A 57,671-nucleotide genomic window follows, 5' to 3' on the forward strand; every position below is an offset into this window, starting at 1 on the left:
GAGGTGCGCATTCTACAGCGCCCCCGATCAGAGTCAACAGCCCTTTTGAAATTAACTGCAATAAAGTCAAAAAAGGGCGTTTCGAAGCCGAAAACCCGGGCGCCGGGCGCAATATGGATCAACGGACATACAGCGGTTAACCAAAACCCGGTTCCATCCGCGGCAAAGCCACCAGCAAAACCGCCCCGCGCCGCAAACACAGAACCAGGAAACCAGGACTGAAAGCCCCATAAAGCAAAAGGCGCCTGAATCAGGCGCCTTTTGCTTTATGGGGCTTTCTGCATGACTAACCAGAGGTATAGCTGAGCGGGATATAGGTTCCCCACAGAATGGCCGAGGCGGCCAACACACCCACCAGCACACAGAGTCCGACCGTAAGAATCGAGGACGAAAAGAAGAAAGCGCGGTCTTCCGGTATCTGCATGATCACAGGCACACCTGTGTACAGCAGATATACGGTATAGCTCAGCGCTATCATGCCAATGATGACATTGAACCAGAGCATGGGGTACAGCCCTGCGAGGCCGGAAAGGAACAAGGGAGTCGCAGTGAATGTCGTCAGAACGATACACTCGTCCATCGTTACATTACCGCCATAGGTTTTCTCCATCCAATGTACCGCATAGGCGATAACGCCAACAGCAACCCACATGGCAAAATAGAATGCGATCGCCACTGGCAATGCACTGGAAGCTTCAAGTTTGACATAGTGGCCGCCAGCAATGCTCCAGCCCACCTGTGTGGTACCGATGAACAGAGACACCGCGGGGATGGCCGCCAGAATACTTATCTGTGATAAAAAGACGTGCAGTGTTGTGTAGTGCTCCTTGCGTATCGAGCCCCATTCTTCTTTGGGGTGATACAACATACCCATCATGTGTTGCAGGAACATATGGCACTCTCCCTCTTCTTAGCCCGGAACATCCTTCCCTGACATCTGGGGCTATTCTCATGCAGGTGAACATCAAGCCAATCTTGAAGCACCCTTTTGCAAACCCACTGACAGTGTAGATCCTCCTTCAATACTTTGTGACAGTATTTTAAAGCGGGAATGCGACGTAATGATCCACCAGCAATAACGCAAACAGCATCATGATGTAACTGATGCTGTAGCGAAACATCTGCATGGGGATCTGACGATTTTCACCGGCGCGCATGACCCGCCACGCCCATTGCAAAAAGCGCAGGTTAAGCAGCGATATGCCCGCCAGATACAGCAGTCCACTCATGCCGGTGAGGAAAGGCAGCGCCGTGGTCGAAATCATCAGCAGCGTGTAGAGCATGATCTGCAGTCGGGTGAAGCTATCGCCGTGGGTCACCGGCAGCATCGGGATACCTGCCTTGATGTAATCCTCCTTGCGCGCAATGCACAACGCCCAGAAATGCGGCGGCGTCCAGGCAAAAATAATCAGTACCAGCAGCAATCCATTGGGTTCCATTACGCCGGATACGGCAGTCCAGCCCAGCAGCGGCGGCGCAGCACCCGCGACACCCCCGATGACGATATTCTGCGGTGTCGCCCGCTTCAGAAACATCGTATAGATAAACGCATAGCCTATCAGTGATAACAGTGTGAGCCAGGCCGTCAGTGGATTGACCCAGAGCGCTAGCACACCGATACCCAAAGTACCCATGCTGGCGGCGAACAGCAGTGCCTGCTGTGCGCTCATTTTCCCGCTTGGCAACGGACGCCCGCGGGTACGGGCCATGTTTTCATCTATATGCCGATCCATCACATGGTTAACGGCGGCAGCCGAGCCCGCCGCCATCGCGACCCCCAGCAGAGTCACAATTATTAGCCCAAGGGAGGGAAGTTCAGGTCGGGCCAGCCCCATGCCAACCAGTACCGTCAGCAGCATCACCGCCACTACACGGGGTTTGCACAGTTCCAGATAATCCCGCCAAGTCACATGAGCATGGGCAGTCTCAACAGCTTTGCGCACAGGCATAGACAGTCTCCTTGTCAACAACGAGATCCTGCTGGGATAGCCACACCAAGCTGAGTAGCAGAACTACAGCGCCACCGTGATGTGCCATTGCCAGCGGGATAGGAACAGCATAGATGATATTTGCGATACCCAGACCAATCTGGACGACAACGAGTAAAGCGACCGTCACCAGGGCGGGCCTGGGCCAACCGGCTCTGCCCAAACGCCAGATCATAAGCGCAATCAGAATCAGCACCGCCACAGCCCCCGCCCGGTGTGTCATCTGCACTGCCGCGCGAGCCTCTCGCGGCATATGCCCGCCCTGATAGTTGGGCCCCGTCTCGAGCGCAGGCGTAAAACCGGCCGCAAAATCCAGCGACAGAGCGCCACCCTGTTCGCACTGCAGCCAGTCGGTACAGGCCCAGCCGGCGTAATTGGCACTCGTCCAGCCACCCAGTGCAATCTGCCCAAAGAGCACAGCGGTCGCAAGCGTGATCCAGCCTTTACCTTGCCGCCTGCGCAGCGCTCCAGTCTGCGACACATCTTGCCGTTGCGCAGCCCGGTGCCAGCGCAAGATGCAAAAGCGCAACAGAACCAGCAGTGACAGAGTAGCGAGCCCCCCAAGCAGATGCAGTGTTACGACCAGAGGCAGCAGCTTCAGTGTCACCGTCCACATTCCGAAGGCCCCCTGTATACAGACCAGGACCAACAGCGCGATACCGAGCCCAGCGGGATAACCGGCATCGGCTCGACGCTTCCAGCCCAGCCAGGCCAGAAGCAGCACCAGCAGCCCAAGGCTACTGGCGGCGTAGCGGTGGACCATTTCCAGCCATCCCTTGCCCGCCACCAGCGGCTGATCCGGATACAGCATCTGAGCCTGGGCCAGCGCCTGTTCAGACCCTGGCAGCACTATATGACCGTAGCAACCGGGCCAGTCCGGACAGCCAAGACCAGCATCGTTAATGCGGGTCCAGCCTCCCAGCATCACCACCAGCAAGGCAAGCATCACGGCGAGATTAACCAGTAAAACGGATGCGGAGCGTTGCGGCATCATCAGCCTCCAGCGTCAGCCCAGTTTGGAGAGTTTGAGTAACTTGCGCAGGTCATCCAGCACGGCCTGCGGCTCCTGCGTCAGGTCGTATCGCAGCACCAGGTTTCCCAGCGGGTCGACCACCCATACGGCCGCACCCAGCTGTGAAATATCCTCGCTCACAAGGCCAACGCCGTCAGGGGTCGGCAGCACCTGATGCCACTCGACCCGATCCCGTTCTTTGCCCAGCGCCTTATGCAGATTGGGCATCTTGTCTACCCAGTCCCTACAGTCTGTGCAGCCTGGCGGTTGAGTGAGCATTAACTGCCAGTGCTCGCTCATCTGCCATGGCTCCCCAGATGCCGTTGCCAGCGACCAGTCATTTACCGAACGTCCGTCGGCGATAAGCTCTCCGTGATGGGTACGCCCGACTGGAATACCGACACCGGTAAAATACATGAACATGGCCAGCAGCATAGGCCCTGCTGCCACAACAAAAACCCACCAGAACGTGCCTTTACGCATCAATCATTCACTCCCTTGCTTAACCTATTGCGCCACTGCCAAAGCAGCAAAATGAACAGGGCAATAGCCATCGCGAACCACTGCACCGCATAGCCCAAATGCCGTTCAGGTTTTAATGAAGCCAGTGGCCAGTCTGTCGTCAGACGCTTATCCACAGGCTCCACCACCTCCAGAACCCAGGGCAGCACCGGTCGCTGCATAACAGACTCTAATCGATCAACATCCAGTGTCTGAACCCTGAGCGGCCAGCCTTGAGACCAGGCATCTTGCGCCAGCACAAAAGCAGGCTCTATACGGTGCATGCGCCCGGAAAAGGACTCTGGCAATTCGGGCAAGGCTATGACCGGGAGTCGGGATCGATCGGGAGAGGCCTGTAGCCAGCCAAGATTGACCGGCAGGAGAGCTGAACCTTGCGGCGTTTGCAGCAAGCCAATCAGTTCGTAGCCCACCTGTCCGCCACGGGTGCGGTTATCCAGCAGCAGCCACTGCCCTGGCAGCAATTCGCCCTCCAGCCGTGCCTGCATCAGGCTTCTATCGCCCAGGTCATGCAGCTGCGACAGATTTGTGACTAGAACGCTGTCATCATTCCAGGCATGGAGCAGCTGCTCCTTTTCTGCTGCACGATCCAACTGCCAGCTGCCCAGATACAGCAGCAGTGGCAGGAGCAATACTGCACTGAGTATCAAAAGCCACTTGAAACCTGATCGTCTGTCGCCTTTACTCATGGCTTACTCTTTGCGGATAACCTGAATGCTACTCAAGCCTCTGATCGCCGTCCTGTTTATCGCAATCCTTGTCAGCCTCTTCTGCGGCCTCTACTTCCTGCTAACGGACCGGGGGCGCTCCAACCGAACCGTCAACTCGCTATTCCTGCGGGTAGGTTTCAGCGTGCTGCTGCTACTGGTACTGATCTACGGTTTTTATACCGGAGAGCTCGGCAGTCATACCCCCTGGCTTAATCGCTGAGGGCCCGACTGCTGATAAATCAGAGAATGTAGACGAACAGAAAGAGACCAACCCAGACCACGTCCACGAAGTGCCAGTACCAGGTGACAGCTTCAAACCCGAAGTGGTTGTCCGCATCAAAGTGCCCTCGCAACACCCGTAGCCAGATGATGATCAGCATCAGGCTGCCCAGGGTGACGTGAAGACCATGAAAGCCTGTAAGAATAAAGAAGGTTGCGCCATAGACGCCGGCGTGCAGCGTCAGGCCAAGTTCGTGGTAGGCCTCTAAATATTCATAGGCCTGGAACACCAGAAAACCTGATCCGAGCAGTACAGTGATCGCCAGCCAGAGCACAATACGGCTGCGCTCGCCAACCTTCAGCGCCTTGTGCGCCAGGGTCACGGTGAAACTTGAAGACACCAGCAATATTGTATTGATCAGTGGCAGATGCCAGGGATCTATCACCTGCTGCGGCCCGGGAAAGGTTTGCATATCCGGCGTCGACATTAAGGGCCATTGAGCCTGAAAGCCCTCCCACAGCATGTGAGAGACTCCCTTTTCGCCTTCGCCCCCCAGCCAGGGCACCGCCAAATTGCGGATATAGAACAGGGTGCCGAAAAAAGCCGCGAAGAACATCACCTCCGAAAAGATAAACCAGCTCATGCCCCAGCGATACGACCGATCCATTTGCTCGTTATAAAGCCCGGACATGCTTTCGTTGATCACGTTGCGAAACCAGGCAAACAGGATCGACAGTAACAACAGTGCGCCCACCGCCAGCAGCCAGCCCCAGGCACCCACGGGAACATCGGCACTGAGGGCGTTGATCAGATTTCCGGCACCGACGGCCATCAGGAACAATGAGATGGAGGCCAGTATCGGCCAGCGGCTTTGATTCGGTACGTAATACGCAGCAGAACTCATAGCGGCGACCTCTGTATGTCAGCGGTTTTTATCTGCGCAACTGGCAGAACAGGTGTGATATCGAACAGGGTGTATGAAAGCGTGATGGTATGAATATCGGGAGGCAGCTTTTTGTCGATCACAAACAGCAACGGCATTTCCATGCGCTCATCCGCCTCAAGCGCCTGCTGATCAAAGCAGAAGCAACTCACCTTATGCAGATACTGGGCGGCTTCCGATGGCGTAACCGATGGAATCGCCTGGGCCACCATACGCCGCGCGGTCGGATTACGGGCAAAGAAAGCCATCTGTCGCATTTCCCCCGGGTTCACCGACACCGTATTCAGCAGTGGCCGAAACTCCCATGGCATCGCCTCATTATTTACACCGATGAACTGCACCCGTATATCTCGGCTGCTATCCGCCTCTTCCACCGCAACCGGGCCTGTATTGGTAATCTTGCCGTTGAGCCCGGTAATACGACAGAAAACGTCGTAGAGCGGCACCAGTGCAAAGCCAAAGCCAAACATTAAGAGCCCGCCAAGCACCAGCTGCAGTATCAGCCGCCTGTTCTTGCGCTGCAGTGCATCCATCGGCCAACCTCCCGCCGTTACTTAATCACCGGCGGCTGTGAAAAGGTGTGATAAGGCACCGGTGATGGCAGCGTCCATTCAAGTCCATGGGATCCCTCCCACACCTGATCAGTCGCCCGCTCGCCACCCCGGATACAGCTGATGATGTTGTAAACAAACAACAACTGAGACAGGCCAAAGATAAAGGCTCCAGTGCTGGCCACCGCGTTAAAGTCGGCAAACTGCAGCGCGTAATCCGGAATGCGCCGGGGCATGCCCGCCAGGCCAAGAAAATGCATCGGGAAAAAGGTGATATTCACGCCAACGAAGCTGAGCCAGAAATGTGCCTTGCCGAGGCTTTCGTTGTACATGTGCCCTGTCCATTTGGGCAGCCAGTAATAAGCCCCTGCCATGATGGAGAAAATGGCCCCAGGCACCAGTACATAATGGAAATGCGCGACCACAAAATAGGTATCGTGATACTGGAAATCTGCCGGTGCGATCGCCAGCATAAGGCCTGAGAAGCCGCCGATGGTAAACAGCACCACAAAGGACAGCGCGAACAGCATGGGCGTTTCAAAGGTCATGGAACCGTGGTACATGGTCGCCACCCAGTTGAATACTTTTACGCCGGTGGGTACCGCAATCAGCATGGTGGCAAACATGAAGAACAGCTCACCGGCCAGCGGCATGCCAACGGCAAACATGTGATGCGCCCAGACCAGGAATGACAGCAACGCAATCGACGAGGTGGCGTACACCATGGAGGCATAGCCGAAAAGCCGTTTGCGGGCAAAGGTCGGTATGATCTCGCTGACAATGCCGAAGGCCGGCAAAATCATGATATAGACCTCGGGATGGCCAAAAAACCAGAATACATGCTGGAACAGTACCGGATCTCCCCCGCCGGCGGCATTGAAGAAACTGGTGCCAAAATGAATGTCCATCAGCATCATGGTGACAACACCGGCCAGTACAGGCATCACGGCTATTAACAGGAAGGCGGTGATCAGCCAGGTCCAGACAAACAGCGGCAGTTTCATCATGGTCATGCCGGGGGCACGCAGATTCAGGATGGTCGCGATGATGTTAATCGCCCCCATAATTGAACTGACCCCCATCATGTGAACCGCGAAGATAAAGAAGGTCACGCTCGGCGGGGCATAGGTAGTAGAGAGTGGCGCGTAGAATGTCCAGCCAAAATTCGGCCCGCCACCTTCCATAAAGAGGGTCGACAGCATCAGCGAGAAGGCAAAAGGAAGTATCCAGAAGCTCCAGTTATTCATACGCGGCAAGGCCATGTCCGGAGCACCAACCATCATGGGCACCATCCAGTTGGCCAGGCCAACAAAGGCCGGCATGACCGCACCGAAGACCATAATAAGGCCATGCATGGTGGTCATCTGATTAAAGAATTCCGGCCGCACCAATTGCAGGCCCGGCTGAAACAGCTCAGCGCGTATCATCAGCGCCATGCACCCCCCCGTCAGGAACATCAACAGGCTAAACCACAGATATAGCGTTCCTATGTCCTTGTGATTGGTGGTAAAAAACCAGCGTCCCAACCCCTTGGCAGGGCCATGTCCGTGATCGGTAGTTCCCACAGTCTGACTGAGCGTAGTGTCCATGATCCCCTCCTACTGCTGCAGTTCGGTAATTCGCTGCGGACTGACACTGTCACCAGTATCATTGCCCCAGGCATTACGCTCATAGGTGATAACCGCTGCCAGATCGACAGCATTCAGCTGGGCCCCGAAGGCCTGCATTGCGGTGCCCGCCTTGCCGTGCAAAACGATATTGATATGGGCGTCGATATCGCCAAGTGCGACCGGGCTGCCCGCCAGTGCCGGGAAGGCCCCGGGGATACCCTGTCCGGTCGCCTGGTGACAGGCGGCACAAGTGGTGTTGTAGACCTGTTCGCCGTGTTCAATCAGCTGTTCGAGACTCCATTCCTCGGTGGCCGATGCTGCCTGCGCCACCGTAGCTTCCCGAGTATCGGCCAGCCACTGCTCGAATTCCGCCTGGGGTTTGACTTCAACCACTATGGGCATGAAACCATGCCCGCGGCCGCACAGTTCCGTGCACTGGCCCCGATAGATGCCGGATTCCTCGGGAATCGCCCAGGACTCGTTGATAAAGCCAGGAATGGCGTCTTTTTTAACGGCCAGATCCGGTACCCACCAGGAATGGATCACATCGTTGGCAGTAAACAAAAAGCGTATTTTCTTGCCCACCGGCAAGACCAGCGGATGATCCACTTCCAGCAGGTAGTTTTCGCCCTTTGGAGCCTCGTTGTCTATTTGCTCGTTTGGTGTGGTCAGCGAGGAGAAGAAGTCGATGTCCTGTCCCAGGTACTGATAACGCCACTTCCACTGATATCCGGTTACCTGAATATCAATATCTGCATCGGTGTTGTCGTACATTTTTATCAGGGTCGCAGTGGCAGGTATTGCCATGGCAATCAGGATGACGAAGGGAATCAGCGTCCAGAGTATTTCAACCGCTGTGTTCTCATGAAAATTGCGTGCCTCGGCACCACGGGACTTACGATGATGAATGATGGACCAGAACATCACGCCGAATACCACCACTCCAATGGCGACGCAAATCCAAAAAATAGTCATGTGCAGATCGTAAACTTCACGCGAGATAGCAGTTGCCCCCGGCGTGATATTGACATCCCAGGCGGCCGCAGCCGGCAGGGAAACAAGCGATCCTATCCATGGCAGGAGCCAGACTCTTTTTATCATTTCAGGGCCTCTCACAAGCTCCGCAGAACCGCCCAAGTGTTGCAGTGATGCGGAATTTTCCCTACCAGATCACTTGGTTAAGAGTGAGTATAGCAGCCAGCCCGGGAATGCAAGGTTGGATCAACCCCCTGCCAGCATAAGGGCCAAACGCACCAGCAAAATAACGCTGGCTACAAATAATGCCACCATCAGCACGCCCGTCAGCAGATAGCGCAGTGGCGAGCCAGACGAAAAATCTTCTTGTCGGTTACGTTCCGACTGGACGCCAAACATCGCGGCCAGCGCACTGAATGCAGCCTTGAGCAGCCCGTTTTTTTTAGGATTCGACATTTGGCGCCTCCCTTTTACATCAGTAATGGATGCTAAAGGTATAGCCGAAGCCCGCCGACTTGTGAGCCGCCGCAGGCTTGCCATGACTGTGTATAACCTGAATCAGACCACGGCATGCCTTTAAAGGAGAGCGAAAACGGGAGGAAATGAAAAGAGGAAAAACAGGCGGCTATCAAGGATTGAGCCGCCAGGAACAGGCCGCGGAGATTACCTCAGCGGCTTTTTCGCTTTAAGGAATTGCGTCGCATCCAGATACGATAGCCCAGCAATGCGGCCAGGATTACGCCATAAAGCAACTGATCTCCAAAAGAACTACGAATCTGCCAGATAAAATGCACCATGGCCAGCAAGGCGATCACATACACCAGGCGGTGCAGTTTGACCCAGCGCGCACCCAGGCGACGCTGCATGCCACGGGTTGAAGTAATACCCAGCGGGATCAGCAGCAAAAAGGCCAGCGAGCCCACCACTATATAGGGCCGTTCACTCAGTTCACGCAGCAGCAGATCCGGGCGCCAACCCAGAATAAAGGTGGCGAAGGCAAGCAGGTGCACCATGGCATAGAAGAGCGTGTAAAGGCCCAGCATGCGACGGTAGCGCTGCAGCCAGCCCCAGTGAAAGATCCGTCGCAGCGGCGTCACCGCCAGAGTTATCCACAGCAGGCGCAGCGTCCAGAGCCCGGTGAACTTGACGATCGCCTGGGCTGGATCAGCCCCCAGATTCATACTCCATGCCTGCTCGAACAGCCATGCCAGCGGCAGCAACGGCAGCAGAAACACCAGCCACCAGAGTACATAGGGTTTCAGGGCAGTAGCCCTGATGCCTGTCAGAACCATTGCTGTAGATCCATGCCGCTGTACAGACCGGCAACTTCGTCGGCATAGCCGTTAAAAGGCTGAGTGTCGATGATATTGGGAGAAAACAGTGATGAGGGCAGGCGCCGCTCAGTTGCCTGACTCCAGCGCGGGTGGTCAACAGCCGGATTCACATTGGCGTAGAAGCCATATTCACCCGAGGCAGTGCGATTCCAGGATGTACCCGGCATGTCTTCCACCAGGCGAATCTTGACGATCGACTTGATGCTCTTGAAGCCGTATTTCCATGGCACCACCAGCCGAAAGGGTGCGCCGTTTTGCGGCGGCAGAGCATTGCCGTACAGCCCCACCGCCAGCAGCGTGAGCGGATGCATGGCTTCATCCATGCGCAGGCCTTCTACATAAGGCCAGGCCAGAGTCGAGAAGAACGACCGCTGCCCGGGCATCTGTTCAGGATCCTGCAATGTAGTGAATTCGACATATTTGGCTTTGGACGTGGGCTCAAAACGCTTGAGCAGATCGCCCAGCGGAAAGCCCATCCAGGGAATGACCATGGACCATGCTTCAACGCAACGCAGTCGATAAATACGCTCTTCCAGCGCGTGGGGCCTGAGCAGATCTTCGAGGTTGTAAACACCCGGTTTGTTGACCTCACCGGCAATCTCGACCTTCCAGGGATCGGTTTTGAATCCCTGCGCCTTGCGCGACGGATCCTGCTTGCCGAGCCCGAATTCATAGAAATTGTTGTGGGTAATGATATTGCCGTACGGCGCGGGTTTTTCGTCGCTGGAAAAAGCCTCATTGCGGACACTGTCACGCAGTGCGCCCTGCAGCCAGTCGGGCCCGGGATACTGCGGCTGATCCTTGTCCAGGCTGTAGGCCGGTATCGCCGAGGCCCCCTCGGTTAATGCCAGCGCCGTGGTCCCGGCCAGGCCCTGCAGAAAACGACGCCGATTCACGTATACAGATTCTGGCGTGATTTCGGACGATTTGATCGGGGATCTTCTTTTAATCAGCATGTTCCGTTTCCTGCGTGAAATTCAGCAAATGGCCGGGCCCGGCGGGCACTGCGCTAAGTTAGCCCTGAGCCTAGAACCCCTGGCTGAACCTTCCCTGAAATTGCGTTAAATAGAACGGCGCACTAACAGCTCAGTTCAATGACATGGGTAATACTTTGCTGGTTTTGATCATATTACCAGGCGGGGCAGCAGAGTAATTGTGGGAGCCCGGTCTCCGGGCGAATCTGGCGTTGTGTTTATTGGCTGCGGTGAAGTCGGGCGCGACGAGGCGGTTGGATAGTGCATATTGCGCCATGCTGGCGCGATACTTTCTTTGCTCGTGCAAAGAAAGTATCCAAAGAAAGCACGCCCCGAAGAAGCCTATTCGCTGTGCTCTGAGATCATTCGGCGGGCTGCGCTGACGGCACATCCATGTACCTCATCGCAGGCGCATCAGTCCCTGTTGCGCCCCTTCGGGCCAATTCACCGCATGACCTCAGTGCTCGCCGGCTTCATAAGGGGGAACAAGAGCCGCTCTGATGTTTCGGTGGCAGTGGGCAACTAGCATTGCGTAAATCGGCAATCCTGCCGATTTATCGCTTTAAAAGCACAGAGATCCGCCAATCATCACGCCGCCAGAAAGCGAAACAGCCTCCTCAGAGTGCCTTGCGCTTGCGCCACAGCCACAGCAGCGGGCCGGACAGCATGTACAGCAGGAACAGCAGCCACAGGAAGGTCGCAGGACTGATGGAGATAACCCCTATCACCAGTACAATACCGGCCAGAATCATAAAGGGTACTTTGCCTTTGAAATCCACTTCCTTGAAGCTGTAATACAGCACGTTGCTGACCATCAGCAAACCGCAGCAGGCCACAAAAGCCGCAACTACATAGGCCAGTGGCCCTGGCTCCACCTCGAATTCCGAGCAGGCCCAGACGAGACCGGCCACCGCCGCCGCCGCCGCAGGGCTGGGCAAGCCGATAAAGTATTTTTTGTCGACCGAGCCGATCTGGGTATTGAAGCGCGCCAGCCGCAGGGCCGCGCAGGCCACGTAGATGAATGCGGCAAACCAGCCGATCTTGCCTACGGTGTCCAGTGCCCAGGTGAAGGCCACCAGCGCCGGCGCCACGCCAAAGGACACCATATCCGACAGCGAATCGTATTCGGCGCCGAACTGACTGCTGGTATTGGTCATGCGGGCCACGCGACCGTCGAGTCCATCAAGTACCATGGCAACAAAAATGGCGATGGCCGCATTGACGAAATCACCATTCATGCCAGCGATTACTGCGTAAAAACCCGAAAAAAGGGCCCCCGTTGTGAACAAGTTTGGCAGCAGGTAGATGCCCCGACTACGGGGAGGCTGTTCGTCGTCACAGGGTGGAGCATGTTCGTCCGTCATCATCTCTCTTCAGTGGTCGATTCAGTTGGGCTCATTCTACAGGTGCCGCCTCCCTGCTGTCACCGCCCCGTTAGGAGGCTGTCCGACAACACTCGACCTACTGCGAACCACCTGAGCTTGGCTGATTTTGGTGCTTTTTTGCGTTAAATAGAACCACTATTCGCCTTAAAACACCGCCAAAACCGGCTCAAATCAGCCGGCTCTCGCTTCGGCCAGCATTCTCGGACGGCCTCCTGCGGGTTCAAGCGCCGCCAGGACAACTACGGCAGCAAGATCCGGTCGACAAATTTTCGCATCAGGCCGTTGGACTCCGGAGTCGCCTGCGCCGTTGCCAGCACCTGCTCCAGGTGAGCTGCGTCCTCGGTATAATGATCCCGGTAATGGGTGAGCCGCTCCACCAGCGTGGCTCTGTCCACCTCCGGGTGAAACTGGAAGGCCCAGAAAGGCTTGCCGCTGACCCGCAGCCCATGCACGCACTGTTCAGTAAAGGCCAGGCGCTCACAACCGGGCGGTACCTGGGCCGCGTATTGCCGGTGTACCGATACGGCGGCGAAACCGTCGGGGCTGTCGTGCAGCAACGGATCCTCCCGCGCCGCCTCGGCCAGACGGATGGCCAGGGTGCCCATTTCAAAACCCTGTTCCCTGTGCTCAATCCGGCCACCGAGCGCCAGCACCGCAAGCTGAAAACCAAAACAGGATGCAAAGGTTGGCAGCGAAGTGGTAACCACATGGCGTAACAGCGTTTCACAGTGATGCACAAAGGGATAGCGCGCAGGCTCCAGCACATTGGCCTCGCTTGCCCCCCCCACCAGCAGGGCGTCGTAGCCATCGGCGACATCAGGGGAAAAGGTCGGCGTATGGAAAACATTGAGAATATCGATCTGTTCAGGCGCAAGGCCACTGTAACTGGCGAAACTGCGGTGCTCTTCATCGCACACCTTGGCGTCGGTGCGGATTTGCATGAGTAACAGCCGCAGGTCGGATCTTCTTTTCATGAGTGCATCCATGGCCGATTGCATGGCCGCTTACATGGGAATGTCCTGGCACGGGCGGCGCCGTCTGCAGGAACCAGTGATGAAATCACCAGACGTTTGCATAACCCGCTGCGCAAGCGGTTACAGAAAGAGCCCCAGGTCGCAGCTGGACGAGCGTCCGATGCAGTGCCCATGCTGCACCAGCCAACGATCAGCCTGAGCCCGCCCGCGATCGCGCAGCGCTTCCAGAAAGTGTAGTCGGGTATCGTACTTGCTGGCCCGATCCAGACTTGCCAGCAGTTCATCGGATTCAATCAGATGCAACCGCAGGCGGCGCACCCTGCGCTCGAAGACACCCAGGGAAAAGGGAGTCTTGCGAATCTCGAACTGCATATAGCTGATGGCCCGCATCTCACGCAGATAGGTACTTTGAAAGCCGAATTCGGCCACGCGCTCGCGAATCGCGGAGGCACTGACGGGCGTACCGACACGCATCAGCGGCTGCAGCAGGATGACCAGAACATCATCGCTGACACAGTCGAAAACCAAGGGATAAATTGCCGGATTGCCACTGAAACCGCCATCCCAGTAATTGCGTCCGTCAACTTCGATGGCCTTGTGTAGCGTCGGCAGGCAGGCTGAAGCCAACAGATGATCCGTACTGATTTCAGTCTCTCGAAACAACCGCAGCTTGCCGGTTTGCACATCGGTCGCGGCAATAAAGAGCCGAATGGGCGATTCTGCCCGCAGGCGCTCGAAGTCTACAATCCGCTCAACCAGGGAGCGCAGCGGGTTTATGTCCAGCGGGTTGAGGTCATAGGGTGACAGGTAATAACTCAACATCTGCATCCAGTCAGCCATCGACTCGCCCATACCCGCGGCAGGCAAGCCTTTCGGCAATTCCGGTAGCGCATGCAGGGAGACCTCGTGCCAGAATCGCGTCAGCATCTCGCGGGCACCGGCATGACCGCCCTGCTGCAGACCGCTGGCCAGCATCACCGCATTCATGGCTCCGGCGCTGGCGCCGCTGACACCATCAAATTGCAGCCTCGGCTCCTCCAGCAGTCGATCCAGCACACCCCAGGTAAAAGCCCCGTGGGCACCGCCGCCCTGCAACGCAAGATTAAGCTTTCGCGCTCCCATAACCGCCTCCGGTTAAAATTTGTGCACTGCACAAACTTGACAGCTAGACGCGGCGAAGTCAAAAGAATACCCGGTGACAATAGTGTAAGACGTGGCAGCAGATTCAGTGGAAATCCCGGGAACGCAGTGCCAGCGCCTGCCAGCAGGGGGTAATATCGGTCAAACGCCCGGCAACGACATGAATAATATTCCCCTCGCGCTCCAGCACTCCCGACACCTGCAACAGCCGAGCTCCAAGCAGCGCCTGACGCTGCGCTGCAGCAGTATTGCGCCAGACCACCAGATTCACCTGCCCGGTTTCATCTTCAAGGGTCACAAAGGTCACCCCCGCGGCAGATCCCGGCCGCTGCCGGTTGGTGACGATGCCTGCCACCCGCACCAGCTGCCCGGGCCTGCAGGTCTCAAGCTGCTGCGCACTCAGGCAGCCCCTGAGCGAATTCCTCTCACGCAACAGTGCCATCGGATGGCGCCCCAACGTCAGCCCAAGATGGCGAAAGTCCTCTTCCAGATCCGCCTTCTCCTCCGGTGCATCAAGCTGCACAGCACCACTTTCGGCTACCCGGGCATCCCCCAGCGCCAGCGCAGGATCCTCAGCCAGCAGCTCCCAGCGCGCCTGGTAACGATGGTGCACCACAGCATTCAGCGCACCGGACGCCGCCAGCAGATCCCAGCTGCCGCGATCCAGTTGCATGCGCGCCTGGGCATCGGCGACCGAAACAAAGCGCCCTGCCTGCCGGCCCCGGAGCACAGTGTCTGCGGCCTTGCGGGACAGTCGTTTAATCATCCGCAATCCCAGGCGCAGTGCCCCGTCTGGCTCCAGCACTGAGTCCCAGAGACTGCAATTAATGTCCACCCCGCGCACAGTCACGCCCTGTCGCCGGGCGTCCTGCACCAGCTGTGCCGGTGAATAGAACCCCATGGGCTGACTGTTCAGCAAGCCACAGCAGAACGCCGCCGGCTCATGGCATTTGAGCCAGGCCGACACATACACCAGCAGGGCAAAGCTGGCGGCGTGGGATTCGGGAAAACCGTACTCCCCGAAGCCTTCAATCTGACGACAGATGCGCTGGGCAAACTCTTCGCTGTAACCCCGCGCCAACATCCCCGCCAGCAGCTTTTGCTGATACACGGCAATAGTACCGCTGCGCCGCCAGGCCGCCATGGCGCGACGCAACTGATCCGCTTCGCCGGCGGAAAATCCGGCGGCCACCACCGCCAGGCTGATCACCTGCTCCTGAAAAATGGGCACACCCAGAGTACGCTCCAGCACTTGACGTATGGCGTCGCCGGGATAGCTCACGGACTCAAGGCCCGCGCGCCGCTTCAGGTAGGGGTGCACCATATCCCCCTGAATAGGCCCTGGCCGTACTATGGCCACCTGCACGACAAGATCGTAGTAACAGCGTGGCTGCAACCGCGGCAGCATATTCATCTGCGCCCTGGACTCCACCTGGAACACGCCCATGCTCTGGGCCCGCGAGAGCATGTCATACACCCGTGGATCTTCCCGCGGAATGTCCTGCATGCGCAGCTCCTTGCCATCCCGCGCCGACAACATCGCCAGCGTCTTGCGCACTGCGCTGAGCATCCCCAGCGCCAGCACATCCACTTTCAGCAAGCCAAGACTTTCCAGATCGTCCTTGTTCCACTGAATCAGGCTGCGGTCTTTCATCGCAGCATTTTCCACTGGCACCAGTTCCGACAGCGGGCCTGCCGAAATGACAAAGCCGCCGACATGCTGCGACAGATGACGGGGAAAACCGATGATTTCGTCCACCAGCTGCAGCAAAAACTCAAACTGCGGCCCAGGTTCCGCGCCGCCGCATCTACGCAGCTGCCCGAGCCACTGCTGGTAATCCGCACGCTGATCCAGCCGGCTGCACAACCAGTTCAGATAAGCGGTATCCAGCCCCAGGGCCTTGCCGACATCCCGCAATGCGCTGCGCCGGCGGTAACATATCACCGTAGCCGCAATCCCCGCCCGCTCCCGGCCATAACGGCGATAGATGTACTGAATCACCTCTTCACGCCGCTCATGTTCAAAATCGACATCAATATCGGGCGGTTCGGCCCGCTCCCGCGAGATAAAACGCTCGAACAGCATGTTGACCTGGCGCGGGTCCACCTCGGTAATATGCAGGCAATAGCACACCACCGAGTTAGCCGCCGAGCCACGCCCCTGACACAGAATGCCCTGGTCACGGGCAAAGCGGACTATATCGTCGATGGTGAGAAAATAATGTTCGTATTGCAGCTCGGCGATAAGCGCCAGCTCATGTTCGATCTGGCGTGCGATGGCAGCCGGCATGCCCTCAGGGAAACGCAGTGCAGCGCCCTCCTCCACCCGCTGAGCCAGCCACTGGCCGGCATTTTTGCCGCTGGGCACCAGCTCGGCCGGATACTCATAGCGCAGCTCCCCCAGATCAAAGCGACAGCGCTCGGCAATGCGCAGCGTTTCAGCCCGCATTTCGGCTGTGTACAGGCGCCTGAGCTTGTTGAGGGAGCGCAGGTGCCGCTCGGCGTTGCCTTGCAACCTAAAGCCGGCCTGACTCACAGGCACACCCAGACGTATGGACGTCAGCACATCCTGCAATCGCTGCCGGCCAGGCAAGTGCATCAGTACCGCACTGGCACAGACCATTGGCAACTCTATCTGCCGGGCCAGTGCCTGCTGTTGCCCGTAGCGCGCAGCATCCTCCGCCACCAGCAACCGCTCGATCAGTACCCAGCAGCGCCCGACAAAACGCCCGGACAGCTCAGCCCCTCGCTCGGCGGCCAGGGCCATATCCGCGCCCGGACGATACAGCAGCAGACAGTCCGGCTGCGGCCCAAAGTCTGACCACTCGATCTGGTACTGCCCCTTGGTCGCGCGCCGGCGCGCCCGGGTGATCAACTCACACAGCTGTGCATAGCCCCGTCGATTTTGCGCCAGCAGCAGCACCCGCTCATCCTGCAGGCGAAATTCGGAGCCGACGATCAGCTGCAGCCCAGTTTCCCGGCAGGCCTCCCAGGCCCGCACGACACCGGCCACCGAACACTCATCGGTCAGGGCCAGTGCGCGGTAGCCCAGTTCACTGGCCCGTTGCACCAGCTCTTCGGGATGGGAAGCGCCGCGCAGAAAGCTAAAGCAGCTCAAACAGTGCAGCTCGGCGTACTCCTGCACCACAGGATCAAACCCCATATATCAGGCCCCACATAGCACGTTCACCCGAACCAGCCATGCAGATACCAGCCACCAGCCGGCTCGCGATACAGCCAGCCTCGTCGCCCGTCTGGCCAGCGGCCAACATAGTAATCCCGGCGCACCGGTTGCTGATCCCACCAGCCGCTGACAATGCGTTCAGGCCCCTGCAGCAGTTCAATGCTGCGTTTTACCAGAGCCGGGGAAAGCGATTCGGGGGCTGCCAGCAGCCAGAGCGGCCGCAAGCCAGGCGTATCCGGCTGTGCCGGCAAGGCGCCATTAAGAGGAGCCTTTCTCCAGCTCCGCTCCGGCCGGTGGTCTTCACAGGGTACGACCCGATAGAGCGCCTGTTCGCCGAGGCGCACCTGCAACCGGCTCAGCAACTGTGCCGGCGCCGCCTGCGTCTTTGCGGTACTGAACAGATCCTCCCCGCCGCTCTCCAGCTCGCGGAATTCTGTGACTTCAATACGCAGACCGATGACCGGCCGCGCCAGCGTCAATGGTTCCAGCCGCAAGCGGCACAGCTCCAGCCATATATCCGCAGACTGGGCTCCGCTCGCATGCCCCACCGACAGCGACTGTTGCCCTTCAGACTGGAGCAGGTCCAGCTGCAGGCGCAGTGCCCGCCAGTAGTGAGCACGCAGAAAGCCCTCGAGCTGAGACAACAGGCGGCGCAACCCAAACAGCAGCGCCTCGGTACGCTCAACCTCATATGCCAGCGGCAGCTCACCTAAAAAGACGGCGGGCATATCGAAATACACGGGCGGGTCCGGCCTTTGGCCCGTCAGCCGCTCCAGCCAGGCCGTAATACCCGGCCCGAAACGATACGCCAGCTCAAGGCGCGGCAAGGCCAGCAACTCCCCCAGCAGGCTAAACCCCAGCCCGTGAAACTGCGCACGCAGCTTCGCATCCAGCTCCAGGCGCTCGATTGGCACCGACTGCAAACGCTGCAGGTGCGCCGCTGCATCCGCAGCACAGAAACCGCCATCCAGGGCCAGCACTCTCGCAGCCAGGGGGCTGTGCCCCGTTGCACTCATGCAGCTCAATTCCAGGCTTCTCAACTGCTGCTGAATGTTGTCCCACAACGCATCAAGACCACGGAAATAACGCAGCATCGAGGCCAGCTCGAGCAGAATGCCACAGGGTGGCTGCAGGCTGACCCTGGCACTGAAGCGCCCGCTCCAGAGCGCCAGACCCTGTAGCTGTTGCGCAGCCTGCCTTGTATCTTCCCGTAGCATCCGCACATCCGGCACCATGCTCAGCGCTCGCGCCACCGCCATGCCGGGCTCAAGTCCCTGCGCCCGGGCCGCATCATTGCATAGCAGCAGTCTGGCCCCGTGCTCGTCCAGCAGTATTGAGGGTTCCCGAACATCTGCCGCGCACTGTATTTCCAGTGGCAGTAGAGGGAAGTGCAGATACAGCCAGAGCCCGTTCATCCACCGGGACGCACCCGCGCAGCTGAGGCCCCGGGCAGCGAAGCCAGGGATGCGGCTCTATTGCCAAGGCTGCGCTGACGCAATGACAGCACCCGGCGCGACAACGGCCAGCCACCCCTGCGCTTCAGTACTGAAACCGCCAACCGGTCCGGTGCCTGGTCGGGCTCCAGCAACAGACGGTAGGGCGCCGCCGAGGCTTGATCCTTGCATGCCGTCGGCCTGAAGATGAATCCCAGCCCTTCGCCTTCGGCCGCGGCCAGCTGCAAGCGGCGCAAGGCCTGGGGCGACACATCTCCCAGCCAGCCCAGTACAGCACTGCAGCAGCCGCTTTTCAGAGCCTGTTCAATACACCAGAGTCTATCCCGGCGGCTATTGCTGCGTACCAGCAGAAGCCGGTCCAGAGCCACCCCCGCGGCTTTCAACGCGGGCGCATAGGGGATATGCGGCGGATCAACCCAGAGTACCCAGCGTTCCTGCGATGCCGCCAGCAGCGGGAGCAGCAGACGCAGCTCACCGCAGCCTTCGGTATCGTAAAGCACCTCAACCAGGCTACCTGGCTGCCAGCCCTGCCCCTGCAGCAGCTGATCCAGCTCCAGGTGTCCGCACGAAAGTCCCGCAACAACAGGCTCGGCAACAGCCTCACTTGCCCGCCATACGGCGCCACGCTCCAGCAACTGTTCCAGACTCATGATCCACTCCATAAATACTGTATATATGTACAGTATAATGGTTGAAAAAAATCGCCCGGGCAAGCACACCAGAGTGCATATTCAGCAAAGCTCGAATTATCAGACCGCAAACAGGCAGCGACAACGGCGCGCTGCCACGCCGATCCGTAGCAGCCACAGGAAGGATTTTTATTGAAAAGTCAGAGGGTTATAGCGTTCAACGCAGCCAGATCAGGCTAGCCATACGGCCGGTTTCGCCATCGCGGCGATAGGAATAAAAATTTTCAGCATCATGCAGGGTGCAGAAATCTCCCCCCGAAACCGATGCAACACCTGCAGCCTCAAGCCGCAGGCGCGCCAGCACATAGATATCAGCAAAATACTTGCCCGCCACCCCATCCCGGGGGCGAAAAGCCTGGGCGGCCTCAGGTTGCGCCGCGCAGAAAGCGGCCCGTACCTCAGCCCCGACTTCAAAGGCATTAGGCCCAATGGCCGGCCCCAGCCAGCAGTGTACTTGTCCGGGCTGTTCGAAGACCGCAAGTGTATTTTCCAGAATGCCTGCCACCAGCCCCCGCCAGCCCGCATGGGCAACAGCGACCTTGCGGCCATCACTGAAAAATACCGGCAGGCAGTCCGCCGTCATCACCACGCAGGCCTGGCCCGGCTGATCACTCCAGCAGGCATCCGCCTGTCGGGCCTGAGCATCATCGAGCGCCTGAACGACTTCAGTCCCATGAACCTGCTGCAGCCACTGCGCCGGACGTTCGAGCTCCAGCTGCTCGGCAAGGCTCCTGCGATTCTGTGCAACCGCCTGAGGATCATCACCAACGTGGTCTCCCAGGTTCAGCCCCTGGAAAACGCCCTGGCTGAAACCGCCCAGCCGGGTGCTGACACAGGCCTGCACCCGATCCGACAGCGGCCACTGCGGATGAATCAGCTTCATTGTTCTTCGTTGCGCCTCAGATCCTGCTGCAGGGCTTTAAGCAATAGCTGGAAGTCCTCTGGCAGATCCACTTCCCAGGACATCAGTTCACCGGTAGACGGATGAAACAGCTCAAGCTTCTTGGCGTGCAGTGCCTGGCGGTCAAAGCCGCGCAGTGTCTTTATCAGACCTTCGCTGACACCCTTGGGCAGGCGAAAACGACCGCCGTAGACGGGATCGCCCACCAACGGGTAGTTGATGTGGGACATATGGACGCGAATCTGATGCGTACGCCCCGACTCCAGCTTGAGACGGATATGGGAGTGCGCACGAAAGCGCTGCAGCAAACGGTAATGGGTCAGGGCCGGTTTGCCCAGCATAACCACCGCCATCTTCTGGCGATTGGTCTTGTGACGGCCCATTGGAGCATCCACCTTGCCACCGCCGGTCATCACGCCCTGCACGACCGCTTCATATTCGCGGCCCATGGAGCGCTCCTGCAGCTGCACAACCAGCTCGGTCTGCGCCTGGATGGTCTTGGCCACCACCATCAAGCCGGTGGTATCCATATCCAGCCGGTGCACTATGCCGGCCCTGGGCACCTGAGCAATATCCGGCACATGGTGCAGCAGCGCGTTCAGCAGGGTGCCATCGGCATGGCCCGCAGCCGGATGCACCACCAGGCCGGCAGGCTTGTTGATCACCAGAATATCATCGTCTTCATAGATGATTTCCAGCTCCATTGCCTCTGCTTTGTGGTGCTCGATGCGTGCAAGTTCGGCTTCGACACAGATCAGCTCGCCACCTTGCAGCTTGTCGCGGGTACGCTTAAGCTCGCCGTCCACAGTGACGCAACCGTCTTTGATCCAGCCCTGCAGACGGGAACGGGAGTAATCGGGAAACAGCTGCGCTATGGCCTGGTCCAGCCGCTTTCCGACCAGCTCGTCGGTGACCCGCGCTTGTAATTGAACCTGTTCAGGTTTCTGTTCTGGCATCTGGGATACGTAATTCAGAAGGATGTTTTGGCTTGAGTTCCGGTTGTGTTTAAATATGCCGGACATTTGGATTAACTGGCCCAGTATAACCGAAACCGTCCTCGGTATCGCTGTAGGCAATCGGGACTCATCAACATGCGCTTTGTAAAAGTCATCGGCATCCTGACCCTGGTCTCTCTGATGTCCGCCTGTTCGTTTTTTGGCGGAGAAAAGACAGAGGAACCGGATGTTCCGGAGCAACAGCTCTACTCCGAGGCACTGGAAGCCCTGGAGGCGCAGAATTACAGCCTCGCGGTCGAAAAACTGCAGCGGCTCGAAGCTCGCTATCCCTTTGGGCGCTTCTCCGAGCAGGCCCAGCTGGAACTGATCTTTGCCTACTTCAAGAATTATGAGCCTGAAGCTGCCCGCGCCGCTTCGGATCGTTTCGTGCGCCTGCACCCGAATCACGAAAACATCGACTACGCCTACTACCTCAAGGGACTGACGTCCTTCGAGGAAGACCGCTCACTGGTGTCGCGCTACCTGCCTATCGACGAAACCCAGCGTGATCCTGGCGCGGCACTGGAGTCCTTCGAGAGCTTCGCAACCCTCACCACACGCTACCCCAACAGCCAGTACGCTCCCGATGCGCTCAAGCGCATGCAATATCTGAAAAACCGACTGGCAGAGTATGAAGTACACGTGGCGCTGTACTACATGAAGCGTAGCGCCTGGGTTGCCGCCGCCAACCGTGGCCGCTACGTGGTGGAAAACCTGCAGGAGACACCGGCCGTACCGGAAGCCCTGGGGATTATGGCCGAAGCCTATGAGGAACTGGGGCTGAACGACCAGGCCGCCAGGGCCGCCGAGGTTCTGCGCACCAACTTCCCTGACTTCCGCTACACATCCACCAAGGAGCGCGACAAGTCCCTGCTCGAAACCGCCACCTTCGGCCTGCTGGGCAGTACCGACGAGACGCCCGTACAGCGCCCCAATTCTGTGGTTGTGACCGAGAAGGACGCTGAAACGACTGAAGGCGCCGAACGCTCCTGGTTCAGCATTCTGACCTTTGGTGTCTTCGACAGCACCGATAAGGAAGACGCGACGCCGGCTCAGCCCTGAGTCGATAACGGCTGCAACAAAAAAGGCGCCTTAGGCGCTTTTTTTGTTATGGAAACGTTATAAAACAAGTCGTTACAGGCATATGGCTAGTCTCCGGCCTTCCAGCCGGATGTGATGGGGTAACGCCGGTCACGCCCAAAACCGCGCTGGGTAATGCGCACGCCCACCGGGGCCTGGCGGCGTTTGTATTCATTGATATCCACCAGCCGAATCACGCGCTGCACTACTTCGGGCTCAAAACCCTCGGCGATAAGGGCATGGGCGCTGTAGTCGTGTTCGACATAAAGCTCCAGAATCCGGTCCAGTACATCGTAATCCGGCAGGCTGTCCTGATCGGTCTGATCCGGCGCCAGCTCCGCCGATGGCGGCCTGTCGATCACCCGCTGCGGTATCGCAGGCGAGAGTCCGTTGCGATAGGCGGCAATGCGGTACACCAGGGTTTTGGGCACATCCTTCAATACATCAAAGCCACCGGCCATATCGCCATAGAGCGTTGAGTAGCCCACCGCCATTTCGCTCTTGTTACCCGTGGTGAGCACCAGCACGCCCTTCTTGTTGGAGATCGCCATCAGCACGACACCGCGGCAGCGCGCCTGCAGGTTTTCCTCGGTGGTGTCGGGCGCGAGCCCTGCAAACTCATCGGCCAGCTGCGCCATAAAGGCGCTGTACATGGGCTCGATTGAGATCGAGCTGTAGCCTACGCCCAGCATGCGCGCCTGCTCGCTGGCATCTTCCTGGCTCATCGACGAGGTATAGCGGAACGGCATCATCACCGCCTCCACCCGATCAGCACCCAGCGCATCAACCGCCACCGCGAGGGTCACGCCTGAGTCGATACCGCCAGAAAGCCCCAGCACTATACCCTTGAAGCCATTCTTGTTGACGTAATCCCGTACCCCCAGCACCAGAGCGTCGTAGACACTCTGTTCAACTGACGGGAACGCCACCGAATCCACACCCGGAACCGCCAGGCTCTGGTCGGCGTCGTTATATTCGGCCACAAAAAACGCTTCCTCGAAAAAGGCCCCCTGAAATACACGGGTGCCGTCGGCCGCGATCACCTTGGAGCCGCCATCAAAAATCAGCTCATCCTGGCCGCCCACCTGGTTCAGATACAGAATCGGGCAGCCTGCCTGGCGCGCCCGCTCGCTCAGCAGCTTGGCGCGTTGCTGCGACTTGTCGACATGAAAAGGCGACGCATTGAGGTTCAGCATCAGGCGCGCGCCCTGCTCGCGTACCTGCTCGGCGGGCCCGTTCTTCCACAGGTCCTCACAGATGGTCAGGGCTACTGGCACACCCTTGAGATCGAAGACGCAGGGCTGATCGCCCGCGGTGAAATAGCGCATTTCGTCGAACACCTGGTAGTTCGGCAGACACTGTTTGGCATATTCGGCGACCAGCTCACCGTTGTAGATGACGCCTGCCATATTAAACAGCACGCCATCACGGTAGCGCGGATACCCTACCACCAGGTGGATATCCAGCACTTCCTCCCGCAGGCGGGCAAGTGCCGCTTCAATGCGGGTCTGGATGCTCGGCCGCAGCAACAGGTCTTCCGGCGGGTAACCCGACAGCGTAAGTTCAGGCAGCAACACCACATCGGCGTTCTGCCGATCCCGCGCATCCAGGGCAATATCGATTACGCGCTGGGTATTGCCGGGGATATCCCCCACCAGTGTATTGATCTGGGCCATCAGGACCCGAATAGAATTACTCATCGACAATGTGATCTCGTGTTCCGGATACAGAGGTATCCGCTATCAGGATGTTAGCTCAGGACCGGGGCCGCGCCGACAGGCTATAGGGCGCCGGATCAATGATGGGGCTGCGCTGCAGCAACAAATCCGCCATCAGGCGGGTCGAGGCCGGCGCCAGCACCAGGCCGTTGCGGTACTGCCCGGCATTCACATGCAATCCGTCCACCCCGGGCACCGCACCTATGTAGGGAATGCCTTCAGGTGAGCCCGGGCGCAGCCCCGCCCAGTGATGTTCAACGGGATAATTTTCCAGCGCTGGCAGAATATCCAGCGCGCTGCGATATAGCGACTCCCGGGCCTCTGCGGTGGTCTGCTTGTCAAAACCCACCCGTTCCAGCGTACTGCCCACCAGAATGCGGCCATCGTTGCGCGGTATCAGATAGCGCCCGCCCTGCAGCACTACACGATTCACCAAGCCAACCGGCGCCTTGAACAGCATCATCTGCCCTTTCACCGGCTCCACCGGCAGCTCGATACCGAGCTGTGCCAGCAGGGTCGCCGTCCAGGCACCTGCGGCCAGCACCGTCTGCCCGCCGCGGTACTCACCGCGTTCGGTACGCACACCGCAGACCCGCTCAGACTCCAGCAGCAGACGGGCATCACCGGCCTGTTCGATCAATTCAATACGGGGGTTTACTTCCAGCGCACGGCGCAGCGACTTGCCAAGGCGGGGGTTGCGAATACTGGCCACTTCCGGCATCCAGAGCGCCCGCTCATGACCCGGCGACAAGCGAGGTTCCTTGCGATAGAGGAAATCCGCATCCACCTGCTGCATCGGCCGCTGGTAACGCTGCGCCCAGGCCAGCGCCTGCGCTTCATCATCCACCGCCACCATAAACATGCCCTTCTGGCGCAGCTCCGGATCAATGCCGGTTTCATCCAGCAAGTCCTGCGCCAGATGCACATAACTGCCCTGGGACCAGGTCGCCAGCTGCGTCACCGGCTCCTGGTAACGCCAGGGGTACAAGGGTGAAACAATTCCGCCACCGGCCCAGGTGGACTCGCGCCCGCAAACGCCACGCTCAACCAGGGTCACCGAGGCACCCGCCTGGGCCAGCTCACGCGCCGTGAGCATGCCCATCACGCCGCCACCCACTATTAGAAAGTCCGACATTGCTCTACTTCCGATCGGCTTTGATTGTGGGGGTATTGTGAAGGCTCGGGGGGGAGGATGCTAGTAGTGGTAGAATGGAGGCGGCCCATCGTTTTGACACGACGGGCCTATTTTTAGTACCTGAGTATGTTCTGTTCGATCAGTCCATATCTAACGTTTTAAGGCAAAAAATACAACCTGCTTTTAATCTAGGGTAATTCAGGGGCAAATATATCCCCCTGAACCAACCTTAATGCAACAGGATACCTCATCCAAATATCAATCACTTTTTATAATTGAAATCCAACCCAGTAACACCACTCGTTGCAACGCTTAAGGTGATAGTACCGTCATTGCCGTTGGAGGTACCCGTCGTGAACCCAGTCACTTGAGCCGGATTTCCGATCGATACTGTTGGGTTAAGATAGGCGCTATTTGAGGTCGTGGTCGGGCTAATGGTGACCGATCCGACACTGGGTACTACATAGCAATTATAGGAAGCCGTGGACCCTGTGACGACAGGCACATCACAAGAGCCTGACGATATCCCAACTGATATTTTGTTGAGCTGTATTCCGGTGGACGTTTGCGATATGACACCGGAAAGCACCACCAGCGAACTGGTGCTCAGGTTGGTAACCGCTAGGGAGGCCGCCTTGATACCCGGGCTCGGTATAATACGGTTATCCTTGCCTAGATAAGAACTCGGATTTGCATAAGTATTGCCCAAAATACCAGTGTTATCGGTTTTGCTCGTCGCCGTTATCGTAGTGGCCGCGCTGGTGGTAGTGCCACCGGTCACGCGCCCGCGACTGTAAACACCATAGTAGTCAGTTGCATCGTCCACCACGGTATCAATATTTTGCGAGGTAACCGTTGCCACTGCCGTACTGGCTGTACTCCAGGTAGTCAGCAATGTCATGTTGATTTCATAGAAAGGTACATATTGCAGCCAGTCTTTCGAAGATAGCAGCGCGGCCGACGCTGCTACAGTATTCGTCATATAGTCCGTCCAGGTACTGTTATAGGACATATCATCATAATAGAGCCCGCGAGACAGAACCTGGGTTTTAGCTGCCGGGAAGGTATCAAAATCACGCCCGGTCAGTGAACTCGCAACGGAACTGGCAAAAATTCCATCCTGGACTTTATCTCCCACATATTGCTGGTAGGTCGCCAGGCTGGAGCTGGCCGAGCTCGTCAGATAGCTATACGGCATCACATTCAGATCCAGCATCTTCCAGTTCGGGAACAACCGGAAGATACCGTCAACGCGACGAAACCGGCAGGCCTCCAGATAGCGGTCGCCATTGACCGCTTCAGCCAAGGTCGGTGTCGATGCCGTCGGCGGGCTGGGGCTGAACTTGTAATGTTTGTGCGCACCGCTGGTCACGGTATTGTCGTACCGAGGAACACCGTTTGTGGCGTAGTCGTAGTTTGAAGAGTCGTGGTGCTGAGCACAGCAACGGGTGCAAAAATTGGACTGGGTAAAATTTCCCTGCGTATAGGGTGTCCCTGTCGCTACATCATCCACAATGTTTCCTGCAGCAACATCCAGGCCAGTGGTCTGGCCGTTAAATGTATGGTGGTAAGGCGTGAAGCCGTCAGTCGGCGTGGTATTAAGTACGCAGAAGCAATTGACAGTAACAAATTCCTCGGCATCGACCTGTTTGTAGTCGGTTGTATCATAAGTCACGGTAGTAAAGCGTACCTCTGTGCTCTCGTTACTCTGTTCCACATCGGGCAGCGGCTTGGAGGTTTCACGCGCCTTGCCGTCACCAACATCTATGGGCACAACATCCGGTACACCACCAGGGGTATGGTCAACTTCCGGCCTGCTTCCACCCAGGCCAGACTTGTCGATGAACTTCGAGACCTGAGGATTAATGGCAGCAATGACAGATGAAAGCGACAGGCTGCTGGCGCCGCTGTCCCAGCTCACGCTGAGGGTCACATTCTTGAAATCAGCACTCGCTGCAGAGGCTGCACTGATAACACCGCCGGAAACACTGTAGGGCGTGACCGTCCAGGCAACATTATAGGTATAACTGGTTGAACCCGCGGTGACCGTCTCAGTACCAGTACCATTGTCGATATCGTCAAAACTGTTCAGGCTGCTGCTGGTTGTCGCAATCGAATCAAAGCCGCGCAGTTCCTCAAGTTTCTTTTCCGCCACAGCCGTTGCCAAGGCACGTTGCTGAGAGTCTGAGGCAGTACTCAGGAAAACGCCCTGCAACTGCAGGATGGCCACAATACCAATCACCGCCACGATCAGTGAAATCAGAACTTCGATCAGTGTAAAGCCCCGCAGATACCGCAGACCGGGGTAACGCGTTAATGTTTTCATGACCCGCTCCTATTTGGTATCAGTCCAGCTACCGGGGTAGCGCGCCAGCTCATAAAAGGTGTCGCCCACGTTCACCAGTTTTTTCAGCAAGGTCTCGGAATAAACCAATGAGAAACTACCGTTAGTGGCATCCAGATCCTGATTCGACAGCAGCACACCGTAAAGTGTCGGCGAGCCGGTAACCTTGACGATAAAGTCTTCATTATTTGGGGTCGGCGCCTGGTTATACCTGTCGGAAAAACCAAACAGAATGCCATAAAAAATGGCACCGCCATTAAGCGTAACTTCGCCATGAATGAACAGGATGACCGGTGCATCGTAGCTCGCCACCGCACCGTTGATTGTGCAATCGCCTTCGATCCAGATCAGTGGCAGCTGCCCCTCATCAGCCCCTCCCGCGTAGAAACGATTTCCCACGGTGCTATTCAGACCGGCACAAGTCACATCAGTCTTGGCGAATGCCTGCATGAATTCATACCAGTCATCGACCCCATTGCTGTCGTTGTCTTCCGGCTCGACACCAAAAAGGTTCGTAAAGACATCGGGAATCTCAGTGGGATCATCAATCACTATATCGGTGCAGTCATAGGTATCGTTCACAGCCACATCTTTTGGGTCACAGATCGGATTTTCCGCTTGAGAGCATCGGCAGGTATGGCACAGGGTAAACCCATCGCTCTGAGGCAACTTGGCCTTGCTGTCATTGGTACCTTCATACAGCCACTCATCGACATTACAGGTCTGCCAGCTACTGACACCCTTTTTGACAGCTTCAGTTGTCCAGCCCGAAACGGGAACGCCAGGACCGCCACCGTTGGGGTTGGTGACGATGGAAAAGCTGCCGCTGTCGGGGAAGTTACCATTGGCCATCAGTGGCGGCAGCTCACCAATATCCAGAAGCGGCACACGGGCGAATTTTTCCTCAACCCGGGCAAGACCCGTGGTGTCAACCGACTCACCGCTTGCATTCAGCACCACGGAGTCAGTACCCGTAACCGCGGACACCGACACGCTGGCATTGGTGCTGCCGTAGGGCATATACAGGCTTTCTCCGGCCCAGCTGGCATCATCCAGATAGCGCACAGCACCATAATCCAGCCCACCCTGGGCGGCAGCCAGTGCTTCCTTGGCCCGGTTGGTATTGGACGATGTCTTGAGTTCAAACATGCCGATCTTGGCGCTGACAGCCGCGATGACTGTCAGCAAGGCCAGTATGATAACGGTGACAAACAGCGTCGCCGCACCCGCCTGACGACCTTTCATAGTTTCCTCCCTGTTCCCGGTCAGGGAACTAAAGATCATTGCGAATCCGCACCTGATCGGTAATCGTGGTTTTGATTCTGGAATCGCTGAGAGACTCAGCAGTCAGTGTTATGGTCAGATTGCGTACTGTAGCTGCTGCAAAAGATGCCGGATTCGGGCCCGGCGTAAAAGTCAGCGACGTTACCTTGATCGCCTGCTCGTCAGTGAGGTTATCCCAGCTGCCCATGTTGCAATGAGCAGGGGTGGCAAATGAATTAGCCCAGAGTACCTCGACGGCATCGGTAGCGGTATCAAGCCGATAACCAATCAGTTTCGTCGCCGTACTCGCGCCCGCACTATCCGTGTCATACCCCAGCATTACGCACTGGCCGCTGTCACCCGCCGTCGTCGTGTTCAGGAAAGTGGCAGAACCCGCAGCTGCATAAACCGCCGCAGGCGCCCCGGCATCGGTAATGGAGGCATAAGGGTTGCTGGCCGCCAGTGCACCATTCCAATACCCTGCCCTGCGCAGATCCCGTACCATCAGATCCATCACGGTACGCAGTTCCTGGTTCAGGCGGATAGTCGTGACCGCCTGCTTGGTACTGCCCACCGTCATGCTGAACATGCCGATCACGATGGCCGACACCAGCAAGCCCAACAGCATGGCGATCATCAGTTCGATCAGGGAGAAACCGCGCTGGCGCACTAGCATGATTTGTATCCTGCATAACCTGTCGGCGAGCAGAGCCGAACACGCCCTATGAAATAGGTCGTCACCCGAACTTGTTCTGCCGCATCACCCATGAAACTGATATTGCCACTCGGAGTGAGGGTGCCACGGGTAGGATCGAAACTCACCGACCCGCCTGAAAGACTGGAGGCCATCGATACGCCGGGAAAGCGCTCCTCCGTGACAATATATTGCTGGCCGTTAACACTGCAGCTGGCCTGACTGGTGACACTGCCATTGCAGTCACAGGCCGCAAACGGGGCCGTGTCAGTGATACCGTAACACCAGCCTGCCGTATTGAAATTCACCGCCACATCCACGTTACGCTTGATGGATTCAGCCCGCGCGTACTGCAAATCGGCATAGAGCGCCTGGGCCGCACCGGTTACGCGGTGACGGTCAAAGACTGAATTGAACGAGGGAATACCCAAGGCCACAAAGACAGCGAGCACTACCAGTACTACGAGCAGCTCAATCAGAGTTACGCCCGCCTGATGGTGCCTGAGTAACGCAGTACGCATTCCTGAATTCTCACGCGCCATAGCTTGATAGATTCCTTCTGCTAGAGTGGTAGCATACTGCATGGTTAAGGATAGCAACTCGAGGGAAGTATAGTGAAGTATTCTGCACGCGGCTTTACCCTGATTGAGCTGATGATTGTTATGGTCGTTATTGGCATCATCGCAATGTTTGCCTACCCGGCCTACCTGGACCAGGTACGCAAGAGCCGTCGGGCCGAGGCCCAAAAAGTGCTTATGGCGGGACAGATTGGTGAAGAACGCTACCGTTCATATTTCGATACCTATGGCAACGCCACCAGCCTTGCCGCTGAGAGCCTGAACATGGGCACTGCAGACTTCTTTACATTCACAATCAATGTTCCGGTTGCATCAGCAGCGACGCACTATACCTTAACCGCCTCAGCTTCCGGCGATCAGCTCAAGGATACGAGCTGTACGACCATGACGCTGGACCAAAGCAATGTCATGACTCCGGCTGCCTGCTGGAAACGCTGAAGACTCTTCACTTCAGTTCCCCGCGCAACCGCGAAACAATACCCCCAAACAACACCCACAAAAAACGCTGCATCAGCAGCGTTTTTTGGGTTTCAGGCGACCTGCAATATCTTCACATCGAACAGCAGCGTCTTGCCCGCCAGCGGGTGGTTGAAGTCGATATGCACCACCTGGTCATCGAATGACTTGACCACACCGGGCAGTTCGCCGCCGGGTTCCTTAAAGCTGACAACCAGCCCCGGTTCCAGCTCCATGTCCTTGAACTGTGCCCGCGGCAGACGCTGCACATTGGCGGGGCTTGGCATGCCGAAGGCTTTTTCCGGCACTATGGTGAAGGTCGATTCGGTGCCCGCGGCCAGCCCCATCAGCGGCTCCTCAAAGCCCGGCAACAGATTGCCGTCGCCCACGGTAAAGGTCGCAGGCTTGCTCTCGAAGTTGGAATCCACCAACTGTCCATCTTCCAGCTTGATGGCAAAATGCAGGGTCACGGTTTTGCCGGGCCCAATAGTCTGATCACTCATGCAAAGATCTCATTTTGTTCAGTTAACCTGGGGACGGCGCTTCTCGAAGAACAGCGTGTCGATAATCAGCAGCACGGCTCCGAGGGTAATGGCGCTGTCAGCCAGGTTGAAAGCCGGGAAGTAGTAGCCAGCGTAATGCAGCGAGATAAAGTCCACCACATGACCCAGCACCACCCGGTCGTACAGGTTGCCAAGGGCCCCACCCAGCAGCAGTGCCAGGCCTATGCCAAGCCACCAGTGCAAACGGGAGGTGCGCTTCAGCCAGATGACCAGCGCCACACTCACCACCAGGGCGACCAGCGCAAAGAACCAGCGCTGCCAGCCACCGGCATCGGCCAGAAAACTGAAGGCCGCGCCGCGGTTATAGAGCAGCGTCAGGTCGAACACCGATATCACAGGATTGGGGATGCCGTAGTCCAGCATCGTCTCGGCCAGCCATTTGCTGCCCTGATCCAGCGCCACAACGAGCACCGACAACCAGAGCCAGACCAGCGAAGAGCCCGGCAGCGCCGGCTCTTCTATACGCTGCGAACTGCGTTTCATGGTCATCAGGCGTAGTGGCGGGTTTCGCCAGCACCATCAACGTTATCGACGCAGCGCTCGCACAGGTCCGGATGCGCCGCATGACGACCGATATCCTCGCGGTGGTGCCAGCAGCGGCCGCACTTGGCGTGAGCCGATACGCCAATCGCCACTTTCAGCCCCTTGATCTCGGTGGCGCGGGCATCGACTCCGTCTGCCAGCGGTGCCAGGGTTGCCTTTGAGGTCAGCAGTACAAAGCGCAGCTCATCGCCCAGACGCGCCAGATCCGCCTGCAGGCTCTCATCGGCGTAGAGGGTGACCTCCGCCGCCAGCGAGGCCTTCACCAGCTTCTCGTTGCGGGCATCTTCCAGGCACTTGTTAACGGCATTCTTGACGCCCAGCACCCGGCTCCAGAAGTCCGCCCCAAAGGCATCATCGGCCGGCAGGGTAAAGAGCCCCTCATACCAGGTGGTCAGGAAGACGCTGTCTTCACGCTCGCCCGGCAGCACTTCGTGAATTTCTTCGGCGGTAAAGCTGAGGATAGGTGCGATCCAGCGTGTCAGCGCTTCGGCGATATGATAAAGCGCGGTCTGGCAGGAGCGACGTGCCAGGCTGTCGGTCTGGGTGGTGTACTGGCGATCCTTGATGATATCGAGGTAGAAGCCACCCAGTTCCTGTGCGCAGAAGTGGTGCACCTGCTGATAGACATCCAGGAAGCGGTAGCTGTCATAGGCTGCCGTGATCTTCTGCTGCAGGCGGTACGCCGCATCCACCGCCCAGCGATCCAGCGCCAGCATGTCTTCGGGCGCCACGCTGTCACGGGCCGGCTCAAAGCCATTCAGGTTGGCCAGCAGGAAGCGGGCGGTATTGCGAATGCGACGATAGGCATCGGCGGTACGCTGCAGAATCTGCTTGGACACGGCCATCTCGCCGGAGTAATCCGTGGCAGAGACCCACAGCCGCAGAATGTCGGCACCCAGGGTATCGGTGACTTCCTGGGGTGCAATCACGTTGCCCAGGGACTTGGACATCTTGTAGCCCTTTTCGTCTACCGTGAAGCCGTGGGTCAGCACCTGCTTGTAGGGGGCGCAGCCATTGATGGCGATAGACGTTTTCAGGGACGACTGGAACCAGCCGCGGTGCTGATCTGAGCCTTCCAGGTACAGATCGGCCGGGAAGCGCAGCTCGCTGCGCTCACGCAGGACCGCATGGTGCGTAACGCCGGAGTCGAACCAGACGTCCAGGGTATCGGTCACCTTGTCGTACTGATCGGCATCGGCGCCCAGCAGGCTGGCCGCATCCAGCTCAAACCAGGCGTCGATACCGCCCTTATCGATGGCCGTGGCGATCTGCTCGATCAGACCCGTGGTATTGGGATGCAGCTCACCGGTCTGCTTGTGGGTAAAGACGGTGATAGGCACACCCCAGGTACGCTGGCGGGATACACACCAGTCCGGGCTCTGCTCAACCATGGCCTCGATGCGGTTCTGGCCCCACTCCGGGAACCAGCTCACGCCCTTGATGGCTTCGAGCGCCTGGGTCTTGAGCCCCTTCTCGTCCATGGAAATGAACCACTGCGGCGTGGCGCGGTAGATCAGCGGCGTCTTGGTACGCCAGCAATGCGGGTAGCTGTGTTCAAAGCGTTTCAGATGCACCAGCTTGCCTTCACGCTCCAGCGCTTCAACCACAGGGCCATCCGCCTTGTAGACGTGAATACCGGCAAACTCGCCGGTAGCATCGGTGTAGGTGCCGTTGGCCTGCACCAGGTTCAGCGTGCCCAGGCCATACTGCTGGCCGACCACAAAGTCTTCCACGCCGTGATCGGGCGCGGTGTGCACAGCGCCGGTACCGGCATCGGTGGTGACATGATCACCCAGAATCACCGGTACCTGCTTGTCGTAGAACGGGTGAGCCAGTGCCATGTGCTCCAGCGCAGTACCGCTGCAGGTTCCCAGCACTCTGTAGGGCTCGATGCCCCAGCGCGCCATTACCGCATCAACCATGTCGGCGGCAATCACAACGCGCTCGGCACCCTGATTGATATCCACCTGCACCAGGGCGTATTCCAGCTCGGCATTGAGCGATACCGCCTGGTTGGCGGGAATGGTCCAGGGCGTAGTGGTCCAGATCACCACCGACAGCGGCCCTTCGCCGGCCGGGCTGCCAAACTGGGCACTGGCGGCGGTCTGGTCGGCAAAGGTAAAGCGGATGTCGATCGCCGTGGAGGTCTTGTTCTGGTATTCAACCTCAGCCTCAGCCAGAGCAGACTGACCCACCACACTCCAGTACACCGGCTTGTAGCCCTTGACCAGATGACCGTTCTCGATGATCTTGCCCAGCGCCCGCACTATGTTGGCTTCGGTGTCGAAGTTCATGGTCAGGTAGGGATTTTCCCAGTCACCCACCACACCCAGACGGATGAAGTCGGCTTTCTGCCCAGCCACCTGTTCGGCGGCGTATTCACGGCATTTCTGGCGAAACTCGCTGTAGGGCACCTTGTCGCCGGCGCGGCCGATCAGGGTTTCGACCTTGTGCTCGATCGGCAGACCATGACAGTCCCAGCCCGGCACGTAGGGCGCATCAAAGCCCGACAGCGTCTTGGCCTTGACGATCATGTCCTTGATCACCTTGTTGACCGCATGACCGATGTGAATATTGCCGTTGGCGTAGGGCGGGCCATCATGCAGGATGAACTGCTCGCGCCCCTTGCCCGCTTCGCGCAGCTTGGCGTACAGGTCGATTTCGGCCCAGCGCGCCAGGCGCGCCGGCTCTCGCTGCGGCAGGTTGCCACGCATCGGGAAAGCCGAATCCGGCAGGTTCAGTGTCGCTTTATAATCGGTCATGTCATGTCGCTTTGAGGTTATGGGTCTTAACAGGCCAATAGCGCCCGGGCCACATCAATATCGTTGAAAATCTGCTGTTTCAGCTGCTCCAGGCCATCGAACTTGCGCTCTTCACGGATGAAGGCAGCAAATTCAACGCTGAGCAACTGACCATAAAGATCACCTTTAAAATCAAACAGGTGCGTTTCCAGCACAGGCTGAGTGCCGTTGACGGTCGGGCGCATGCCAATATTGGCCACCCCCGGAATCAGGCGACCATCGTCCAGCTGTGCTCGCACGGCATAGACACCCCGCAGCGGCGCGGCAAAACGGTGCATGCGCACGTTCGCCGTCGGTACACCCAGAGTTCTGCCCAGCTGCTGTCCCAGCATGACCCGACCGCTGATGCGATAGCGCCGCCCCAGCAACCGTTCGGCCAAGTCCAGATCATTCACCGTTAACGCCTGGCGCACCCGGGTGCTGCTGACACGTTCGCCGTCGACCAGACAGGTAGTGGTGTGTTCAACCGAGAAGCCCTGGGTCGCCCCCACTGCACGCAACATGGCGTAGTCGCCGGCCCGGTCGCAGCCAAAGCGAAAATCATCGCCCACCACAAAGTGGCGCACCGCCAGCCCTTCCAGCAACAGGGCTTCGATGAAACTCGCGGCCGGCAAGCTGCGCAGCCGGTCATTGAAGGTCAGGCACAGTACCCGATCGAGCCCCTGATCACGCAGCAGGCGTACTTTTTCATCAAACCGCGTCAGGCGCGGCGGTGCATCCTGGCCTGCAAAAAACTCACGCGGCTGCGGCTCGAAGATAATGGCCACGGTAGGCAAACCCAGTTCGCGCCCCTTGGCCTTTACCTGTTCCAGCACCTTGACATGCCCGAGGTGCACGCCATCGAAATTGCCGATGGTCGCTACGCACACTCGATGCTTGTCGCGCAGATTATGTAGTCCCCGGATCAATTCCATCAAACGCTAGCCACAGTCTGTAAATAAACCGCAGAATTATAACGCAGATGCAGCGCAACGAGTACCGCAGCGCTACAAGAAGCTATAACAAGGCCATCAGGCCCGCAGATGACGCAGACGCAAGCCCGAGAGCAGCAGCACGGCGGCATAGGCCCCCGCCCCCAGCAGCACCAGCAACGACATCTGCCAGGCGCGATCCATCAGCCCCCAGTCGAACCACTGCACCACCGCAGGACTGAGATAGAGCAACAGCGCGACCATCACCAGGTTGGCAGAGCCCAGGCGCAGCAGCCAGAGCCCCCAGCCCGGCTGCCACTGGAATACACCTTCGCGCAGCAGGCCACGCAGCAGCAGGCCCGCATTGAGAAACGCCGCCAGCGTCGTGGCCAGCGCCAGTCCGACATGGGCCAGCGGCCAGATCAGTATCAGGTTCAGCACCATATTGACCGCCATCGCGATCACCGCGATGCGCACCGGCGTGCGGGTATCCTGCCGCGCGAAAAAGCCCGGCGCCAACACCTTGATCAGCATGAACGCCAGCACGCCGCAGCCATAAGCCTGCAGGCTACCCGATGCCATATCGACATCACGCTCGGTCAGGGCACCGTAGTGAAACAGGGTGATCAGCAAGGGCTCTGCCAGCAAGACCAGCGCCAGCGCCGCCGGCAGACCGATCAGCAGTACCATGCGCAGTGCCCAGTCCAGCGTTTGGGAGAACTGATCCAGTGACTTTTCCGCATGCTTGCGCGACAACGCCGGCAGTATCACCGTCGCAATGGCAATGCCAAACACCCCCAGCGGCAGCTCGGACAGGCGATCCGAGTAATACAGCCAGGACACACTGCCCGCCTGCAGAAAGGACGCCAGCACCGTATCCAGCAACAGGTTGACCTGCGCCACAGAGACCCCAAACAGCGCCGGCAGCATCAGCGTCATGATCTTCTTCACTCCCGGGTGACTGAAATCCACCACCGGGCCCGGCAGCAAGCGAATACGCCACAAAAAAGGCAGCTGAAACGCCAGCTGTACGAAGCCCGCCACCAGTACGCCCCAGGCCAGCGCAAAAACCGGCCGCTCAAACCATTCACTGAACAGCAGCGTGGCACCGATCAGGCACAGGTTCAGCAGCACCGGCGTAAAGGCCGGCACCGCGAAGCGCTCATAGCTGTTGAGAATGGCCCCGGCAAAGGCCGTCATGGAGATCAACCCCAGGTACGGGAAGGTAATGCGCAGCATCTCAGACGCCAGCTCATAGCGCTCGCTGTCGTGCATGTAGAAACCAGGCGCAAAAATCGCCGTCAGCACCGGTGCCGCCACCACCGACAGCACCGTAATGCAGATCAGTACCGACCCCAGACTGCCCGCCACCCGAGCCACCAGTAGCTGCACATCAAACAGCGTGCGCTGAGTACGGTATTCAGACAGCACGGGGACAAAGGCCTGGGAAAAGGCCCCCTCGGCAAAGAGCCTGCGCAGAAAATTGGGAATCTTGAAAGCAACGAAAAAGGCGTCGGCACTGCCGGAGGCCCCAAAATGACTCGCCACCACCACATCACGCACCAGCCCCAGGATGCGCGACAGCAACGTCATCAACCCAACCAGACCGCTGGAGCGCAACAGGCCCGCACTCTTTCTGGTTTCTCTACCCTCGTCTGCCACGATCCCTATCCCCAAGCTGCAAGGCGCTGTACAATGCGCTGCATCTTACTGCGTCGTAGATAATAATTCCGCTACTTTATTGACAGTCTCACGTCAAACAGGAATAATCTCGCGTCTCAATTTTCGGCGTTTACTGCCGATGATTTTCCAAACAACTTTGAAGGAGCCGGACTGTGGCAAATTCCGCAGGATCTCGTAAACGCGCTCGCCAGTCGGAGAAGCGTCGCCAGCATAACGCTAGCCTGCGCTCCATGGTGCGTACTTACATCAAGAAAGTCGTTAAAGCGATCGATAGTGGCGACAAGGCCACAGCTGAAGGCGCGTTCAAAACCGCCCAGCCGATCATGGACGGCTCTGTAAACAAGGGTCTGTTCAACAAGAACCAGATCGCTCGCACCAAGAGCCGCCTGAACGCACGCATCAAGGCACTGGGCGAAACACCAGCCGCCTGATGTAGCGCAGGGCCCACAAAGCCCTGCCAATAAAAAAACCGGCCTCGGCCGGTTTTTTTATGTCTGCACTACAGTGATCGCAATATTACAATAACAATACATGAAGCATGGATACTTCATCATTGGCCTTCCGTTAAAACGAAAAACCAATGCGAACACCACCCTTTAAGGCCAGCACGCCCACGAACCTGCCCGATCAGATCAGGCCAGCGCCAGGTTGTCCCGATGCACCAGCTCCACCTCACCCATGTAACCGAGCAACGACTCGATCATTGAGCTTGGCTTGCCGATCAACTTGCGCGTATCCTCAGCGCCGTAATTCGCCAGTCCGCGCGCGATGATCCGCCCCTGCTCATCCTGCAGCACGACCATCTCGCCGCGCGAGAAATTCCCGGAAAGATCGCGCACACCGGCCGGCAACAGGCTTTTGCCACGCTCGCGCAACGCCGCCACAGCACCCGCATCCAGCACCAGAGTGCCACGCGCCTGCAGGTGCCCTGCAATCCACTGCTTGCGGGCAGCTTCAGGGCTGCGCTCAGGCACCAGCAAGGTACCCACCGCATCACCCGCCTTGAGTCTTAGCAGCACATCCGGCTCACGACCACTGGCGATGACTGTCACGGCACCACTGCGTGCCGCCAGACGCGCAGCGCGCACCTTGGTCGCCATACCACCGCGCCCCAGCTTGCCACCACCACCGGCCATGGCGATCAGCGCATCATCTTCTGCCCGCGCCTCGGAGACAAAGGCCGCATCGGGATTGGAGCGCGGATCAGCCTCGAACAACCCCAACTGATCAGTCAGCAAAATCAACCCATCCGCCTCGATCAGATTGGCCACCAGAGCACCCAGAGTATCGTTGTCACCAAAGCGAATCTCATCGGTGACGACGGTATCATTCTCATTCACTACCGGCACCACCCCCAGACGAATCAGCTCGCCCAGGGCCGCGCGGGCATTGAGATAACGCCGCCGGTTGGACAGATCTTCATGCGTCAGCAGAATCTGCGCCGTATGAGTGCCGTGGCGCTGAAAATTGGCCTCATAGGCCTGCACCAGCCCCATCTGGCCAATGGCCGCCGCCGCCTGCAAACGGTACATCTCGTGCGGGCGACTCGACCAGCCCAGGCGCGACATACCCTCAGCAACCGCACCCGAGGACACCAGCAATATTTCCATGCCTGCAGTACGCAGAGCGGCCAACTGATCAACCCAGCGAGAAATCGCCTCCTGATCAAGCCCGCGACCATCATTGGTCAGCAGCGCGCTACCGATCTTTACGACCCAGCGCCCGCCCGTTTTCAGCCTGTTCCTACCCGTGGACACCCGTGAATCCTCTAACTAATTACTAGCGAGCCCATTCGACATCAACGTCGAACTCGTCATCGTCGAAATCATCCCAGTCATCATCCTCGCCCGTGCGCCGCGCCCGGATAGCCATACGCATAGCCTCGACACACTCGCGCGCCTCGGCATCAATCTGCAGACGGGTATCACGCTCAACATCGAGCAAGTCCGGATCCTGCTGGATTTCCAGCGCACGCTGATCAAGAAAGCCCTGAATATCCTTGACCAGAACCTGCACGCCTTCCTTGTTCAGCGCCGAGATACGATACACAGGACCTTCCCAGCCCAGCGCATCAACCACCGCCTGACAGCGCTCTTCCTGCTCTTCCTCAGGCACCAGATCCAGCTTGTTCAGCACCAGCCAGCGCGGCTGAGCTTCCAGCGTCTCGCTGAATTTTTTCAGCTCGGCAACCGCCACACAGGCCGACTGCGCAGCACTCTGCTCATCCCAGGGCGCCATATCCACCAGATGCAGCAACAGGCGGTTACGCGCCAGATGGCGCAGGAAGCGGATACCCAGACCCGTGCCTTCCGCCGCACCTTCGATAATGCCAGGAATATCGGCAATCACGAAGCTACGATGACTCTCGGTACGCACCACACCCAGATTCGGCACCAGGGTCGTGAAGGGATAGTTGGCCACTTTCGGCTTGGCGGCAGACACAGAACGAATAAAGGTCGACTTGCCCGCATTTGGCAAGCCCAGCAGACCCACATCCGCCAGCACCTTGAGCTCCAGCTTCAGGTTACGCGCTTCGCCGGGGGAACCATTACTGGTCTGACGCGGCGCCCGGTTGATTGAACTCTTGTAGCGAATATTACCCAGACCATGAAAGCCCGCCTGCGCCACCTTCTCAACCTGCCCCTCAACCGTCAGATCCGCCAGCACTTCGCCGGTATCCTGATCGACCACGGTGGTTCCCACCGGCAGCTTCAGCACCAGATCCTCGCCCTTGGCCCCGGTGCACTGGCGAGTCATGCCATTCTGACCGTTCTGCGCCTTGTAGTGGCGCGTAAAACGAAAATCGATCAGTGTATTCAGGCCGCTATCCGCCTCGACAAATACCGAGCCACCGTCACCACCGTCACCACCGTCGGGTCCGCCTTTGGCAACGTATTTCTCGCGCCGGAAACTCATGCAGCCGTTACCACCTTTTCCGGCTTCCACCGAGATCAACGCTTCATCGACAAACTTCATTACAACCTCCCCGACGGGTCAGGATCCTGCACTGAATATAGCGCGAACACTGCCCGAATAGCCTCACCCACAGAACACCGCACACAACCGCGAGCCATAACTGACCCGACACTTCGGCGCCACCATGAATGATGCAACCGCCGCTTTGCACATGCAAAAACAGTAAATCACAGCCCTATACGAAAAAAGCCCCGCACAGGCGGAGCTTTTTCGAACATCAAAATGCGCTTCAGGCAGGTACGATACTGATGTACTTACGCTTCTTTTCGCCTTTGATTTCAAATTTAACTACGCCATCCGCTTTCGCGAACAGAGTGTGATCCTTGCCCAGACCAACATTGGTGCCGGCGTGGAACTTGGTGCCACGCTGACGAACCAGGATGTTGCCTGCAGCAACAACCTGACCACCGTAGCGCTTCACACCAAGGCGTTTCGATTCTGAGTCGCGACCGTTACGAGTCGAGCCACCAGCTTTCTTATGAGCCATTTTCTATCTCCTGATCTGGATTGCGTTAAGCACTGATGCCAGTGATCTTCACTTCAGTGAACGACTGACGATGACCCTGACGCTTCATGTGGTGCTTACGACGCTTGAACTTCAGGATGGTCACTTTCTTGCCACGGCCGTGCTCAACAACTTCAGCAGTTACCTTGGCACCATCAACAACCGGCGCACCGATCTTGATGTCATCACCGGCGCCAACGAGCAGCACACGGTCAAATTCTACGCTGGAACCCAGCTCTGCCGGCAGCTTTTCGAGCCGTACAGTCTGTCCTTCCTGAACGCGGTACTGCTTACCACCGCTAACGATTACTGCGTACATTTCTCTCTCCAGGTCATGCCCATCCGGCTACTGTTGAATAACAACCTACTTCTAAGGGTGGAACCCTATGATAGGGAGCAAATTTGGATGAGCTCAGGGCGGGGGATTCTATAGTAAAGACGCCCCCAACTCAAGCCAGACGACAGCGAATTACAAACCCCGCCAGCAAAGGGTTACCTGGGCCGACCAAGGAGGCTGTCCGAGGCCATTCGACTGGCACTTTCTTGACACCCTTGCAGGCACCCCCTAGCATGCGCGCTTACCATTCGTACAGCCGACGACCCTCCCCACATGCAGCCACATCAGCTAAATCCGGCGATCGAGCCGCAGTTCGAAGCCGTTAATGACTACATTCTCAACCACCTGGGCTCCACGGTGCCGCTGGTTGAGAAGATTGGCCACTATATAGTTGAGAGTGGTGGCAAGCGCCTGCGTCCGCTGCTCGTATTGCTGAGCGCCAACGCCTGTGGTTACCAGGGTCAGCAGCATATTCCGCTGGCGGCCATTGTCGAATTCATCCATACCGCTACCCTGCTGCACGATGATGTGGTCGACAACTCGGATCTGCGCCGCGGCAAGGATACCGCCAACGCCCGCTGGGGCAATGCACCCAGCGTACTGGTCGGCGACTTTCTTTACAGCCGCGCATTTCAGGTGATGGTCGAAATCGGCAACATGGACATCATGCATGTCATTTCCAATGCCACCAACGTCATTGCCGAAGGTGAAGTACTGCAGTTGTTGAACTGCAAGAATCCGGATACCACCGAAGACGCCTACATGCAGGTCATTATCGGCAAAACGGCCACCCTGTTCGAGGCCGCGACCGAAACCGGCGCCATCCTCGCCGCGGCATCGACCGCCGAGCGCGATGCGCTGAGGCTTTACGGCCGCCACCTGGGGATCGCCTTTCAGCTGGTCGATGACCTGATGGACTACCTCTCCAGCGCCGAGGAAATGGGCAAGAATGTCGGCGACGATCTGGCCGAAGGCAAACCCACCCTGCCTCTGATACAGGCCATGAAAGCCGGCACCGCTGAAGAGCGCCAGCTGATTCGCCAGTGCATTCGCAAGGGCGGCCTGGACGACCTGCAGCCGATTCTGGATATAGTGCAGCGCACTGGCGCCATCGACTACACCCGCGCCGCAGCACAGCGCGCCGCCGCAAGCGCCTGCGAAGCGCTCGCAGCACTGCCCGCCAGCTCTTTCAAGGATACCTTGGCGCAGCTGGCCGAGATCGCGGTCGACCGCACTCACTGACACCCGCAAGGCAGGATCCGAGCGCCTGAAACACAGGAGTATCGGGCATCCTGACAGCGCCACTGCCGGGTCTGATCGCGCCCACCACGGCGCCATCCCGGCAGAAACAAGCCCAAACAGTGCTTCAGGGCGTCCGACCCGCTATAATCGGCGGATATTTTTAGCTGAAACCTATAAGACTTTCCCATATGACAAAAGCTTCTTCTTTCGATCGTAAAGACCTGCTGAGCTGCGGCCACGGCGAAATGTTCGGCCCGGGCAATGCCCAGCTGCCGGTCGACAACATGCTGATGATGGACCGAGTCGTTAATATCTCATCGGAAGGCGGCCTCTTTGGCAAAGGCGAAATCATTGCCGAGCTCGACATCAATCCGGACCTCTGGTTCTTCCAGTGCCACTTCCCTGGCGACCCTGTCATGCCGGGCTGCCTGGGCCTGGATGCCATGTGGCAGCTGGTTGGATTCTTCCTCGGCTGGCGTGGCAACCAGGGCCGCGGCCGCGCGCTGGGCTCAGGTGAAGTGAAATTCACCGGCCAGGTTCTGCCGACCGCCAAAAAGGTGACCTACCACATTCACCTCAAGCGTGTAATCGAGCGCAAACTGGTCATGGGTATCGCCGACGGATCCGTGTTTGTTGACGGTCGCGAAATCTATACCGCCAAGGATCTGCGCGTCGGCCTGTTCACCACCACCGACAACTTTTAGAAGGCTGTACGATAATGCTGGCCGTAGCGAGAGCCATCTGATTTGAGTTGTTTTTTTAGATGTTTTAAGACGAATAGTGGTTCTATTTAACGAAAAACAGCACAAAAAACAGCCAAACTCAGGTGGTTCGCAGTAGGTTGAGTATTGTCAAACAGCCTCCCAAGCAGGCGCCCGGGGCTGCCGGCCACAGGCCTGCGCCCCGCCCATTCCCGATAAAACCTAATTCAGGTAGCCTTCAGGGGCGCTTTATCGGAGAATAGGCGGTCTGTATATCCGCAAAGAACATTACCTTAGTGAAACACAAGAGGCCTCACATGCGTCGTGTCGTTGTTACAGGTATGGGGATTGTGTCCTGTCTGGGCACCGACAAAGATTCCGTCCTCAGCGCCCTTCAAGAAGGACGTTCCGGTATCAAATTCCAGGAAGAATACAAGGAGCTCGGCTTTCGCAGCCAGGTTGCCGGCAGTATCGACCTTGACCTTGAATCCCTTATCGACCGCAAACTGCTCCGCTTCATGGGCAATGCGGCCGCCTACGCGTACCTGGCCATGGACCAGGCCGTGAAGGATTCAGGTCTGAGCGAAGATCAGGTTTCCAACGTACGTACCGGCCTTATCGCCGGCTCCGGTGGCGCTTCATCCGCCGATATCGTTGAAACCGCGGACATTCTTCGCACCAAGGGCGTCCGTCGCGTCGGTCCCTACCGTGTCACCCGCACTATGGGCAGCACCGTATCCGCCTGTCTGGCCACTCCCTTCAAGATCAAGGGCGTGAACTACTCCATTACCTCTGCCTGCGCCACCAGCGCGCACTGCATCGGTAACGCCATGGAGCAGATCCAGCTGGGCAAACAGGACGTGGTCTTTGCCGGTGGCGGTGAAGAACTGCACTGGTCCCTGAGTGTGATGTTTGATGCCATGGGCGCACTGTCCAGCAAATACAACGACACGCCGGAAAAAGCCTCCCGCGCCTACGACGCCAACCGTGACGGTTTCGTCATCTCTGGCGGCGCCGGCATGCTGGTACTCGAAGACCTCGAGCACGCCAAGGCTCGCGGCGCCAAGATCTACGCCGAACTGGTTGGCTACGGCGCAACCTCCGACGGCTACGACATGGTTGCACCGTCCGGCGAAGGCGCCCTGCGCTGCATGCAGCAGGCGATGGCTACGGTTGACGGCCCGATTGACTACATCAATTCCCACGGCACCTCCACACCGGCCGGTGATATCCAGGAATTGAAGGCAATGAAGATGGCGTTCGGCGACAAGATGCCGGCCGTCAGCTCCACCAAGTCGCTGACCGGCCACTCTCTCGGAGCCACCGGCGTACAGGAGGCGATTTACTGCCTGCTGATGCAGGAAAACAACTTCGTTTGCGCATCCGCCAACATCGAACAGCTCGACCCGGAAGCCGAAGGCCTGCCGATCGCCACCACGCGTATCGACAATGCCAATCTGGAACGCGTGATGTCCAACAGCTTCGGCTTTGGCGGCACCAACTCCACACTGGTCTTCCAGAAATACAAAGGCTGAGCCTCAATACTCAGCCACGAAAAAGCCGCTTTTTAGCGGCTTTTTTTGTGCTTTAACGGCACGGAAGTTATCCCTGCCGGCAAAAATATCAGGCACCGATTTCGCGCATTTCCTGCTCGATCCAGTCTACCGATTCGCGGTGCACGTCATCGACGGTACGCTCCACCGTTGTCAGGGGCGCACCTATACGTACCTGCACCGTACCCGGAAACTTCACGAAGCTCTTGCCCGGCCAATAAAGACCCGCATTGTGCACTATGGGCACCACCGGCACCTGACTGTCGACGGCAAGCATGGCACCGCCCTTGTTGAATCGCCCCATCTCACCCACCTTGACCCGGGTTCCCTGGGGAAATATCAGCACCGGAACCTGCTGCGACAGACGGTCACGCCCCTGCGTGAGCAGCTGTTTCAAGGCACCGCGGCGCTGACTGCGATCCAGCGCAATGGGTTGCAGCATGGCGAGCGCCCAGCCGAAAAAGGGCAGTTTGAGCAGCTCCTGCTTCAATACCACCGACTGGGGGCGTACCAGCGTCTGAAAGTACAGGGTTTCCCATTCACTCTGGTGATTGGCGACCACTACATAGGCGCCGCTGCGGGGCAGATTCTCCAGCCCCGACACCTCGAAGCGCACGCCACAGCAAATGCGCAGCCAGATCATGTAGAAGTAGTTCAGCACCGTAAACAGCTTGAAGCGGGGGCGAAAGGGCAGCGCCCAGCCCACCAGCAGGCAGAACGACGAGTACAAAATGGTGACCGGGTAAAAGCCGGCATAGAACAGGGTCGCCCGCAGATAATGCAGCGGTGTCGCTCTAGGCATCATCAGCCTCCTGTGACCGGCGGGAAAAAAGCGACTTCATCGCCATCCGCGAGAGAGGCCGATAGACTGACCATTTCCTGATTAACCGCCACCAGCAGATTTGGCGCCTTGAGCACCGCCTGCCAGCGCTCGCCACGCTCGGCCACCAGATAGTCGATCAGCTGATCGACGCGACAGAGCTCAGCAGGACACTGCAGCTCTTCGACATCCAGGCCAAGCTGCTCCCGCACGCGGGCAAAATAAACCAACTGCAATTTCATCTTATTCCTCTACCTTCCAGTGCCCGCTCTTGCCGCCCTTCTTTTCCATCACCCGCACACCCGAGATGATCATGCCGCGATCAACCGCCTTGCACATGTCATAGAGCGTAAGTGCGGCGACACTGGCGGCCGTGAGCGCTTCCATCTCCACTCCGGTCTGCCCGGAGAGCTTGCAGGTAGCGGTAATTTCGATACGGTTATGTTCCGGCACCGGTACCAGATCCACCGCCACCTTGCTCAGCATCAGCGGATGACACAGCGGAATCAGTTCCCAGGTTCGTTTGGCGGCCTGGATGCCGGCAATGCGAGCCACCGCCAGTACATCGCCCTTCTTGTGACCGCCGCCGATAATCAGCTGCAGCGTTTGCGGCAGCATTTCGATATAGGCCTTTGCCACAGCTTCACGGTAGGTTACATCCTTGGCAGATACATCCACCATATGGGCGTGGCCCTGGTCATCCAGGTGCGTAAGCTTGCTCATGACGCCTCCAGATTGCGCTTGTTGATCAGCGGGTTGGCATACATCTGGCGCATGATGTCCTGCGCACCTGGCTCAAGCTCATCGAGCCGCTGCTGGAAAGCCGAGCGCTGCTCGTCCGTGACCTCAGCCGTATCGCCCGCAGCGATCCGGTTGGACGAGTGCAGCTGATAATTCGCGATAATTTCCCGATCGATCACGGCGGCCAGCGCTTCAGGGGACTCAAAGTCACCCTGAACAGGCTCACCAAAGGCGACATGTACCTCGCCCTTGAGGCCCGTGATGCCCTTGACGATACTGTCCAGATCTTCGTACTGACCCTTGGCATAGCAGCCATCGCTGGCCCGCGCATGCAGCTCCCGCGCCTTGGCGCTATCGCAGGGATCGTATTCGTAGGAAATCGACACCGGCACCAGATTCAGCCGGGTAATCGCCTCACCAAAGGAGCGCTGCTTGCGCTGTGACATGTAGAACATCTTCAGAATGGCGGGGTCGGTGCGATCGTTACCGTCCTTGGCGCGCCCTTCCCGCTGCGCAATCCAGATGGAAGCGCCTTCATTAATACTGTGATCGATATAGCTCGACAACTGGTTCAGCGCCGTCATCATCTCCCGACCACGGGCCGAGCGATTGACGATAAAGCTCTTGTTGAGGCGCATCAGGTCCGACACGTACCCCTTGCGCAGCAGATTGTCACCAATGGCGATGCGCGCCGTGTTCATGCCGGCCTTGTACAGCACCCAGTTCACGAACGCGGGGTCCAGCGCTATATCGCGGTGATTGGAGATAAACAGGTAGGCCTCGTCGGGATCCAGCCGCTCAATACCCGAGCAGGTCAGGCGGGTTGTGCTGCGGGCAATCATTTTCTGCATGTACAGCGCCACCCGCTCCTGAAAGCCACGGATCGTTTCGATATCGCCAACTTCCCGCGCCAGCGCCATGCGCACCAGCGGGCGCAACAGCCAGCCAAAGGCTCCGGCCATGCGTGGAAACTGATAACGGGTCACAACCCGGATAAATTCTTCGTTATACAACAACCGGTTGAGCACCTCTGCCACTTCGGTGTCGCGGTACGGACGGATCTCTTTGAACGGATCCTGCAGCGCGGTAATGTCGTCGCTCATGGTGCTCTCTAATTATCGTGATTGGGTTCAGCTGGGCGCTATTTTACCCGCTGGAGGAGGCTTTTGCAGCGCCCTCAGCCCAGTAGCTCCGAGAACGGGATAAAGCCCACCAGATCACCCTCGGCAATCGGCGTCTCCGGCGGCACAACCACCAGCCCCTGTGCCCAGCTGGCAGACGACAGCACACCCGAGCTCTGATTCACAAAAGGACAGGCACGCCCGGCTTCAAGCCGCGAACGCAGATACTCCTGGCGCCCGCCGGGACGGGGGCGCGCAAAGCCCGCCGGCACCTGCAGCATCAACGGCGGCTCAACAAGAGCCCCCTGCAGGCGCAGCAGATAAGGCCTGGCCAGCAGGCAGAAAGTCACCAGCGCCGACGCAGGATTACCGGGCAAACCGAAAAAGGGCACCGCCCCCACCCGGCCATACGCCAGTGGCTTGCCAGGCTTGATACGCAGGCGCCACAAACGCAGCTCACCAAGGGATTCGACCGCCGCCTTGACGTGATCTTCATCACCGACTGAAACTCCGCCGGTGCTGATAATGCAATCCGCCTGACTTGCAGCCTTTGTCAGGGCCGCACGGGTCGCGTCGGCACTATCGGCCACGCGTCCCAGATCCAGCACCTGAATGCCAAGCTTGTGCAGCAGGCCGGCCAGCAGGTAGCGGTTGGAGTTGTAAATCTGCCCAGGCTTGAGTGCAGCACCGGGCTCCACCAGCTCGTCGCCGGTACACAGCAAAGCCACCCGCAAGGGACGCGTTACTGCCACCTGGGCAACGCCGGTAGACGCCAGAACACCCAGATCCGCCGGCTGCAGGCGCGTTCCCGCCGCGACCACCACAGCACCTGCGGCTATATCCTGGCCGCGCGGGCGCACATTGTCGCCCGCCTCCGGCTGCACGCTGAAACGCACCTGGCCATCCACAAGCTCGGCCTGCTCCTGCATCACCACAGTGTCTGCACCCTGCGGAATTTCGGCACCGGTGAAAATGCGCGCTACGGTGCCAGGCTCCAGCGGTGCAGGCGCGGAACCTGCCGGAATGCGCTGACTGATACGCAGCCCCGCCTTCGCGGCATCGCCATGAAAGCAGGCATAGCCATCCATGGCGCTGTTGGCCGCCGGCGGTACATCCACCGCCGCAAAAACGTCCTCTGCCAGCACCCGCCCCACGGCATCCATCAGTGGCAGCCGCTCTGCGTCTGTAATGGGCTGGACATCCGCCAGCAGCGCTTCAATGGCCTCTTCTACCGGCATCAGGCCCGGCTTTGCGTCAGGCGCAGTATCACAGCCCTGCATGCCCTATACCTGTTCCTGTGCGTGACGCATCAGCATATCGACGAAATTGCACGGCCGATGCCGCTTGTCGAGCTGCTCGGCAATAATGCGATCCCAGCCGGTACGACAGGCACCAGTAGACCCTGGCAGGCAAAAAATCACTGTGCCATTGGCCAGGCCTGCCACTGCGCGGGACTGGATGGTCGAGGTGCCGATTTCCTCAAATGACAGACTGCGAAACAGCTCGCCAAAGCCCTCGATCTGCTTGTCGAACAGCGGCTGCAGCGCCTCTGGCGTCGAGTCGCGATGTGAAAAACCGGTACCGCCGGTGCTCAGCACCACATGGATGCTGGGGTCGGCAATCCAGGCGGAGACCTGGGCCCGCAGCTGATAGACATCATCCTTGACGATGGTCCGCGCCTGCAGCTTATGCCCGACCGCCTCCAGCCGATCCACCAGCGTCTGTCCCGAGGTATCCGTCTCCAGCGTGCGGGTATCGGATACGGTCAGAACAGCAATGTTAAGTGCAACAAAATCTGCGTCGTCGCTGCAACGTCCCATAAAAGTCTCCTGAATATTGTTAAAACTGAATCTCTGTCAGCAGGCACCCGGGCTGGCCAGGCGCGCCCTTGTGCGCAACAATGGCGTCCGTGCCACAAAGAGCGCCGCTGCGCGCCCAACACTCTGATACACAAAGAAAACTATTCCCGTATCAACCCAGAGTCACCCACAAGGAAAGAGCCTCACTGCCATGTACATGATCCTGAAACACCTGCACCTGGCTGCAGTCACCCTGAGTATTTCGCTGTTCCTGCTACGCGGCTACTGGATGCTGATCGGCTCTGGCTGGCAGAACAGGCGACCGATGCGCGTCATACCCCATCTGGTGGATACCGTCCTGCTGCTCAGCGCCGCAGGCCTGGCCCTGACGTTGCAGCAATATCCGTTCGTGAATGACTGGCTCAGTGCCAAGCTGCTCGCCCTGGTGGCCTACATCGTGCTCGGCATCATCGCCCTTAAGCGCGGCCGGAGCAAGACCAGCCGCAGCCTGGCGTTTGCTGCCGCACTTGTCACCTTTGGCTATATCGCCTGGGTTGCAGTCACGCGGGATCCAACGCCCTGGCATTAACACCAAGGCAGGCAGGGTTGGGAAACAGGATCAGAAACGTTCGTACAGCTGGCGTACCAGGGAAACCAGTTCGCCACGCCAGGGACGCTGACGAATACCGAAAGTACTGAGAAGCTTGGTGCATTTGAGCACCGAGCTGGCGGGACGCTCAGCCTCAGTGGGGAAGTTTTTGCTGGCAACCGGCAGCAGCCGTTCCACCTTGAGCGCCTCGTACTGGCTCGCCGTGGCAATGATGGCTTCGCTGAAGGCATAGCGGGTGGTGATCTCGGCGCCGCAGTAATGGTAGGTGCCCCAGGCGTCGGCGCCGCACTTGAGCTGCTTGACGATCGCCAGCACCACGCGGGCGACATCGGCCGCCGCCGTCGGGCAGCCACGGCGATCATCCACCGAGACCAGTTCGGCCTCGGTGCGCGCCTGTTCCAGCGTACGAATCAGGAAGTTGTGCCCGCTGCCACTGAAGACCCAGCTCACGCGCAGAATGATATGCCGGGCATGGGCGCGGCGCAGCATTTCCTCACCCAGCCACTTGCTTTCGCCGTAGACGCCCAGCGGGCGCACGGCATCGTTTTCACGGTATCCGCTGGCGTAGTGACCATCGAAAACATAGTCCGTGGAAAGGTGGATGATGGGGATATTCAGCTCGGCGCAGGCGATGGCCAGCTGCTGCACCGCCTCGGCATTGAGACGCATGCAGTGCTCGCGCTGCTTTTGCGCAGCGTCGGCCCGGTTAAAGGCGGCACAATTGATAACATAGTCAGGCTGGTGCTGCTCGAGCTGCTGACGGACCTTCGCCGCATCAGTGATATCCAGCTGCCTGCGTGTCAGACCGATCACATCGAAAAAGACATCCGCGCCCGCCTGGCCAACCAGCTCACGCCCGACCTGACCATTAGCTCCCGTTATCAGAATACGTGCCGGCCGACTGAAGTAATCACTGGCCATAATGCGATGTACAAACCTCCACTGGGAGCAGGAAATTCAGAAATACGCGAATGCGATGAAAGAATTTCACCTTACCACAGAACCCTGTCCGACAATACAGCCGCAGCGCTGTACTTTAAGCCCATATCCAGCCACCTATCTGGCGCCGCACAAGGGCTGTAACCCGGGCGACAGAGCGCCCAGTGGCGGCAAATGCCACCTTTCCTGCCCCCGCAGTTGCTGCCATGCAGCTAAGCTTCAGATGCTAGCCGAAGGCTCGTCGCTATTTTCTGACTCTTGAGTCAGTTTTTGTTGACTTCAAAGTCAGCTTTAATCTAAAGTCAGTCCATAGGCTAATAATTAAACACACAGCAGGAGGTTTTCCTTGATCAGGTTCTTACTCAACCAGGAACTGCGGACAGAGAACGATCTCGACCCAAACGTCACGGTTCTCAATTATCTGCGGGAAAATCTCGGCAAGACCGGCACCAAGGAAGGCTGCGCTTCGGGTGACTGCGGCGCCTGCACCGTCGTCGTCGGCGAGCTGGTGAACGACCGCATCCGCTACCGCACCCTCAATTCCTGCCTGACCTTTGTTGCCGCGCTCGATGGCAAGCAGCTGATTACCGTCGAAGGTCTCAAGCACCAGGGCCAGATGCACAGCGTGCAGCAGGCCATGGTTGACTGCCACGGATCGCAGTGCGGCTTCTGCACCCCGGGCTTTGTCATGTCGCTGTTTGCGCTGCAAAAAAACAGCCCGCAGGCCGACAAGAGCGCCGCCGAAGAAGCCCTGGCCGGCAATCTCTGTCGTTGCACCGGCTACCGCCCGATTCTGGAAGCCGCCGCCAGCAGCTGTACCGCCGCCCCTCAGGATCAGTTTGATCAGCTGCACGAGCAGACCCTGACCCGGCTGCGCGCCATTCAGCCAGACACCACCAGCACGCTGAACAGTGCCGGCAGGCAGAGCTTTGCGCCGCTGACCGTGGCGGATCTTGCCCAGCTGTACCAGAACAACCCCGAGGCCCGTCTGCTGGCTGGCGGCACCGACCTGGCACTGGAAGTGACCCAGATGCATCGCAGCCTGCCGGTCATGATCTATGTCGGCAATGTGGCGGAACTGAAACAGGTCGAGACGTTTGATGATCGCATCGAGATCGGTGCCGCTGTGCCGCTGACCGACTGCTATGACGCTCTGACTCGCGAATATCCGGATTTCGGTGCCATGCTGCATCGCTTCGCATCACTGCAAATCCGCAACCAGGGTACCCTTGGCGGGAATATCGGTAATGCCTCACCGATCGGCGATTCGCCACCCGCCCTTCTTACACTAGACGCGCAGATCGTACTGCGTCAGGGCAGCAGCACCCGCACCATCGCGCTGGCCGACTACTTCGTGGACTACCGCGTCACCGTGCGCCAGGAAGCGGAATTCATCGAGAAAATCATTGTGCCGCGGGCACAGGGCCGCGACAGCTTCCGTGTCTACAAGATATCCAAGCGCCTGGATGACGATATCTCCGCCGTGTGCGGCGCCTTTGACCTGCGCATAAAGGACGGTCAGATCAGCGACGCCCGCATCGCCTTCGGCGGCATGGCCGCCATTCCAAAACGCGCCAGCCGCTGCGAACAGGCGCTGATCGGCAAGCCCTGGAATCAGGCCACCATCGAAGCGGCCGTCAAGGCCCTGGGGGAAGACTTCACTCCGCTCAGCGATTTTCGCGCCAGCAAGGAATACCGCGTGCTTACGGCCGCCAACCTGCTGCGCAAATACTTCCTGGAACTCAGTACACCGGAACTGGCTACACGGGTAACCGATTATGTCTAACCACAACAAGATCAGCAGAACCCAGGACGAAATGATGGCGCTGGTGCGCCAGGACCTGCAAACCGGCGTCGGCCGCAAGATTCCCCATGAAAGCGCGGCCAAGCACGTCAGCGGCGAAGCGGTCTATATTGATGACCGACTGGAGTTCCCCAACCAGCTGCACATCTATGCCCGTCTCAGTGACCGGCCCCATGCGCGCATCCTCAGCATCAATACCAGCCCCTGCTACCAGATGCCGGGCGTGCGCATCGCCATCACCAGCAAGGATGTACCGGGCCAGCTCGACATCGGCGCCGTGGCACCGGGCGATCCGCTGCTGGCCGATGGCAAGGTGGAATATGTCGGCCAGCCGGTGATCGCCGTTGCCGCCGACAGCCTGGAGAATGCCCGTCGCGCCGCCATGGCTGCAATCATCGAATATGAAGACCTCGAAGCCGTGCTGAACGTGGAAGAGGCACTGAAGAAGAAACACTTCGTGCTCGACAGCCATCAGCACAAGCGTGGCGACTCCGCCCGCGCCCTGGCCGCAGCTCCCCATCGTCTGCAGGGCAAGCTGCATATCGGCGGTCAGGAGCATTTCTACCTCGAAACCCAGATCTCGTCCGTCATTCCCACCGAAGACGACGGCATGATCGTCTACACCTCCAGCCAGAATCCCACCGAGGTGCAGAAACTGGTGGCCGAGGTACTGGACGTACCCATGCACAAGATCGTCATCGACATGCGCCGCATGGGCGGTGGCTTTGGCGGCAAGGAAACCCAGGCAGCAGGCCCGGCCTGCCTCTGCGCCGTGATCGCACGCCTCACCGGCCAGCCGACCAAGATGCGTCTGCCCCGGGTCGACGACATGCTGATGACCGGCAAGCGTCACCCCTTCTACGCCGAGTACGATGTCGGTTATGACGACAACGGCCGGCTGCACGGCATCGACCTGGTGCTGGCGGGTAACTGCGGCTATTCGCCGGACCTGTCGGGCTCTATCGTCGACCGCGCCATGTTCCACTCGGACAACGCCTATTACCTGGGCGATGCCACCGTGACCGGCCACCGCTGCAAGACCAACACCGCCTCCAATACCGCCTATCGCGGCTTTGGCGGCCCCCAGGGCATGGTCGCCATTGAGTACATCATGGACGACATCGCCCGCACCCTGGGCAAGGACCCGCTGGAGGTACGCAAGCACAACTACTACGGCAAGACCGAGCGCAATGTGACGCACTACTACCAGACCGTCGAAGACAACATGCTCGACGAGATGACCGCGGAGCTTGAAGCCAGCAGCGAATACCAGCAGCGTCGTGAAGCCATTACCGCCTTCAACGCCAGCAGCAAGATCCTGAAAAAGGGCATCGCCCTGACGCCGGTGAAGTTTGGCATTTCCTTTACCGCCACCTTCCTCAATCAGGCCGGCGCCCTCGTGCATGTCTATACCGATGGCAGCATCCACCTCAACCACGGCGGCACCGAGATGGGCCAGGGCCTGAACACCAAGGTCGCCCAGATCGTGGCCGAGGAATTCCAGGTTGAAGTCGATCGCATCCAGATCACCGCGACCAACACCGACAAGGTGCCCAACACCTCGCCGACGGCGGCCTCCAGCGGCACCGATCTCAACGGCAAGGCGGCACAGAACGCGGCCCGCACCATTCGTGGCCGGCTGGTAAGCTTCGCCGCCGCGCACTTCAAGGTGTCCGAGGAAGATATCGAGTTTCGCAACAGCCATGTGCGCATCCGCGACAAGGCGATGCCGTTCGACGAGCTTATTCAGCTGGCCTATTTCAACCAGATTTCGCTCTCCAGCACCGGCTTTTACCGTACGCCCAAGATCTACTACGACCGCGATCAGGCCCGCGGCCGCCCCTTCTACTATTACGCCTATGGCGCGGCCTGCTCCGAAGTGCTGCTCGATACCCTCACCGGCGAGTACCGCATGTTGCGCACCGATATCCTGCATGACGTGGGCGCCTCGCTGAACCCGGCCATCGACATCGGTCAGGTTGAAGGCGGCTTCATCCAGGGCATGGGCTGGCTCACCATGGAAGAACTCAACTGGAACGCCCAGGGCAAGCTCACCACCAACAGCCCAGCGAGTTACAAGATCCCGGCGGTGGCCGATATGCCGCTTGATCTGCGCGTGCGCCTGGTCGAAAACCGCAAGAACCCCGAAGACACGGTGTTCCACTCCAAGGCCGTGGGCGAGCCGCCGTTCATGCTCGGCATCTCGGTATGGTGTGCGCTCAAGGATGCCATCGCCAGCGTGGCCGACTATCGTGTCAGCCCCCAGGTCGATGCACCGGCCACCCCCGAGCGCGTGCTCTGGGGCGTCGAACAGATGAAAGCGGCCATGGCGCAGGCGCCGGTGGCGGAAAACATTTGACCGGTCGGCGGCGGCACCTGCCGCTGCCCGCCCCTCGCTCTGAAAGAGGACAGACTATGAACCGGGTTGACTGGATCAGCGCACTGAACAAGCTGCGGGACAGAGGCGAGTCCTGCGTGCTGGTTACCATACTGGACGAGCGCGGCTCCACGCCGCGCAATAACGGCACCAAGATGGTGGTCACGGCACAGAAAAGCTACGAGACCATCGGTGGCGGTCACCTGGAACACAAGGCCATGCAGATCGCCCGCCAGATGCTGCTCGACGGTGATACCGAAGTACGGCTGGAGAAATTTTCCCTGGGCGCCAGCCTCGGCCAGTGCTGCGGCGGCGCCACCTCGTTGCTGTTCGAACCGGTGCTGCAGTCCGGCGTCCAGATCGCCCTCTTCGGTGCCGGCCATGTCGCCCGGGCGCTGGTAACCCTGCTGGCCACGCTGCCCTGCCGGGTACGCTGGATCGATTCCAGGGACAACGAATTCCCGGCGCAGATGCCACACAACGTCGAGAAGGTGGTCAGCGAGTTTCCCACCGACGAGGTGGACGACCTGCCCGCCCACAGCTACTGCATCGTGCTGACGCACAACCACCAGCTGGACCTGGAACTGAGCGAGCGCATCCTCAAGCGCGGTGACTTCGACTATTTCGGTCTGATCGGCTCGCGCACCAAGCGCAAGCGCTTCGAGCACCGGCTGCGTGCCAAGGGCATGGACGACGCCCTGCTGGCCCGCATGATCTGCCCCATGGGCACCCCCGAGGTCAAGGGCAAGCTGCCGGCCGAGATCGCCATCGCCATCGCCGGCGAAGTGATTGCGCACTACAACGCCGACTTCGGAGCCCAGAAAAAACGCCCCGGCGAGACACAGGCCCTGAGCATCTGCAGGCCCGCCTGAGCCGCCATGTCAAAGACCCATATTCAGCTTCAAGAGTGACCTGAACCCATGACTTCTGCACGCAAGGCTTACCGCGCATCCATCCTCCACAGCATCGGCGATCCGGCCGAGGTGGGTATAGAGGCGTCCTATGAATACTTTGACGACGGCCTGCTGATCGTCAGCGATGGCCGCATAGAAGCCCTGGGCGAGGCCGAATCCCTGCTGGCCGAACTGCCGGCGGGCACCGAGGTTACCGAGTATGCCAACGGCCTGCTGATGCCGGGCTTTATCGACACCCATATTCACTACCCGCAAACCGGCATGATTGCCTCCTACGGCGAACAGCTGCTGGACTGGCTCAACAACTACACCTTCCCGGCCGAGCGCGAGTTTGAAAACCCCGAACATGCCGCCGAGGTCGCCGAGATCTTTATTCGCGAGCTGCTGCGCAACGGCACCACCAGTGCCCTGGTATTCGGCACCGTACACAAGGCCTCGGTCGATGCCCTCTTCAGTGCCGCCGAAAAACGCAATCTGCGCATGATTGGCGGCAAGGTGCTGATGGATCGCAACGCCCCGGATTACCTGACCGATACCGCCGAATCCGGCTACCAGGACAGCCGCGAGCTGATCGAACGCTGGCACGGCAAGGGCCGGCTGCACTATGCCGTGACCCCCCGCTTTGCACCCACCTGTTCCGATGAACAACTGGCCAGCGCCGGGCAGCTGCTGCGCGAATATGAAGGCCTGTACATGCACACCCACCTGTCGGAAAACCGCGACGAGGTGGAATGGGTCAAGGCCCTGTTCCCGCAGTGCAGCAGCTACCTGGATGTCTACGACCACTTCAATCTGCTGAGCGAGCGCTCCGTCTTTGCCCACGGCATTCATCTGTGCGACGACGAATGCCAGCGCCTGGCAAAGACCGGCTCCGCCATCGCCTTCTGCCCCACCTCGAACCTGTTTCTGGGCAGCGGCCTGTTCAACCTGCCGAAGATGGAGCAGCACGGCGTCAACGTCGGCCTTGGCACCGATGTCGGCGCCGGCACCAGCTTCTCGATCCTGCAAACGCTGAACGAGGCCTACAAGGTCATGCAGCTGCAGGGCGCCAAGCTGAGCCCGTTCAAATCGCTTTACCTGGCGACACTCGGCGGTGCCCGCGCCCTGCGCCTGGATGACCGCATCGGCAGCTTTGCGCCGGGCAACGAAGCCGACTTCGTGCTGCTCGACTACCACTGCACACCGCTGATGCAGTACCGCATGCAGCAGGCCCGCACGCTGGACGAACGGCTGTTCGTACTCATGACCCTGGGTGACGACCGTGCCGTGCGTGCGACCTTCGCCGCTGGCCAGTGCGTGCACCAGCGTGACTGATCTCAAGCCCTGAAGGCGCCGATATGATGATGACACTCACACAAAAAAGCCCCCTGCCTTGCGGCGAGGGGGCTCTGGACAGCAGCCTGGCGGCGGCCTTATTTGGCGCCCTTGCTGCGATCCCTGATCAGGTGCGAGAACACCGCATGCAGATCACCGGAGGCGCCGTCATCCTGCAGGTTCAGCTTGTGATCAATGTGATCAAGGTGGTGCATCATCAGCTCAACCGCGCGGGTCTTGTCGCGCTGCTCAATGGCCTTGATCAGCTGATTGTGCTCGTCGTAGGAGCAGTGCGAACGATTGCCGGTTTCGTAACGGGCAATGATCAGGGACGTCTGGGAAACCAGGCTGCGCTGGAAGTTCAGCAAAGGCGCATTGTTGGCCATCAGCGCCAGCTGCAGGTGGAACTCGCCCGACAGCCGGATACCGGAACCACGGTCACCCTTGTCGAAACAGGCCTGCTCTTCCTTTACCAGCCGCTTCATGTTGGCGATCTGCTCGCCGGTGGCGTGCTCTACCGCAAGCTCGGTAATGGCGCGCTCAACGATGCGCCGGGCAAAGGAGATCTGCCGCGCCTCTTCCAGACTGGGT

At 58.8% G+C, this 57,671-nt stretch carries 55 protein-coding genes (1 of these 55 running past the window's edge); 12 read left to right on the forward strand and 43 right to left on the reverse strand.

The window, feature by feature from the left end; genetic code table 11:
* Window positions 1–286 precede the first annotated feature (286 nt).
* The 5 genes from MRS74_RS12900 to MRS74_RS12920 form a co-directional block, all read right to left on the reverse strand.
* On the reverse strand, window positions 287–892 hold the full coding sequence (locus MRS74_RS12900) for a Yip1 family protein (RefSeq protein WP_254580705.1): 606 nt from the start codon (window positions 890–892) through the stop codon (window positions 287–289).
* A gap of 148 nt (window positions 893–1,040) precedes the next feature.
* Complete coding sequence (gene cyoE / locus MRS74_RS12905) at window positions 1,041–1,949, reverse strand: heme o synthase (protein WP_254580706.1); 909 nt, start codon at window positions 1,947–1,949, stop codon at window positions 1,041–1,043.
* Window positions 1,927–2,979, reverse strand: coding sequence for a COX15/CtaA family protein (locus tag MRS74_RS12910; protein WP_254580707.1), 1,053 nt, complete (start codon window positions 2,977–2,979; stop codon window positions 1,927–1,929). The genes cyoE and MRS74_RS12910 overlap by 23 nt, the downstream gene beginning before the upstream one ends.
* A gap of 15 nt (window positions 2,980–2,994) precedes the next feature.
* A complete protein-coding gene (locus MRS74_RS12915; RefSeq protein WP_254580708.1) occupies window positions 2,995–3,483 on the reverse strand; it encodes a redox-active disulfide-containing membrane protein in 489 nt (162 codons plus the stop codon).
* Window positions 3,483–4,208 carry an SURF1 family protein gene (locus tag MRS74_RS12920; protein ID WP_254580709.1) on the reverse strand — a complete coding sequence of 242 codons (726 nt, stop codon included), beginning with the start codon at window positions 4,206–4,208 and terminating at the stop codon, window positions 3,483–3,485. The genes MRS74_RS12915 and MRS74_RS12920 overlap by 1 nt, the downstream gene beginning before the upstream one ends.
* A 25-nt stretch (window positions 4,209–4,233) precedes the next feature.
* Between MRS74_RS12920 and MRS74_RS12925 the strand changes: the two genes are divergently transcribed.
* Entirely contained in the window at window positions 4,234–4,449 is a 216-nt protein-coding gene (locus MRS74_RS12925) for a twin transmembrane helix small protein (RefSeq protein ID WP_254580710.1), read from the forward strand.
* Between the two features lie 19 nt (window positions 4,450–4,468).
* On the opposite strand, the gene MRS74_RS12930 is transcribed toward MRS74_RS12925, so the two are convergent.
* The 15 genes from MRS74_RS12930 to rluD all read right to left on the reverse strand — a co-directional run bounded on the left by MRS74_RS12930 (window position 4,469) and on the right by rluD (window position 21,519).
* Entirely contained in the window at window positions 4,469–5,353 is an 885-nt protein-coding gene (locus MRS74_RS12930; protein ID WP_254580711.1) for a cytochrome c oxidase subunit 3, read from the reverse strand.
* Window positions 5,350–5,925, reverse strand: a complete 576-nt coding sequence (locus tag MRS74_RS12935) for a cytochrome c oxidase assembly protein (RefSeq protein ID WP_254580712.1) — start codon at window positions 5,923–5,925, stop codon at window positions 5,350–5,352. The genes MRS74_RS12930 and MRS74_RS12935 overlap by 4 nt, the downstream gene beginning before the upstream one ends.
* Window positions 5,926–5,942: 17 nt before the next feature.
* Entirely contained in the window at window positions 5,943–7,532 is a 1,590-nt protein-coding gene (gene ctaD, locus MRS74_RS12940; RefSeq protein WP_254580713.1) for a cytochrome c oxidase subunit I, read from the reverse strand.
* Window positions 7,533–7,541: 9 nt separating this feature from the next.
* A complete protein-coding gene (coxB, locus tag MRS74_RS12945; protein WP_254580714.1) occupies window positions 7,542–8,654 on the reverse strand; it encodes a cytochrome c oxidase subunit II in 1,113 nt (370 codons plus the stop codon).
* 120 nt (window positions 8,655–8,774) lie between these two features.
* Window positions 8,775–8,984: a DUF2970 domain-containing protein gene (locus MRS74_RS12950; protein ID WP_254580715.1), complete on the reverse strand. Its 210-nt coding sequence runs from the start codon at window positions 8,982–8,984 to the stop codon at window positions 8,775–8,777.
* A 212-nt stretch (window positions 8,985–9,196) separates the two neighbouring features.
* The gene (gene msrQ, locus MRS74_RS12955) at window positions 9,197–9,820 is read right to left on the reverse strand and encodes a protein-methionine-sulfoxide reductase heme-binding subunit MsrQ (RefSeq protein ID WP_254580716.1); all 624 of its coding nucleotides are present in this window, start codon (window positions 9,818–9,820) and stop codon (window positions 9,197–9,199) included.
* Entirely contained in the window at window positions 9,811–10,818 is a 1,008-nt protein-coding gene (msrP, locus tag MRS74_RS12960) for a protein-methionine-sulfoxide reductase catalytic subunit MsrP (RefSeq protein ID WP_254580717.1), read from the reverse strand. The genes msrQ and msrP overlap by 10 nt, the downstream gene beginning before the upstream one ends.
* A 635-nt stretch (window positions 10,819–11,453) precedes the next feature.
* Entirely contained in the window at window positions 11,454–12,200 is a 747-nt protein-coding gene (gene pssA, locus MRS74_RS12965) for a CDP-diacylglycerol--serine O-phosphatidyltransferase (protein WP_368671267.1), read from the reverse strand.
* A 260-nt stretch (window positions 12,201–12,460) separates the two neighbouring features.
* Entirely contained in the window at window positions 12,461–13,195 is a 735-nt protein-coding gene (locus MRS74_RS12970) for a glutamine amidotransferase-related protein (RefSeq protein WP_254580719.1), read from the reverse strand.
* A 120-nt stretch (window positions 13,196–13,315) separates the two neighbouring features.
* Window positions 13,316–14,317 carry a patatin-like phospholipase family protein gene (locus tag MRS74_RS12975; RefSeq protein WP_254580720.1) on the reverse strand — a complete coding sequence of 334 codons (1,002 nt, stop codon included), beginning with the start codon at window positions 14,315–14,317 and terminating at the stop codon, window positions 13,316–13,318.
* 103 nt (window positions 14,318–14,420) lie between these two features.
* On the reverse strand, window positions 14,421–17,498 hold the full coding sequence (locus MRS74_RS12980; protein WP_254580721.1) for an error-prone DNA polymerase: 3,078 nt from the start codon (window positions 17,496–17,498) through the stop codon (window positions 14,421–14,423).
* 23 nt (window positions 17,499–17,521) lie between these two features.
* Window positions 17,522–18,934 (reverse strand): Y-family DNA polymerase, encoded by a 1,413-nt coding sequence (locus MRS74_RS12985; RefSeq protein WP_254580722.1) that lies wholly within the window; start codon window positions 18,932–18,934, stop codon window positions 17,522–17,524.
* Complete coding sequence (imuA, locus tag MRS74_RS12990) at window positions 18,931–19,623, reverse strand: translesion DNA synthesis-associated protein ImuA (RefSeq protein ID WP_254580723.1); 693 nt, start codon at window positions 19,621–19,623, stop codon at window positions 18,931–18,933. The genes MRS74_RS12985 and imuA overlap by 4 nt, the downstream gene beginning before the upstream one ends.
* A gap of 196 nt (window positions 19,624–19,819) precedes the next feature.
* Entirely contained in the window at window positions 19,820–20,545 is a 726-nt protein-coding gene (gene pgeF / locus MRS74_RS12995) for a peptidoglycan editing factor PgeF (RefSeq protein WP_254580724.1), read from the reverse strand.
* The gene (gene rluD, locus MRS74_RS13000; protein WP_254580725.1) at window positions 20,542–21,519 is read right to left on the reverse strand and encodes a 23S rRNA pseudouridine(1911/1915/1917) synthase RluD; all 978 of its coding nucleotides are present in this window, start codon (window positions 21,517–21,519) and stop codon (window positions 20,542–20,544) included. The genes pgeF and rluD overlap by 4 nt, the downstream gene beginning before the upstream one ends.
* 135 nt (window positions 21,520–21,654) lie before the next feature.
* Between rluD and MRS74_RS13005 the strand changes: the two genes are divergently transcribed.
* Window positions 21,655–22,620 (forward strand): outer membrane protein assembly factor BamD, encoded by a 966-nt coding sequence (locus MRS74_RS13005; protein WP_254580726.1) that lies wholly within the window; start codon window positions 21,655–21,657, stop codon window positions 22,618–22,620.
* Between the two features lie 86 nt (window positions 22,621–22,706).
* Here MRS74_RS13005 and MRS74_RS13010 read toward each other — a convergent pair whose 3' ends face one another.
* The 6 genes from MRS74_RS13010 to MRS74_RS13035 form a co-directional block, all read right to left on the reverse strand.
* Window positions 22,707–24,338 (reverse strand): NAD+ synthase, encoded by a 1,632-nt coding sequence (locus MRS74_RS13010; protein ID WP_254580727.1) that lies wholly within the window; start codon window positions 24,336–24,338, stop codon window positions 22,707–22,709.
* Window positions 24,339–24,393: 55 nt separating this feature from the next.
* Window positions 24,394–25,491 (reverse strand): glycine oxidase ThiO, encoded by a 1,098-nt coding sequence (gene thiO, locus MRS74_RS13015; RefSeq protein WP_254580728.1) that lies wholly within the window; start codon window positions 25,489–25,491, stop codon window positions 24,394–24,396.
* Window positions 25,492–25,753: 262 nt separating this feature from the next.
* On the reverse strand, window positions 25,754–27,817 hold the full coding sequence (locus tag MRS74_RS13020; RefSeq protein WP_254580729.1) for a type IV pilus modification PilV family protein: 2,064 nt from the start codon (window positions 27,815–27,817) through the stop codon (window positions 25,754–25,756).
* A gap of 9 nt (window positions 27,818–27,826) precedes the next feature.
* Window positions 27,827–29,080, reverse strand: a complete 1,254-nt coding sequence (locus tag MRS74_RS13025; protein ID WP_254580730.1) for a pilus assembly PilX N-terminal domain-containing protein — start codon at window positions 29,078–29,080, stop codon at window positions 27,827–27,829.
* A gap of 28 nt (window positions 29,081–29,108) precedes the next feature.
* Window positions 29,109–29,774, reverse strand: coding sequence for a PilW family protein (locus tag MRS74_RS13030; protein ID WP_254580731.1), 666 nt, complete (start codon window positions 29,772–29,774; stop codon window positions 29,109–29,111).
* Window positions 29,768–30,313, reverse strand: coding sequence for a GspH/FimT family pseudopilin (locus tag MRS74_RS13035; protein ID WP_254580732.1), 546 nt, complete (start codon window positions 30,311–30,313; stop codon window positions 29,768–29,770). Before MRS74_RS13035 ends, MRS74_RS13030 begins: the two co-directional genes overlap by 7 nt.
* Before the next feature lie 93 nt (window positions 30,314–30,406).
* Between MRS74_RS13035 and MRS74_RS13040 the strand changes: the two genes are divergently transcribed.
* On the forward strand, window positions 30,407–30,808 hold the full coding sequence (locus MRS74_RS13040; RefSeq protein ID WP_254580733.1) for a type IV pilin protein: 402 nt from the start codon (window positions 30,407–30,409) through the stop codon (window positions 30,806–30,808).
* A gap of 92 nt (window positions 30,809–30,900) precedes the next feature.
* Here the strand turns inward: MRS74_RS13040 and MRS74_RS13045 are convergent, their stop codons facing one another.
* The 5 genes from MRS74_RS13045 to murJ all read right to left on the reverse strand — a co-directional run bounded on the left by MRS74_RS13045 (window position 30,901) and on the right by murJ (window position 37,237).
* Window positions 30,901–31,329, reverse strand: coding sequence for an FKBP-type peptidyl-prolyl cis-trans isomerase (locus MRS74_RS13045; protein WP_254580734.1), 429 nt, complete (start codon window positions 31,327–31,329; stop codon window positions 30,901–30,903).
* Between the two features lie 18 nt (window positions 31,330–31,347).
* Window positions 31,348–31,878 carry a signal peptidase II gene (gene lspA / locus MRS74_RS13050; RefSeq protein WP_438362338.1) on the reverse strand — a complete coding sequence of 177 codons (531 nt, stop codon included), beginning with the start codon at window positions 31,876–31,878 and terminating at the stop codon, window positions 31,348–31,350.
* Window positions 31,878–34,694: an isoleucine--tRNA ligase gene (gene ileS, locus MRS74_RS13055; protein WP_254580736.1), complete on the reverse strand. Its 2,817-nt coding sequence runs from the start codon at window positions 34,692–34,694 to the stop codon at window positions 31,878–31,880. Before ileS ends, lspA begins: the two co-directional genes overlap by 1 nt.
* Window positions 34,695–34,720: 26 nt before the next feature.
* Window positions 34,721–35,647: a bifunctional riboflavin kinase/FAD synthetase gene (gene ribF, locus MRS74_RS13060; protein WP_254580737.1), complete on the reverse strand. Its 927-nt coding sequence runs from the start codon at window positions 35,645–35,647 to the stop codon at window positions 34,721–34,723.
* Window positions 35,648–35,743: 96 nt separating this feature from the next.
* A complete protein-coding gene (murJ, locus tag MRS74_RS13065; protein WP_254580798.1) occupies window positions 35,744–37,237 on the reverse strand; it encodes a murein biosynthesis integral membrane protein MurJ in 1,494 nt (497 codons plus the stop codon).
* Window positions 37,238–37,479: 242 nt separating this feature from the next.
* Here murJ and rpsT point away from each other — a divergent pair, with 242 nt between their 5' ends.
* A complete protein-coding gene (gene rpsT, locus MRS74_RS13070) occupies window positions 37,480–37,758 on the forward strand; it encodes a 30S ribosomal protein S20 (RefSeq protein ID WP_067296758.1) in 279 nt (92 codons plus the stop codon).
* Window positions 37,759–37,959: 201 nt separating this feature from the next.
* Here rpsT and proB read toward each other — a convergent pair whose 3' ends face one another.
* The 4 genes from proB to rplU form a co-directional block, all read right to left on the reverse strand.
* Window positions 37,960–39,084, reverse strand: coding sequence for a glutamate 5-kinase (proB, locus tag MRS74_RS13075; protein WP_254580738.1), 1,125 nt, complete (start codon window positions 39,082–39,084; stop codon window positions 37,960–37,962).
* 22 nt (window positions 39,085–39,106) lie between these two features.
* On the reverse strand, window positions 39,107–40,303 hold the full coding sequence (gene cgtA, locus MRS74_RS13080) for an Obg family GTPase CgtA (RefSeq protein ID WP_254580739.1): 1,197 nt from the start codon (window positions 40,301–40,303) through the stop codon (window positions 39,107–39,109).
* Between the two features lie 229 nt (window positions 40,304–40,532).
* Window positions 40,533–40,790: a 50S ribosomal protein L27 gene (gene rpmA / locus MRS74_RS13085; RefSeq protein ID WP_067290518.1), complete on the reverse strand. Its 258-nt coding sequence runs from the start codon at window positions 40,788–40,790 to the stop codon at window positions 40,533–40,535.
* A 25-nt stretch (window positions 40,791–40,815) separates the two neighbouring features.
* Complete coding sequence (gene rplU, locus MRS74_RS13090; protein ID WP_020682619.1) at window positions 40,816–41,127, reverse strand: 50S ribosomal protein L21; 312 nt, start codon at window positions 41,125–41,127, stop codon at window positions 40,816–40,818.
* 291 nt (window positions 41,128–41,418) lie between these two features.
* On the opposite strand from rplU, the gene ispB reads away from it, so the two are divergent.
* The 3 genes from ispB (at window position 41,419) to fabB (ending at window position 44,623) form a co-directional block, all read left to right on the forward strand.
* Window positions 41,419–42,387 carry an octaprenyl diphosphate synthase gene (gene ispB / locus MRS74_RS13095; protein ID WP_254580740.1) on the forward strand — a complete coding sequence of 323 codons (969 nt, stop codon included), beginning with the start codon at window positions 41,419–41,421 and terminating at the stop codon, window positions 42,385–42,387.
* Between the two features lie 188 nt (window positions 42,388–42,575).
* On the forward strand, window positions 42,576–43,091 hold the full coding sequence (gene fabA, locus MRS74_RS13100) for a 3-hydroxyacyl-[acyl-carrier-protein] dehydratase FabA (protein WP_254580741.1): 516 nt from the start codon (window positions 42,576–42,578) through the stop codon (window positions 43,089–43,091).
* Between the two features lie 314 nt (window positions 43,092–43,405).
* Window positions 43,406–44,623, forward strand: coding sequence for a beta-ketoacyl-ACP synthase I (gene fabB, locus MRS74_RS13105; RefSeq protein ID WP_254580742.1), 1,218 nt, complete (start codon window positions 43,406–43,408; stop codon window positions 44,621–44,623).
* A gap of 88 nt (window positions 44,624–44,711) precedes the next feature.
* Here fabB and MRS74_RS13110 read toward each other — a convergent pair whose 3' ends face one another.
* From MRS74_RS13110 to moaB, 6 genes are all read right to left on the reverse strand, one after another.
* Entirely contained in the window at window positions 44,712–45,443 is a 732-nt protein-coding gene (locus MRS74_RS13110) for a lysophospholipid acyltransferase family protein (protein ID WP_254580743.1), read from the reverse strand.
* A gap of 2 nt (window positions 45,444–45,445) precedes the next feature.
* On the reverse strand, window positions 45,446–45,703 hold the full coding sequence (gene moaD, locus MRS74_RS13115; protein ID WP_254580744.1) for a molybdopterin converting factor subunit 1: 258 nt from the start codon (window positions 45,701–45,703) through the stop codon (window positions 45,446–45,448).
* 1 nt (window position 45,704) lies between these two features.
* Window positions 45,705–46,184, reverse strand: coding sequence for a cyclic pyranopterin monophosphate synthase MoaC (moaC, locus tag MRS74_RS13120; RefSeq protein ID WP_254580745.1), 480 nt, complete (start codon window positions 46,182–46,184; stop codon window positions 45,705–45,707).
* Window positions 46,181–47,305: a 1-acyl-sn-glycerol-3-phosphate acyltransferase gene (locus MRS74_RS13125; RefSeq protein ID WP_254580746.1), complete on the reverse strand. Its 1,125-nt coding sequence runs from the start codon at window positions 47,303–47,305 to the stop codon at window positions 46,181–46,183. The genes moaC and MRS74_RS13125 overlap by 4 nt, the downstream gene beginning before the upstream one ends.
* A 74-nt stretch (window positions 47,306–47,379) precedes the next feature.
* Window positions 47,380–48,603, reverse strand: a complete 1,224-nt coding sequence (locus tag MRS74_RS13130) for a molybdopterin molybdotransferase MoeA (protein WP_254580747.1) — start codon at window positions 48,601–48,603, stop codon at window positions 47,380–47,382.
* 3 nt (window positions 48,604–48,606) lie between these two features.
* Window positions 48,607–49,143 carry a molybdenum cofactor biosynthesis protein B gene (gene moaB / locus MRS74_RS13135; protein WP_254580748.1) on the reverse strand — a complete coding sequence of 179 codons (537 nt, stop codon included), beginning with the start codon at window positions 49,141–49,143 and terminating at the stop codon, window positions 48,607–48,609.
* Window positions 49,144–49,333: 190 nt separating this feature from the next.
* On the opposite strand from moaB, the gene MRS74_RS13140 reads away from it, so the two are divergent.
* Window positions 49,334–49,711, forward strand: a complete 378-nt coding sequence (locus MRS74_RS13140; protein ID WP_254580749.1) for a SirB2 family protein — start codon at window positions 49,334–49,336, stop codon at window positions 49,709–49,711.
* A gap of 30 nt (window positions 49,712–49,741) precedes the next feature.
* On the opposite strand, the gene rfbD is transcribed toward MRS74_RS13140, so the two are convergent.
* Window positions 49,742–50,653 (reverse strand): dTDP-4-dehydrorhamnose reductase, encoded by a 912-nt coding sequence (rfbD, locus tag MRS74_RS13145; RefSeq protein ID WP_254580750.1) that lies wholly within the window; start codon window positions 50,651–50,653, stop codon window positions 49,742–49,744.
* Between the two features lie 364 nt (window positions 50,654–51,017).
* Between rfbD and xdhA the strand changes: the two genes are divergently transcribed.
* From xdhA to guaD, 4 genes are read left to right on the forward strand one after another with little or no spacing between them, the layout of a single operon-like run.
* Complete coding sequence (gene xdhA, locus MRS74_RS13150; protein ID WP_254580751.1) at window positions 51,018–52,457, forward strand: xanthine dehydrogenase small subunit; 1,440 nt, start codon at window positions 51,018–51,020, stop codon at window positions 52,455–52,457.
* Window positions 52,450–54,834 carry a xanthine dehydrogenase molybdopterin binding subunit gene (gene xdhB, locus MRS74_RS13155; RefSeq protein ID WP_254580752.1) on the forward strand — a complete coding sequence of 795 codons (2,385 nt, stop codon included), beginning with the start codon at window positions 52,450–52,452 and terminating at the stop codon, window positions 54,832–54,834. The genes xdhA and xdhB overlap by 8 nt, the downstream gene beginning before the upstream one ends.
* 56 nt (window positions 54,835–54,890) lie before the next feature.
* Window positions 54,891–55,724 carry a xanthine dehydrogenase accessory protein XdhC gene (gene xdhC / locus MRS74_RS13160; protein ID WP_254580753.1) on the forward strand — a complete coding sequence of 278 codons (834 nt, stop codon included), beginning with the start codon at window positions 54,891–54,893 and terminating at the stop codon, window positions 55,722–55,724.
* Window positions 55,725–55,772: 48 nt separating this feature from the next.
* Window positions 55,773–57,080, forward strand: a complete 1,308-nt coding sequence (gene guaD / locus MRS74_RS13165; RefSeq protein WP_254580754.1) for a guanine deaminase — start codon at window positions 55,773–55,775, stop codon at window positions 57,078–57,080.
* Window positions 57,081–57,178: 98 nt separating this feature from the next.
* Here the strand turns inward: guaD and MRS74_RS13170 are convergent, their stop codons facing one another.
* Window positions 57,179–57,671, reverse strand: partial view of a GntR family transcriptional regulator gene (locus MRS74_RS13170; protein WP_254580755.1) — the 3' portion only. The gene runs 260 nt beyond the window's last position; 493 of the gene's 753 nt are visible here — the last part of the coding sequence; its start codon lies beyond the right edge, outside the window; it ends in the stop codon at window positions 57,179–57,181.

The sequence above is a fragment of the Marinobacterium sedimentorum genome, from assembly GCF_024267675.1.
Lineage (GTDB): Bacteria > Pseudomonadota > Gammaproteobacteria > Pseudomonadales > Balneatricaceae > Marinobacterium_A > Marinobacterium_A sedimentorum.

Coding starts and splice junctions, on each gene's coding strand:
- MRS74_RS12900 (WP_254580705.1), bottom strand. CDS start 892: ATGTTCCTGCAACACATGATGGGTATGTTGTATCACCCCAAAGAAGAA.
- cyoE (WP_254580706.1), bottom strand. CDS start 1,949: ATGCCTGTGCGCAAAGCTGTTGAGACTGCCCATGCTCATGTGACTTGG.
- MRS74_RS12910 (WP_254580707.1), bottom strand. CDS start 2,979: ATGCCGCAACGCTCCGCATCCGTTTTACTGGTTAATCTCGCCGTGATG.
- MRS74_RS12915 (WP_254580708.1), bottom strand. CDS start 3,483: ATGCGTAAAGGCACGTTCTGGTGGGTTTTTGTTGTGGCAGCAGGGCCT.
- MRS74_RS12920 (WP_254580709.1), bottom strand. CDS start 4,208: ATGAGTAAAGGCGACAGACGATCAGGTTTCAAGTGGCTTTTGATACTC.
- MRS74_RS12925 (WP_254580710.1), top strand. CDS start 4,234: ATGCTACTCAAGCCTCTGATCGCCGTCCTGTTTATCGCAATCCTTGTC.
- MRS74_RS12930 (WP_254580711.1), bottom strand. CDS start 5,353: ATGAGTTCTGCTGCGTATTACGTACCGAATCAAAGCCGCTGGCCGATA.
- MRS74_RS12935 (WP_254580712.1), bottom strand. CDS start 5,925: ATGGATGCACTGCAGCGCAAGAACAGGCGGCTGATACTGCAGCTGGTG.
- ctaD (WP_254580713.1), bottom strand. CDS start 7,532: ATGGACACTACGCTCAGTCAGACTGTGGGAACTACCGATCACGGACAT.
- coxB (WP_254580714.1), bottom strand. CDS start 8,654: ATGATAAAAAGAGTCTGGCTCCTGCCATGGATAGGATCGCTTGTTTCC.
- MRS74_RS12950 (WP_254580715.1), bottom strand. CDS start 8,984: ATGTCGAATCCTAAAAAAAACGGGCTGCTCAAGGCTGCATTCAGTGCG.
- msrQ (WP_254580716.1), bottom strand. CDS start 9,820: ATGGTTCTGACAGGCATCAGGGCTACTGCCCTGAAACCCTATGTACTC.
- msrP (WP_254580717.1), bottom strand. CDS start 10,818: ATGCTGATTAAAAGAAGATCCCCGATCAAATCGTCCGAAATCACGCCA.
- pssA (WP_368671267.1), bottom strand. CDS start 12,200: ATGACGGACGAACATGCTCCACCCTGTGACGACGAACAGCCTCCCCGT.
- MRS74_RS12970 (WP_254580719.1), bottom strand. CDS start 13,195: ATGAAAAGAAGATCCGACCTGCGGCTGTTACTCATGCAAATCCGCACC.
- MRS74_RS12975 (WP_254580720.1), bottom strand. CDS start 14,317: ATGGGAGCGCGAAAGCTTAATCTTGCGTTGCAGGGCGGCGGTGCCCAC.
- MRS74_RS12980 (WP_254580721.1), bottom strand. CDS start 17,498: ATGGGGTTTGATCCTGTGGTGCAGGAGTACGCCGAGCTGCACTGTTTG.
- MRS74_RS12985 (WP_254580722.1), bottom strand. CDS start 18,934: ATGAACGGGCTCTGGCTGTATCTGCACTTCCCTCTACTGCCACTGGAA.
- imuA (WP_254580723.1), bottom strand. CDS start 19,623: ATGAGTCTGGAACAGTTGCTGGAGCGTGGCGCCGTATGGCGGGCAAGT.
- pgeF (WP_254580724.1), bottom strand. CDS start 20,545: ATGAAGCTGATTCATCCGCAGTGGCCGCTGTCGGATCGGGTGCAGGCC.
- rluD (WP_254580725.1), bottom strand. CDS start 21,519: ATGCCAGAACAGAAACCTGAACAGGTTCAATTACAAGCGCGGGTCACC.
- MRS74_RS13005 (WP_254580726.1), top strand. CDS start 21,655: ATGCGCTTTGTAAAAGTCATCGGCATCCTGACCCTGGTCTCTCTGATG.
- MRS74_RS13010 (WP_254580727.1), bottom strand. CDS start 24,338: ATGAGTAATTCTATTCGGGTCCTGATGGCCCAGATCAATACACTGGTG.
- thiO (WP_254580728.1), bottom strand. CDS start 25,491: ATGTCGGACTTTCTAATAGTGGGTGGCGGCGTGATGGGCATGCTCACG.
- MRS74_RS13020 (WP_254580729.1), bottom strand. CDS start 27,817: ATGAAAACATTAACGCGTTACCCCGGTCTGCGGTATCTGCGGGGCTTT.
- MRS74_RS13025 (WP_254580730.1), bottom strand. CDS start 29,080: ATGAAAGGTCGTCAGGCGGGTGCGGCGACGCTGTTTGTCACCGTTATC.
- MRS74_RS13030 (WP_254580731.1), bottom strand. CDS start 29,774: ATGCTAGTGCGCCAGCGCGGTTTCTCCCTGATCGAACTGATGATCGCC.
- MRS74_RS13035 (WP_254580732.1), bottom strand. CDS start 30,313: ATGCGTACTGCGTTACTCAGGCACCATCAGGCGGGCGTAACTCTGATT.
- MRS74_RS13045 (WP_254580734.1), bottom strand. CDS start 31,329: ATGAGTGATCAGACTATTGGGCCCGGCAAAACCGTGACCCTGCATTTT.
- lspA (WP_438362338.1), bottom strand. CDS start 31,878: ATGACCATGAAACGCAGTTCGCAGCGTATAGAAGAGCCGGCGCTGCCG.
- ileS (WP_254580736.1), bottom strand. CDS start 34,694: ATGACCGATTATAAAGCGACACTGAACCTGCCGGATTCGGCTTTCCCG.
- ribF (WP_254580737.1), bottom strand. CDS start 35,647: ATGGAATTGATCCGGGGACTACATAATCTGCGCGACAAGCATCGAGTG.
- murJ (WP_254580798.1), bottom strand. CDS start 37,237: ATGACGTTGCTGTCGCGCATCCTGGGGCTGGTGCGTGATGTGGTGGTG.
- cgtA (WP_254580739.1), bottom strand. CDS start 40,303: ATGAAGTTTGTCGATGAAGCGTTGATCTCGGTGGAAGCCGGAAAAGGT.
- rpmA (WP_067290518.1), bottom strand. CDS start 40,790: ATGGCTCATAAGAAAGCTGGTGGCTCGACTCGTAACGGTCGCGACTCA.
- rplU (WP_020682619.1), bottom strand. CDS start 41,127: ATGTACGCAGTAATCGTTAGCGGTGGTAAGCAGTACCGCGTTCAGGAA.
- ispB (WP_254580740.1), top strand. CDS start 41,419: ATGCAGCCACATCAGCTAAATCCGGCGATCGAGCCGCAGTTCGAAGCC.
- fabA (WP_254580741.1), top strand. CDS start 42,576: ATGACAAAAGCTTCTTCTTTCGATCGTAAAGACCTGCTGAGCTGCGGC.
- fabB (WP_254580742.1), top strand. CDS start 43,406: ATGCGTCGTGTCGTTGTTACAGGTATGGGGATTGTGTCCTGTCTGGGC.
- MRS74_RS13110 (WP_254580743.1), bottom strand. CDS start 45,443: ATGCCTAGAGCGACACCGCTGCATTATCTGCGGGCGACCCTGTTCTAT.
- moaD (WP_254580744.1), bottom strand. CDS start 45,703: ATGAAATTGCAGTTGGTTTATTTTGCCCGCGTGCGGGAGCAGCTTGGC.
- moaC (WP_254580745.1), bottom strand. CDS start 46,184: ATGAGCAAGCTTACGCACCTGGATGACCAGGGCCACGCCCATATGGTG.
- MRS74_RS13125 (WP_254580746.1), bottom strand. CDS start 47,305: ATGAGCGACGACATTACCGCGCTGCAGGATCCGTTCAAAGAGATCCGT.
- MRS74_RS13130 (WP_254580747.1), bottom strand. CDS start 48,603: ATGCAGGGCTGTGATACTGCGCCTGACGCAAAGCCGGGCCTGATGCCG.
- moaB (WP_254580748.1), bottom strand. CDS start 49,143: ATGGGACGTTGCAGCGACGACGCAGATTTTGTTGCACTTAACATTGCT.
- MRS74_RS13140 (WP_254580749.1), top strand. CDS start 49,334: ATGTACATGATCCTGAAACACCTGCACCTGGCTGCAGTCACCCTGAGT.
- rfbD (WP_254580750.1), bottom strand. CDS start 50,653: ATGGCCAGTGATTACTTCAGTCGGCCGGCACGTATTCTGATAACGGGA.
- xdhB (WP_254580752.1), top strand. CDS start 52,450: ATGTCTAACCACAACAAGATCAGCAGAACCCAGGACGAAATGATGGCG.
- xdhC (WP_254580753.1), top strand. CDS start 54,891: ATGAACCGGGTTGACTGGATCAGCGCACTGAACAAGCTGCGGGACAGA.
- guaD (WP_254580754.1), top strand. CDS start 55,773: ATGACTTCTGCACGCAAGGCTTACCGCGCATCCATCCTCCACAGCATC.